Genomic DNA, 57,671 nt, shown 5'->3' with positions numbered 1-57,671 from the left:
GCCGGGGCGGTGAAGTTCTACTACGACCCCGTCAGCCATTATGTCCGCGACGACGTGGCGCGGATCATGGTCGCCCCGGGCAGCTTCCAGAGCGAGATCGGCTGTCCCGGCGACTGGCAGCCGGACTGCCTCAAGTCCTGGCTCCAGGATCCGGACGGTGACGGCATCTTCACCTTCCGGACCACGGCCATCCCGGCGGGCTCGTACGAGGCGAAGGTCGCCATCAACGAGAAGTGGGACGAGAACTACGGGGACAACGGCAACAACGTGGGGTTCACCGTCCCGAACGCGGGCGAGGAGATGGTGTTCACCTTCAACGCCACGACCAAGAAGGTGACCATCAAGTCCGCCAACGCGTCGGATGGCGACATCCTCATGGCCGCGGCGCACTGGCTGACGCCGGACACGCTGGCGTGGAGCCCGGATCTCAGCAACATCCCCTCGGGCACCATCCCCGAGGGCTCCACCTTCCGGCTGCACTACGATTTGGACGGGACGATGCAGCTGACCGCTTCTGGCATCCAGGGCGGCACGGTGGTCACGCTCGCCCAGGAGCCCGCCGGCTTGAGCCAGGCGCTCCAGGATCGCTTCCCGCACCTCAAGAGCGCCGTGGCCCTGAAGCTCCCCGAGTCGGAGCTGGGCAAGGTGGCGCAGATCCTCCGTGGGCAGATCGCCGTCTCGCTCACGGCTCCCGCGGGCAAGGTGCTGGACGCCACGTCCGTGCAGCTGCCGGGCGTGCTGGACGCGCTCTACACGTACACGGGCCCGTTGGGCGCCACCTTCGAGGACGGCGTGCCCACGCTCCGTGTCTGGGCGCCCACGGCGCGCAAGGTGCGGCTGCTGCTCTTCGACGACGCGACCGCGGCCGACCCATCCCAGACCGTCACGATGGAGGCGGGCGAGAAGGGCGTGTGGTCCGCCACGGGCGAGGCCTCGTGGAAGAACAAGTTCTACCTCTATGAGGTGGAGGTCTACGTCCGCAAGGAGCAGGCGGTGAGGACCAACCGCGTCACGGATCCGTACTCGGTGAGCCTGTCCACCAACAGCAAGCGCAGCCAGCTGGTGGACCTGAGCGACGGGTCGCTCCTACCAGAGGACTGGGACGAGCTCGAGAAGCCGGCGCTTCAGGCCCCCGAGGACATCGTCCTCTACGAGCTGCACGTGCGCGACTTCAGCATCAATGACGCCTCCGTTCCGGAGAACCAGCGGGGCACCTTCAAGGCCTTCGCCCTGGAGTCCAACGGTACGAAGCATCTGGAGCGGCTGGCCAAGGCGGGCGTGACGCACGTCCACCTGCTGCCCGTGTTCGACATCGCCACCGTCAACGAGAACCGGGCCGAGCAGCAGCAGCCGGCCGGGGACCTGGTGTCGCTGCCGCCGGACTCCGCTCAGCAGTGGAACGCGGTGAACGCGGTGCGGGAGACGGACGGCTTCAACTGGGGCTATGACCCGTACCACTACACCGTGCCCGAGGGCAGCTACGCCACGGATCCGAACGGCACTCCCCGCATCGTGGAGTTCCGCGAGATGGTGCAGGCGCTCAACCAGCGCGGCCTGCGCGTGGTGATGGACGTGGTCTACAACCACACGAACTCCTCGGGGCAGGACGAGAAGTCGGTGCTGGATCGGATCGTCCCCGGCTACTACCACCGGCTCGGGCGCACCGGGAACGTGGAGACCTCCACGTGCTGCCAGAACACCGCCACCGAGAACGCGATGATGGAGAAGCTGATGGTGGACTCCATCGTCACCTGGGCCAAGGCGTACAAGGTGGATGGCTTCCGCTTCGACCTGATGGGCCACCACATGAAGGCCAACATGCTCAAGGTGCGCGCGGCGCTCGATGCGCTCACCGTGGCGAAGGACGGGGTGGACGGCAAGGCCATCTACGTCTACGGCGAGGGCTGGGACTTCGGCGAGGTGCAGGGCAACGCCCGGGGTGACAACGCCACGCAGCTCAACATGGCGGGCACGGGCATCGGTACCTTCAGCGACCGGCTCCGCGACGCGGCGCGCGGCGGCAACCCCTTCCCAGACTCGCAGGCGCAGCTGCGCGAGCAGGGCTTCATCAACGGCCTGTTCTACGATCCGAACGAGAACCCCACGGACACGCTCGAGAAGCAGCGCGAGCTGCTGCTGGGGCACATGGACCGCATCCGCGTGGGCCTGGCCGGCAACCTCCGGGACTACTCCTTCACGAGCGCGGAGGGGAAGTCGGTGACGGGCTCGGAGATCAAGTACGGTGGGGCTCCGGCGGGCTACACGCTGGATCCGCAGGAGGTCATCACCTACGTCTCGGCCCACGACAACGAGACGCTGTTCGACGCGGTGCAGATGAAGGCGCCGCGCGGCGCGAACATGGACACCCGGGTGCGGATGCACAACCTGGGCATGAACCTGGTGGCGCTGGGCCAGGGCATCCCGTTCTACCACGCGGGTGACGAGCTGCTGCGCTCCAAGTCGATGGACCGCAACAGCTACGACTCGGGAGACTGGTTCAACCGGGTGGACTGGACTTACCAGTCGGCCAACTGGGGCGTGGGACTGCCGCCCTCCGGCGACAACAAAGGCCAGTGGACCATCCTGAAGGAGCTGCTCGCGGACCCGGCGCTCAAGCCGACGCCGGCCCACATCCAGCGCTCGCTCGAGAACTTCGAGGAGATGATGCGCATCCGCAAGAGCACGGCCCTCTTCCGGCTCCGGACGGCGGCGGAGGTGCAGCAGCGCGTGCACTTCCTGAACACCGGCCCGACCCAGACCCCCGGCCTCATCGTGATGCACATCGCGGGAGACCGGTACAGCGCCGAGGGCGCGTACCGGGACGCGGTGGTCATCTTCAACGCGAGCGATGAGGAGCAGCGCTTCGTCGCGGACACCTTCAAGGACGTGGAGTTGGAGCTCCACCCGGTGCTGAAGGAGTCCACGGATCCCATCGTCCGGACCTCGGCGTTCGCCGCGGGCACGGGCACGTTCACCGTGCCGGCGCGCACCACGGCGGTGTTCATGGGCAAGGCGCCCGTGACGGGCCCGGGGGAGAAGCCGGATGACTCCGGCGACAGCTGCGGGGTGACCGGCACGGGCAGCGCGGCGTTCAGCGCGGTGGCCCTGTTGCTGGTGCTCGGCGCGCTGCGGCGTCCGCGCCGCCGCGAGCAGTAGTCTCCGGCTCTGGCGCCCTGCCTCCTCGAGGGGGCAGGGCGCTGGACGTCTGGCCCCCCGCCGGCGCTTCTCCGTCCAGCGGGAGACAGCCGCCCGGGCCGCGGGTGGTCCGTCATCCAGGAGCGACTGGTCTCCAAGACTTCAGGGACGTTGCCCGCTGGCGGATGTGCCCGCACCTTGTGAATGGCCGTAGGGGCGGGAGGGGCGCGACATGTCCAGCGAGAGCGGAGGGCGTGCTCGCATCGCGGGCTTTGCCAGGCCGGGTTTCGAGGCGGTGCGGGAGGCCTTCATCGAGAACTTCGAGCGCCGCAAGGAGCTCGGAGCCGCCTGCTGTGTCTACTACCGCGGGGAGAAGGTCGTCGACCTCTGGGGTGGCATCCGGAACGCGGCCACCGGGGAGCCCTGGGAAGAAGACACGATGGTCATCGTCTACTCCGCGACCAAGGGCATGGCCGGGCTGGCCATGGCGCTGGCCCACTCGCGGGGCTTGTTCGACTACGACGAGCGAGTGAGCACCTACTGGCCGGAGTTCGCCCAGCAGGGGAAGGAGAAGATCACCATCCGCCAGCTGCTCGCGCACCAGGCCGGGTTGTTTGCCTTGGATGTGCGTCCGGACATCGGCCTCGTCGAGGATCCCGACCGACTGGCGGTGGTCCTCGCCAGGCAGAAGCCCGCCTGGGCGCCGGGGATGCGGCAGGCCTACCACGGCATCACGCTCGGCTTCTATGAGAGCGAGCTCCTGCGCCGGGTGGATCCGAAGCACCGGACGCTGGGAAGGTTCTTCCAGGAGGAGCTGGCGGATCGGCTGGGGCTCGACTTCTACATCCGACTGCCTGACACCATCCCGGACTCACGGCTGGCGAAGATCCAGAGGGGCAACATGGCCGGCGCGTTCTTCGGGCTGCCCCTGCCCATGTTGCTCGCGGTGATGAATCCGCGCTCACGCTTCCGCCGGTGCCTGTGGGGGTCGGAGCTGCCGGAGAAGAGCGAGCACATCTATCGTCGGAACTTCGAGGTGCCCGCGGGAGGAGGCGTTGGAACGGCGCGGGCCATGGCTCACGTGTATGGCGTGGTCGCGACGGGCGGCAAGGAGCTCGGGCTACGCGAGGACACCTTGAGGCAGCTCATGGCGCCACCCCTCCCGCCGGTGCGAGGCTTCCGGGATGCATGCATGAAAGTGGAGATCCCGTTCTCGCTCGGGTTCCTGAAGCCGGGCCGGAAGAATCCCTTCGGGCATCCGAGCGCATTCGGTGGTCCGGGCTCGGGAGGCTCCATGGGCTTCGTCGACCCCGAAGCGCGGCTCGGCTACGCCTACTTCCCCAACCGGATGGGAACCCACCTGGCCGACCCCAGGGAGATGGCGCTGCGGGCCGCGGTGTACCGGTCGATTGGAGAGACAGACCCGGCGCTGGTGCGAGGCGGCTCCCGGCGGCGAGGAAGGATCCAGGTTCTGAGGCCCAGGCCCGTGTGACACACCTCGAACCTTCAGGGACGCCCCTTGACGGAGACTGGTGCTTCCTGCCACGTCTCCGCCGAAGAGCTCCCTCATGCCCCGCTTTCTCCTCCTGCCCGTCCTCTTCCTCCTGACTTCCCCTTCCGCCCATGCCGCCACCTCACCGGAGGCGGAGCGCTGGTGGAGCCATGTCCGGTTCCTCGCCAGTGATGCGCTGGAGGGACGTGACACGGGCAGCGAGGGCCACCGCAAGGCCGCCGCGTATGTCGCGGAGCAGCTCGCGGCCCTCGGGGTGAAGCCGGGGGCTGGCGACACGTATCTCCAGGAGGTGGAGCTGACCTCGCGACGGGTGGTGGAGGAGCGCTCGCGGCTGGCGCTGGTGAGGAACGGCAAGGAGCTGCCGCTGGTGCTGGGCCGAGATGCCATCATCTCTCCACGGCAGGGAGAGCCGGGCCCGGTGGATGCGGCCCTGGTGTTCGTGGGCTACGGCCTGTCCATCCCCGAGGCTGGACATGACGACTTCTCCGGTGTGGATCTCCAGGGCAAGGTGGCGGTCATGCTCCACGGGGGCCCGTCGCGCATCTCGGGGGCTCTCCGCGCCCACCACTCCTCCCTCGCCGAGCGCACACAGGCGCTGCGGATGGCGGGCGCGGTCGGCCTGGTGATTCTCCAGAACCCCAAGCAGCTGGAAATGCCCTGGTCGCGCGTCGCCGCGTCGCGCCACCAGCCCGCGATGCAGTTCGCGGAGGCTTCCCTCAACGAGGAGGAGGGGCTGAAGCTGCGGGTCTCCTTCAACCCCGAGCACTCACAGAAGCTCTTCGCTGGCGCTCCGCACGGCTTCCAGGAGCTCGTCGCGCTCGCGGACAAGGACCAGCCGCTGCCGAGGTTCGAGCTGCCCGTGCGCCTCAAGGGCCGGGTGGACTTCGCCAGCGCGCCGGTGAAGTCCGTCAACGTGCTAGGGGTGTTGCCCGGAAGCGACCCCTCGCTGGCGAAGGAGCACGTGGTGCTGACCGCGCACCTGGACCACGTGGGCGTGGGCGAGCCCGTGAAGGGGGACCGCATCTACAATGGCGCCATGGACAACGCCACGGGCGTCGCCGCGGTGCTGGAGATGGCGCGGGCGCTCCAGGCGGCGAGGCCGAAGCGCTCCGTGCTCTTCGCGCTGGTGACGGGCGAGGAGAGAGGCCTGCTGGGCTCCCGGTACTTCGCCGCCCACCCCACCGTCCCCGCCGAGAGCATGGTGGCCAACTTCAACCTGGACACGTTCCTGCCGCTCACCGACTTCATCCGCATCGTGGCCTACGGCCGGGAGGAGTCCTCGCTCGCCGCGCCGCTCCAGCAGCTCGCCGAGGCCCATGGCGTGACGGTGGTGCCCGATCCCGATCCGAACCAGATGTTGTTCATCCGCAGCGACCAGTACTCCTTCATCCGCCTGGGTGTGCCCGCCCTGAGCTTCAAGTTCGGCTACACCCGGGGCTCTCCGGAAGAGGCGCTATTCAAGAAGTGGCGCTACGAGCGCTACCACGCGCCGTCGGACGACGCGGCCCAGCCCATGAACAAGGAGGGCGCGGCGAAGTTCATCCGCGCTCTCGCCGAGCTCACCCGCGCCGTGGCGGATGCGCCCGAGCGACCGCGCTGGAATGGAGATAGCTTCTTCCGCCGCTTCACACGCGACGCCGCCCCCTGAGGCTCCAGGGCGCCACGCTGGCGCATCAGCGAGCTGGACTCTCGCGAGTGCACCGCGTAACTGGAGCAGCTGCGGAACAGCACTGCCAGGAGCACGTCATGCGCGAGGATGGGAAGATCGACTATGTGGAGTGGCCCGCTGCGGACCTGCCGAGGACCAAGCGGTTCTATGCCGAGGCCTTCGGCTGGCGCTTCACCGACTACGGGCCGGACTACGCCGCCTTCAACGAGGGGCTGGACGGAGGGATACACAGCGGCGCTGACTCCACGGGGGCCAAGGTCCCCATGGTAATCCTCTATGCCCGCGACCTGGAGGCCATGGAGGCCAAGGTCCGCGCCGCCGGTGGCGTCATCACCCACCCGATCTTCAGCTTCCCGGGTGGTCGCCGCTTCCACTTCCGCGATCCAGGCGGTGCGGAGCTGGCGGTCTGGAGCGAGAAGTGAGCGTTGGTACGCAGTTTCTCAGGGGGGGACAACATGAAGCTCTGGAAGATCGTGTGGATGCTCGTCATGACGAGCCTGATGGCGGGGTGTCCCTCGGAGCGCGAAGACGACTCGTGCTCGAGGGATGCGGACTGTGGACTCACGGAGCGGTGCGAGCATCCGACGGGACAGTGCGTCCCCAAGGAGGGCCGGAACCTGCAGTGCACGACCGTCGCGGACTGTCTGGCGTCGGAGCTCTGTCACCCCACGGCGAAGGTCTGTGTGCGGACGTGCACGACGGGCTCTGACTGCCCGGACACCGCGAAGTCCTGCGGGGCGTTGAGCGCGACGGACAGCTCCCGGGTGTGTCAGTGCTCCACGGACGCGTCGTGCAACTCCGATCGTCTGGACGCCAGCCTGGTGTGCTCGAACCTGGACAGGGCGTGCACGCCGAAGTGCACCACGGATGCGAGCTGTGGCTCGGGGCGCACGTGTGACACGGCGACGGGCCAGTGCAAGGCCAAGGTGGACCGGAACCTGCTGTGCACGAGCTCCGCGAACTGTCTCGGCTCGGAGCTCTGTCACCCCACGGCGAAGGTCTGCGTCCAGGCCTGCGTGGACAGCGCGGACTGTCCGGACTCCGCGAAGAACTGCGCGGCGCTGAGCGCCTCCGACGGTCGGAAGGTGTGTCAGTGCTTCACGGACACGCTGTGTAACCAGGACCGGGTCTCCGCCAACCTGGTGTGCTCGGAGCTGGACCGGGTGTGCGCGCCGAAGTGCACGTCCAACACGGACTGTGGCACGGGCCGTACGTGCGACACGGCGACGGGCCAGTGCCAGCAGGAGCTCAGCAGCCTGAGGTGCCTGGACGACATGGACTGCCTGGCGGGGGAGCTCTGCCATCCGGAGGCCAAGGTCTGCGTCGTCAACTGTGCGAGCAGCGTGGACTGCCCGCATTCGGCGAAGACCTGTGTACCCATCAGCGGCTTCGACACGCGGACTGTGTGCAAGTGCTCCACGAACGAGCTGTGCAACATCGATGGGGGCACCACGGCGCTGGTGTGCTCGGATTTGGACTCCGTGTGCACGCCGAAGTGCACGAGGGATTCGGACTGTAGCGCGGGGCGGACCTGCGATACGGCGACCGGACAGTGCAAGGGCAGTGGGGGCAATACCGGCACGCCCTGCACAGGAGAGGGCCAGTCGACCTGCAACTACGGCACGCACTCCTGCAGTTCGAGCCAGTGCACGCTGCTCCCAGCGCCGACCTGCCCCAACTACGTGAACTTCCCGAACAAGAACCAGCTCGGCACCACGGGCATCATCCTCTATGACGCCCGCAAGGTGAGCTTCACGACGGACACGGTCGCCTGCGGGACGACGAACCCCGTGCGTGCGAGGATTGCCCTCTCCGCGTACTCCAACAGGCCCTTCCCGCCGACCCGCTCGGAGTTGAGCGGGTTCTTCGCGGTGAGGGTCGATGGCTCGAGCGTGAACGGAATCGATCTGGTGTTCCAGGGAAGCGACTACGTCGTGTCGGGAGCCAACCGGGAGCGCGCGGACATCACCGTGAGCTTCTGCGTCAGCGAGGCGTCCGTCTCCCTCTCGACGGCCTTCTACTTCACGAACGGCAACTTCCTCTGCTACCAGGCTACCCGGTGAGCAGCCTCGGAGGGGACCCTGTCTCGACAGGGCCCCTTCGGAACGGGGTATCGTGGCTGGCGGAAGGTGCGCCCCATGGAACTCCCCCTCGTGAAGGTGCTGTGCATCACCCTGGTGGTATCGGGGCTGGTGAAGCTCGTGGCGTTGGGGGCAGGGTGGGGGCTGGTCCGCCTCAAGGTGGCGGAGCGCTGGCGGGTGTACCGGCGGGAGCTGGCTCCCGGGCAGCTCCGCAGCGAGGCGTGGGCGGCCGTCGGGGTGGTGCTCTGCGACGCGCTGCTGGTGGGGCTGTTCCGGTACTTCGTGGGCCATCGCATGGCGCCCTTCAGCGTGCCGGTGGCGCTGCTGTCCTATGCGTGGATGTTCGTGGGCTTCGAGGTGTGGTTCTACGTGACGCACCGGCTGCTGCACACGCGGGCGCTCTACCGCTTCCACGCGCAGCACCACGTGGCGCAGGTGACGGATCCGCTCACCTCGCTGTCCTTCTCGCTGGTGGAGCGCCTGGTGCTGATGGGAGGCGGGTTTGGCCTGGTGCTCCTGGCCATGGAGGTGATGCCCATCGCGCAGGCGGGCGTCATGGCCTACATCCTGACCAACTACTTCCTGAACGTCATCGGGCACGGCAACACCGAGTGGCTGCCCCGGCGCTTCGTGTCCTCGTGGCTGGGGCGCCTGTTCTTCACGCCCACGTTCCACGCGCTGCACCATGCCCGCTACCAGGGGCACTACGGGCTGTTCACCGTCGTGCTGGACGGCTGGTTCGGCACGGCCTTCGAGGACTACCCGCGGGTGCACGCCCGGGCGCGCGAGGGCCAGGGGCTGGTGCGCATCGGCGAGCGCCTGTCCGCGGCAGAGGTGCCGGAGCCGCTCCCCGCCACGACGGGCGCCGGAGTCGGCGGGGCCAGCTGAGCAGGGGCTCCGCGGCGAGGCCGAGGTGGTGGAAACGGCACCGCCCCCGGTCGACATCCCCGGGGGCGGCGGTTGCGACGGTGCTTCGCCGCGCGGCGAGAGCTACATCGTCGGCATGAAGATCTTCAGGCCGGTGCGGCCGCTGGCGTTCAGCGTGTTGCGCTCGATGAAGTCGCTCACGGACGACTTGCCGTCACCGGTGGTGATGGCGGTGTGGCCGTAGATGCTGCCCAGGCGCGTCGGGGTCTTCTCCCAGGTGAGGACGAGGCCGGGGATCTTCAGCGCCTCCTCGAGCGACATGTTCACCTGCTTGAACTTGTCACGCGGCAGGTTGTTGTCGATCTGGTTGCCGTTGCCCCAGACCTTGAAGCCGAAGGCGTCCTGGATGGCCTTGCTCACGCCGGTGGCGCACTTGCCCTGGCTGGTGTAGCCGCCGATGCTCAGCGCCGCCTTGCGGCCGGCCTCGGCCAGCTTGCGCATCGCGGGCGTCGCGTTGCCCGGGCCATTGGCCTTGGCGGCCTTCTCCATGGCCTCGAGCGTCGTCGGCCCGACCGAGCCCATCCCGCTGCCGGCGTCCAGCTTGTGCTGGCGCTGGAAGTCGGTCACCGCCCGCTTGGTGTCCGGCCCGAACTTGCCGTCGGCGTCGATGCCCAGCAGCTGCTGCATGTGCTTGACCGAGGCGCCCTGCATGCCCTGGCTCAGGTGCGTCTTGCCGGACTTCACGTCCGCCAGCGAGGGGGCGGCCTTCCACTGCGTCTTGCCGCCCTCGAAGGAGTCACCCGGCTGGGTCGGCTTCGGCTTGGCCGCGCGGTCCAGCGCCTTCTCCATCGCCGCGCGCGTCTTCGGGCCGAAGATGCCGTCGACCTCCAGGTTGTTCTTGCGCTGGAAGCTCTTCAGCGCGCCCTCCGTCTTCGGGCCGAAGATGCCGTCCTGCGCGCCCAGCTCGAAGCCCAGCTTCTCGAGCGACTTCTGCAGGGTCTTCACGTTGTTGCCGCGGCTGCCCTCCTTGAGCGTCGCGTTGGGCAGGTTGGCCCCGCCCGAGGGCTTGGACGGCGTCGAGGGCTTGGACGGCGTCGAGGGCTTGGTCGGCTCGGGGCTGGTGGACGGGGTGCCGCTGTCGCCACCGAAGTGCGGGGCCAGCGCCTGCGCGCGCGCCCACACGTCGTTGGAGTAGTCGTTGCCCGTGGTGCCGACATCCATGTTCTTGATGGTCTGCACGTTGCCCGGGCCGGAGTTGTACGCGGCCACCGCGCCGCGCAGCTGCTGCTCGGGCGGCCAGTCCGGGTGCGCCTTCTTCACCTGGTTCAGGAACGACTTGAGGATGCCGGCCGCCTGATCGATGTGCGCGGCGCTGTGCGGCCCGCCCTTCAGGTCGTGGTAGCGCTTGTCGACCTGCATGAGGCCGAAGCCGTTGCCGTGGTCACCGTAGCCCCGGCTGTCGAGCGCCGCGCCACCGCGCGACTCGCGGCTGGCGATGGCGGCGAGCAGGGCCGGCGGCAGGCCGTGCTTCTTGCCCGCGGCGGCGAACTCGTCCGCGTACGGCTGGATCCGCTTCAGGTCCGTCTGCGCCATCTTGCGCGAGGCAGCAACGCCGGCCTGCAGCCCGTCCTGGCGCGCGGTGGCCGCGGAGGCGCCCGTGGGGTTGTACTTGGACAGGATGGCGTTGGGGTTCGAGGCGGAGCGAGAAGTCGTCGCCGTGGCCTGCGTGCTCTGCGTACGAGTGGCGGAGGTGATGGACATGGGGCTTGGATTCTCTCTTGAAAGTCCCCGGGCGCACGAGTGACCCAACCGAGGGACTGATTTCTCTGGGTTATCGAGGCACCCATAGGGAAAGTTGCGCGAAACCGTCTGATCGCAATGGATCAGACACGCGCGAGCCCTGACCGAACAGTCTCCTGTGGTGGACGTCCCCGTTCGCAGTTGGAGACGGGGCTGCCGATTGAGCCGGCCAAGTGGCTGTTTTTCCTGAGGCTTTCAGGTGGCCTGCTTCCTGCTGTGGCGGCACCTCTCTTCCCACAGGAGACCGCACGCGATGTCTACCCCCACGGGTCCAACCAATCCCTACCGAGAACTGACGAAGGAGCAGGCGCTCACCTCCATGCGCCAGCTCCTGGCGGATGAGCAGCGCAACCCCTTCCTCATGGGGCAGCTTCTCAACTATGTGGCTGACAGCCGGCTGCTGGAGGGCTCGAAGTACGAGGCTCCGGTGGACTTCTTCTGCGACAACATCCGGGGGATCTCTCGCGCCGCCCTGCTGAGAGATGCCGCGGTGGCGCGCGAGTTCGGCTCCGAGCTCATCGCGCGCTTTGGTGTCACCCGCCTGGAGCAGCTGCTCGCCTACAAGAAGGCCGCTGGCATCTGCCTGAACCCGGAGGATCCGGGCTCGACCTATATCGTGGTGCCGCAGGACAACGGAGACCTGAAGCCCAAGCGCTTCGCGGGCTGCACCCTGAAGGAGCTGCGCAAGGCCCTGGAGCACCTGCGCTCGCCGGGCTCCTACCTTCCCCTCTCCTCTTCGGCTCGGGAGGCCTATGAGAGGTACCGCGAGGCCATCCTCCGCCGATGGCCCAAGGGCGTCCGGGTGCTGATGCGCAACGACGAGGGGGCGACGCTGATGAGCTTCGAGGGGATTCCGGTCTCGGAGGTGGAGGAGTTCCTCATGATGCTGCGGGAGCTGTCCCGCGGCGTGAAGGAGCGCTCCAAGGACGAGGAGCCGCCGCGGTCCCACTGACACTCACGGACGCGCTATCGTCCGGGCACTTCCCGGCCTCGAGGCCTCTCGCATGGATGCGCCCCCCCGCTTCGCCAAGAGAGTGTTGGAGTTCCGCTGCCTCGCCGACCGGTGTGAGGACACCTGCTGCGTCGGGCTCCGGGTGCCGGTGACCGAGGAGCGGCTGTGGCAGATCCGGGGCGTCGTGTCTGGCTCTCCTGATGCCGAGCGGGTGGAGTCGCTCCTGGTCCCGAATCCGGAGGGGCCTCCCGCGGAGCGCGCGTTCATCCAGATGCGCTCGGACGGGAGCTGTCCCTTCCTCGATGCCCAGCGGCTCTGCTCCCTGCATCGCGTGCACGGAGAGCGGGCCCTGCCCGACCCCTGCGTCACCTTCCCGCGCATCGTCTGGAGGTGGGGCGAGCAGGTGGAGGTGGCGGGCTCCCTTGCATGCCCCGAGATGGCGCGGCTGTTGTTGCTGGAGGAGGGCGCGCTGGAGCAGGTGCCCGGGCCCGTGGACCAGGTGCCTCGGCTGGAGGCGGCCCGGTCCCTGCCCGGAGAGCCGGCGGATGCGTACGTCCTGAACGCCGGGCTCATCCGCGCCGCCGCGCTGCGAGTCCTGAACCGGCGCGAGTTCTCCATCGCCTCGCGGCTCATGTTCCTGGGACAGCTGGCGTTCCGGCTGGACTCCGTCTTCCGGAGCGCCGAGCCCTTCGCGGGAACCCCGGCGGAAGCAGCGGAGGTGCTGCAGGCGCTGCTCCAGGGCTTCGAGGACCCCGAGGCGCTGGAGGCCATGCACCGGAGCTTCGCGGCCCTCCAGATTCCGGGAGGCCCCTGTGCCGGGCTGCTGGCGTCGATGCTGAAGGCGCGCAGGGCGGCGGCTCGGGGCGAGCGCTTCGGGCCCTTCGTCCATGGCGTGCTGATGTCGCTCTGGGGCTCCGACTCCGAGACGGAGGACACCTCTGGCGCGTGGCCTGCCTACGTCACGCGGTGGCGGCAGCTCGAAGCGACGCACGGAGCACGCGCCGAGCAGTACTTCCGGCAGTACCTCGTCGCGCAGTGGCTCCGCACTCCGTTCACGGAGGTGCCGAACCTGCTCGCCTACGTGTTCCGGCTGGTGCTGCGGGTGGCGATGCTCCGCCTCACGCTGGTGGGGCACCCGGAGGTGGCGGCGCTGTGCTCGCCGGAGCAGGGCACGGCTCCCGAGGCTTCCCAGGCCGTGCTGGACCGGGCCGCCGTCGAGTGCTTCTACCTCGTGTCCCGGCACGTCGAGCAGGCCCCCGACATCCTCGCCCTGGTGAAGGGGCTCGCGGGGGCCGGGGGCGAGGAGACGCTGGGCAAGGCCGTCGTCTTCGCGAAGTTCTGCTGAGCTACTTCCCGCCGTCCTTCGCCGCCTCGGGCGCGGGCTTCTCCGGCGTGGGCGGAGGCACGTCCGCTCCGGACAGCTCCCGCTCGTCCCGCATGAACTTGAAGGACGCGTTCTCGATGGCGTCGGGCGTCATGCCCGTGAGGATCGCTCCGGCCTGCTTCGTCCGCGCCTTGAGCGCCGTCTCCCCCAGCTCGTCGTGGATCTTCGTGAGCGCCACGTGGATCTCCGGATCGAACGGGTTGGTCGACAGCGCCTCCATGTACGCCGCCTTCGCCTTCGCCCAGTCCTTGCGGAACAGCATGATGCGGCCCAGGTGCACGTTGGTCCCCGGCATGCCCGGGTGCACCCGCAGCGAGCCGCGCAGCACCTGCTCCGCCTCGTCCAGCCGCCGCAGCTCCAGCAGCGTCAGCGCGTACTTGTTCGACACCGACTCGTACTTGTCGCCGACGATCTGGTACGCCTTGGCGTACTCCGCCGCCGCGGCCTTCACCCGGTTGCGCTCGCGCAGCAGCTCGCCCAGGTGCGCCAGCTTGCGCGCGGGCAGCTCCTGCACCTCCATGAAGTCTCCGAAGGAGATCTCCCGGCCCTTCTTGGGGTCCTCCTTGTCGTCCTCCTTGGCGTGCTCCTTCAGCACCACCTCCTCGCGCGGCAGCAGCTCCTTGGGGAAGGGCTGCTTCTTGATGTGCGCCAGCCACGCCTTCTCGAAGAGGCCGAAGGGCATGCCCACGGCCGCCTCCACCGCCTTGCGGTCCGTCTGCCCGTTGCGCAGCTCCTGGATGATGGTGCGGAAGCCCGCCGTGCCCTTCGTCTCGTGCACGTAGTGGATGGCGTAGAAGACTTCCGCGAACGCCAGCGCCGCGTCCTCGGCGTTGGGCAGCATCGCGATGGACGGGCTCATCTTCTCGAAGGGGACGAGCGAGTTCGCCTTCACCCGCTTGCCCAGCAGCGCCAGGGCGGACGGGTTCAGCCCCAGCCCACCGGGGCCGCGCCACCGGGACTCCAGGAACTTCGCCAGCCCCTCGTGCAGCCAGATGGGCACCTCGTTGTGGCTGGCCTGGCTGACCACCAGGTGGATGTACTCGTGCGCCAGCGTGTCCTGCCAGTCGTAGCCTCGCGCCACCGCCTTGGGGCTGGTCACCATCAGCTTGTTGAACTTGCAGATGGCGATCGTCCCCGTGGTGGAGATCTGCTCGTAGGTGAGGGTGCTCACCTTCGACAGCTCGCGCGCGTTGTTCACCACCTCCACGCGCACCTTGCCGCCCGGCGGCGTCCACCCCAGGTCCTCCTTCATGGCCCGGTAGATGGACTCCAGCGTCTCCAGCGCGTAGGGCACCAGGACCTCTTCCTTGCCCTTGGGGTAGTAGAAGACGAAGTGCTCGCTCTCCGCCTTCGCGTGGTTCTTCGTGAGGGCGAGCGTGTCCTTCGCCAGCCGCAGGTAGCTGCCCGGCTTGTCCTCGAGCCCCGCCTGCTGGAGCAGCTCCAGCGCCTCCGCGTAGCGCCCCTCCTCGAAGGCGATGCGCCCCCGGAAGTACTTCACCGCCTCGACGCTCTCCGGGACGAGCTTCTCCAGCTCCGCCAGCTCGCGGGTGGCGCCGACGATGTCCCAGCCGTCGATGGCATCCTCCACCTTGCCCAGGCGCGTCTTGACTTCGGTCCGGAGCTCGTCCTCCTCCTCGTCCGCGCGGGCCGGCGCGGCGGTGAGCACCAGCCCCAGGAGCCCCAGCATCGCCAGCACGCCCAACCCCTCCCGGCGGCGAGAGGGGGCTCGGCCCTGAATCTCCGGATGACGGCTCACTTCACCAGCTCCTCGTAGTAGCGCTTCACCTGCTCCCTGTAACGCTCGGGAGCCCCCTGCTTCATCGCGTCCAGCAGGTCCTTGCGGAACTCCTTGGGCGCCTGGAACGCGTCCTCGTCCGGCAGCTCCACCTTGTCGCGCGGATCCATGCCGTTGCCCTCGCGCCGGCCCATGCCCATGGGCAGCGGCAGCCCGCCCTGGCCCTGGCCCTGCTGGCTCTCCTTCATCTGCTGCTGGAAGCGCTTGAGCCCCTCCAGCGCCGCCTGCTGCTGGCCGTAGCCACGGCCTGGATCCTGGCCACCCATGCGCTGGGCCGCCTCGCCCATGCGCTGGCCGATCTCCTCCATCTGCTCGCCCGACTGCTGGCCGAAGACGGGCGCCAGCTGCTGGATCTCCTCCATCTGCTGGCGCAGCCCCTGGGCGCGCTGCTCGAGCTGCTGCTGCTGCTCGGAGAGCTGCTTGAGCTGCTGGCGCTCCTGCTGCCCCAGCTGCGAGCCCGGCTCCGGGAAGAGCGACTGCAGCTTCTGGTTCACCTCCTGCATCGTCTGCGCGTCCTTCTGGAGCTTCTGGGCCAGCTGCGCCGACTGCTGGCGCACCTCGTCCGGGTTGCCGAACATCTCGTCCAGCTTGCGCTGGTGCTCGCCCATGGAGGCGATCTGCTGCGCCATGTCCTCCGAGCGCTGCGCCGAGTCCGCCGCCAGGTCGAACGCGTCCGCCTTCAGCGCGTTCTTCAGGTTCTCCAGCTCCGCCTGGGCCTCGGAGAGCGGGCCGGCCGCGCGGCTGTTGAGCTGCTCCGGCTTGAGCTGCTCGTAGCTCTTCTCCACCTGCTCCACCTGCTTGAGCAGCTCCTCCTTCATGGCCTTGCCCTTCTCGCCCAGCCGCTCCCGGTTCTGGTTGCGCGCCTGGTCCCGCAGGGCCTTGGTGGCGTCGGCCACCTTCTGCTGCTCCTCCATCGTCTTCCGGAGGTCCTCCATGAAGTTGCCGAACTTCTGCGCCAGCTCCGGGTACTGCTTGTCACCCATCTCGCCCTGCGCCTTGTTGAGCGACTCCATCATCTTGTCCATCTGCATGGAGAGCTCCTGGAGCTTGGCGAGCGCCTCGTCCGCCTTGCCCTCGCGCATCAGCTTCTCCACCTGGTCCAGGCCGCTCTGCATGTCCTGGTCCTTCATCATCTCGGAGAGCGCCTCGGCGTTGAAGTGCTCGTCGCGGATGCCCTTGCGCAGCTCGGCCATGCGCTGCATCAGCTCGTTGATGCGCTGGCGCAGCTCGGCGATCTCCTGGAGGATCTGCTGGCGGGCCGCGTCGTTGGGGCTCTCCTTGTACTGCTCGATGAGCCGCGCCAGGTCGCGCCGCTCCTCGGCCAGCTGCTTGGAGAGCTCCTGGAGCGCCTCCAGCTTCTGTCTGTCCAGCAGGGACTCCAGGTAGAGGATGTCCTTCTCCGTCTCGGCGATCTCGTCCTTCACCGCGGCGGTGAGCCGGGTGCCGGTGCCGTAGTCCTCGCCGCGCAGCCGCTGGGTGCGCAGGTACAGGCGCCGGAAGTCCATGGTGGCGGAGATCTTCCGCGACATCCCATCCGCGATGTTGAGCAGCGCGCCCACCAGCTCCTTGGGCACGTCCCGCTCGCGGTTGAGGTCCTGCGCCAGCGCGCGCATGTCCGTCACGAGCTGCTGGCCGCTGACGTCCACCTTCTGGCCGGCGGTGACGCGCTCGGCGTCCTTCTTGTCCTCGTGGTCCGAGCCCTCCAGCCGGTCCGCGAGGTGGTCCACCAGCCGGCCCCAGAGCGCCTCGGCCTTCTGGAGCGCGGCGCGGCGGTGCTCGGCGGCGCTGTAGATGCGCAGCACCTGGGTGCGGCTGATGCCCCGCTTGGGGCCCTCCACCGCGTCGTTGTCCTTGGCCTCGATGTAGTAGGTGATGCGGTCGCCCGGCTTCACCGTGAAGCGGCCCAAGTCCCAGGTGTACGTGCCCTTGTTGCGCCGGCCGTCCTCGCGCGGCAGCGGCACGCGCGTCTCCTCCTGGGCGCCGGGCGTGCGGAACACGAGCGCCACCTCGCCCAGCCCGTAGTCGTCGCTGGCCTCGTACTTGAGCGTCACCTGCTGGCCGGGGTCCACCTCGAGCTCCGTGGCCGGGGTGAGCAGCGTCACCTGCGGCGCCGCGTCCGGCTCGACGTTGAGGGGGATGTCCGGGCCCACGACGGGCTTGCGCTTCTGGGTGTGGAAGACGAAGTGGTAGCGGCCCGTCTTCTTCGCCACGAAGGAGCCGGTCAGCTCGCGCTTGCCCTCCACCTTGAGCGGCAGCGTCTCGTCGTTGACGACGAGCTCTGCCTGCTCCACCTCGCGGTCCGAGCGCGTCTTGAGCACCACCTCGGTGCCGGCCGGCGCGCTCACCTCGCCGTTGGTGCCCGTCACCGTGCGGGGCGCCAGCCCCGTGTAGGCCGGGTAGCGGTACGTCAGCTCGATGTCTCCGGTGATGGGCTCGACCTGGGCGGCGGTCGCCACCTCGCGGCCCGCCTCCCACGCCTTCGTCACGCCCGCGCGCCAGCGGCCTCCGGCCAGCGCCAGGAGCACCACGCTCGCCAGCACGACGGCGCCGAGCACCTGGCCCACGCGCCGCACCCGCTTGCGGTCCACGACGGTGGCCGGGTCCACCTGCCGCGCCCGCCAGTCCATCTGGCTGAGGAAGGCGGCGACGAGCATCTGCGAGTGCTGATCCTTGCCGTGCTGCTGGGAGAGCTCCACCGCGGCGAGCACGTCCAGGGACAGCTCGGGCCGCCGCTCGCCGATGAGTCGCGCCGTGCGGACGTCATCTCCCACGAGCTTGCGGGACAGGACGATGCCCAGCGCGCACGCCACGGCGATGCCGGCGAGCGGGGAGAAGATCAGGATCCACCGGCCGAGGTCCGGCGTCACGAGCCCGAGGAAGCCGCCGGCAAGCCCGAGCACCAGGAAGGTGATGGCGCCGAGCATGCCTCCTTCCATCCAGAGCTGGCGCCGCTGGCGGGCGCGCACGGTGCCGAGCAGCGCCTCCACCTCGCGGGAGCGCAGCCGCGGGCGGGCCACGGCCTGGGCCTGTGGAGGCGGGGGAGGAGGTGGGAGTTCCGGGCCTGGGGTCTGCGGGGTTTCGACGGTCACAGTCTCGTCCGCTCAGTAGCGAGGCAACCCGCAGGTGGGCCGCCTATTTCCCAATTGTGTAGCAAGCTCCCGCCGCATGCGCGGCCCCTCGTGAGGAAGGGCCCTGGCGGAGAGGCACTCTGTCAGGCGCCGGAAGGGAGCAGGGGACGGAGGTTCAGCGGGTAGCAGAGCGGCGGGCCGAGCCGTCATCCGGAGGGTCGGCCTCCGTGGGGATTCCGCCCAGCTCCTCGGCGAGCGCGGTCAGCACGTCCTGGGTGTGGAGGATGCGCGCGCGGGTCATCTTGGACAGCGCCCGCTGCACGGCGGCCTCGACGGTGCCCGTGGAGGGAACATCCAGCGCCCGTCCGGCCTCCGTGAGGGCGAAGAGCGCCTTGCGCCCGTCGAGCGGATCCGACTTGCGCTCGAGGAGGCCACGCTTCTCCAGGCGCTTGAGGACGCCGGTGAGGGTGCTCGGGTGGACGTGGAGGATCTGCGCGAGCGCTCCCGCGGTGATGCCTGGGAAGCGGCCGACCAGGCGCAGCACCAGTCGCTGGGGACCGGTGATGCCCAGGGTGGACTCCATGCGCTTGGACGTGGACTGGAGGCCGTGATCCACGGCCCACAGCAGGCGCATGAACTCGAGGACCTCGCCCAGCTGAGGGCCGCGAGATTTCTCCTGCTGCTCGGTGGGCGATGGCTCGACGCTTACGTTTTCTTCCAGGTCCGCAGTCTCTTTCAACTCGGCCTCCGGGTTCCCCATCCGACAGTTTTAGCTCTATCCATCCTTTTCCACAGAGGAAGATCGATTGCACCCCCAAGAAGGGCCAGCCGCACAGCAGCCAGCCGAGCTTCCTGAAATGTGGATTGAGATGTAGGTCGAAATCCTACCTTTTCAATGTCCAGTGGCTTCTGCCCGCCAAGGACGCGTCAGTAGCTCACGCCGTCGAGCTGCTCGAGGATTACCTTGATGGCCTCCGGGGTGGTGCCGCTGCGCTTCGCGAGCTCCGGTGCTGAGTACGTCACGGCCTTTGTCGAGGGCGGGCGGTCCGCGTATCCCTCGATGACGACCGGGCCAATGTCTCCCGGCCATGGGAGGGCACGAAGGTCGCGCCATCGGCGCACCGGATCCAAGAGGGTGAAGCATGGCCAGGAGGGGAACCGAAGGGTGCCGACGTCACACCCGAGGAAACGGGTCTGATCGAGGTAGGCGCTGGTGAAATCGCACTCCGCGATACTGCCCTCGTCTGTATCCCGCCAGCTCCCGAAATCATTACCAATGAGGCGCCCGGTGAACCTGCAGCCGCTCAAGTGGGCCTGGCTCCACTTGAAGTTCTTCAGCTCCCGCTGAGCCTCCACGGTGCATTCCACGAGGTGCGCCCTGTTGATGTGGAGCCGCTCCGCGGGGACTCGGAGGACGAGGACGCAACGGCGAAGCGTGAGGTTGTGTCCAAGGAAGTAGAGGGCGTCTCTCGCAGTGAGTTCCAAGCGCTCGTTCTCGATGACGCGCTCTTCATAGATGACGTTGTTCAGCCACATCCCTGTGCCTCTCAGAACGTGATGAGTCGGAAGAGCTCATCCGTCATCCGTCGCCCGTGCAGCTCCATGTTCGATGCCGTCCCTGAGAGCACCTCGTATCGGTACCCTGTTGCTGGGTCAAACGCGTCGACCCCGGTTCGGCTCCACCTCAGGTGCTTGAACTGCTCCCTCAGTACATTCTCCACCCATCTGCCTCGGTACATTCGCTCCCAGAGGTTGGCTTCGAGGTACTTTCCCTGCGCTCTGGCGCGGTTGATGGCTTCGAGCTCGGCATCCGATAAATCGTTGCGGCTCCAGCCTTTCGCTGCACGCTGCGCCGCCGCCTGGAGCTCGTCTCCCACGGGATCCTTGGCAGGTAGCTCCTTGATGGACCTGTTCGCCGGCACGTGCCAGCGCTGACCATTCATGGAGACCTGCCGGTTGCCGCCTCGGTGGCGGATGATGGTGACGGCGCTCGCACGCGCTTCGGCGATTTCCGTCGCCTCCACCATCGCGGTGCCTCCACGAGCACTTGGGCTGCGCACCATGAGGGTGAAGGTCCCCTCCTCGGTCGCTGCCACCGCTTCCACCTCGCCAACCTCGGCGAGTCTCAAGCCCTGCGCCTCAGCCTGGACCGAGGCACGTGTGAAGCCCGGCAGCTTCGGCAGCTTCATGGCAAGGCTCGCCACGCTCCCACTCAGCGCCGCCGTCACGAGCATCACCAGCACTCGCGCGGTTTCCTCCCCCATGACCCGGCTGAAGCGCTGGCTCGCCACTTCGAGCTGCTCGAAGCGGGTAGATCGGTCCACCTCATGGACAAGGCGAGCCCACCCCTCCATCAGGCTCCACAGGGTGTGTACTGGCAACCACGCCAGGAGGGTCATGGTCAAAGCCGCTGCCAACGCTTTAGAGGCCGGTTCAGGTAACAGCCACAGCAGCAGATAGAAGCCGGCAGTCCACGCGATCATCGCCACCAACGCTTGTGGCGAGACCATGCCCGCGAGCGCAGTGCGGGTCTCCTTCAGAACTCCCTTCAAGGAAAGCGCCAGCGCCAGAGTGCGCAGATCATCTCTCTGCAAGGTAGGGCCATCGGTCAGCAGCCCCAGGCAATCACCCCCTTCGTAGTCGTGCTGGCACAAGCTCAAGTACTTGCGCCTCATCTCTGCCGCCGTTGCTGCATCCAGCGGACTGGTGTCCTCTAGCGGCATCAGTCGCACCACCTGCCCTCTCTCCACCTCTGCCAGCAGGTCGGCTTCCAGCCCGCCCTCCATCAGCCATCGCCCCGTCTCCTGGGGACTGTGAGATGGAGGAATTGTCGACGCCAGCATTCGCATGGCCTCGTGAAACTCTTCCTCGTCCACGGCCACAGGCTCTACTCCTGCGGTGCCAGAGGTGAGCACGCGCAGCTCGTACCGGGCCGCTGCCAGCGCTGCCTCGTACGGATCGATGCTCGCGGATGCGTGACGTGGCGTACTCGCGCATGCCGTGAGGAGTGCCAGGATTCCAGCGCCCAGCCGACGAGTTTGCATGGGGGACCTCCAACCAGGAGAGGAGCCTCAGGCTATGGGCACTTCAACGAGAGAGCGATGACTCTCCAGGTTTGCCTGGGAGAAGAAGGGCCGCTCCGCCATGTCGGCAACGGAGCGGCCCAGGTTACGGCTTCAGTGCTTCGACTTCTTCGGCGCGTCCGAAGCGCTGCTCTTCTCCGCCTGCAGCGTCGTGGCACCCGTCAACGTGAGGTACGGCTTGAGCTTCTGGAACTTCTTCTTCCCGAAGCCCTTCACGCGCACCAACTCCTCGATGCGCTTGAAGGGCTGCTTCTTCCGGCGCTCGAGGATGCGCTCCGCCGCCTTCAGCCCCACGCCCGGAAGGCGATCCAGCTCCTCCTTCGACGCCTCGTTGAGGTTCACCACTCCCGTGTACTGCGTGCGGCTGCGACCTGCCTCCGCCAGCCCGGGCCCACACAACACCAGCCCGAGCACCACCATCCACGCCACCCTGGCCGCACGCCCGCTCACGAGTGGCCTCCGATGAGCCCCGACTCCAGCCCCGCATCCGCCGGGAAGCGCCCCCCGGCCGCCTGCGCCCCGTCCCGCTTGTCCGCCGCCTCGCGCACGTGCAGCTTGCCGTCCAGCGGCAGCACGTCCAGCAGCACGTTCAGCGAGCCGTCCTTGTTCACGAAGGCGCTCCCCGCACGCACCCAGATGCTCCCGCCCTTGCCCTCCCGAATGGAGAACACCGCCAACCGCTTTCCTGCCGTCAGCATCTTCCTACCTCGCTCCTTCACTCTCCCCGCGCCACCGTGGCGCGGGCGCCTCATCGGCTTCGACCGCCTGAGGTCGCCCGCGTCTGGAGCAGCCGCCGTGCCAACGGTGTTTCCCTCTGAGCACACCTGGGCGCGCCCCTTACAGAGCACGCCGAGCGTCCACGATCGTGGACTCCAATGGACGGTGAGGCCTACCGCTTCGCGGCGCTCTTCTTCGAGGCCGGCTTCTTCCGGGCCGCCTTCTTCGCGGGAGCCTTCTTCGCCGCGGCCTTCCTCGGAGCTGGAGCCTCGACCTCGGTCTCGGTCTCGGCCTGCTGGCTCGCCGCCTTCGCCACGTCCTGCACGCTCTTCTCGTTCTGCTTCCGGAAGCGCTCGAACCCCTCCCGCGTGAAGAGGGAGCTGCCCTCGGCCTTCGCTCGCCGGAACACCTCCTTCAGGCCCTCGCGGTTGAGGCCCGGGTCCTTGAAGTACTCCATCGCCACGCGGCCCATCGCCCAGTTGGCCGCGAAGGCCGGCGCCACCGTGAGGATCGCGCCGAAGACGGGGACGAGCGCCTTGATGCCCTGCCGCGCCAGCAGGCCCACTCCCGCCGTGGTGCCCAGCTCGAGGATGAGCTCCCGCGCGGACGCCTTCGTCACCTTGCGCCCGTAGATGTGCCCCACCGTGACGACCATGCCCGTCTGGATGGGCAGCGTCAGCACCACGTCCGACAGCGGGAGCGGCGAGATGGCCACCAGCGCCGCCGCGTACGAGCACATGTTGATGACCTCTCGCGCCGTCTTGTCCCGCTCCTTCTCTGGCACCTTGCTGAAGTCCCGAGTCCGGATGTCATCCAATGTGTCGAGCCACGACATGGTCGTCCCCTCCTGGGCTGAAGCTCCGAGCATGATAGAGCGGGCTCGCCCTTCCTCGAAGGAGTCCTGTCTTGATCCGTGTCCTCCTCGTCACCCTGCTGCTCGCGGGCACATCCCCCGTCGCCGCTCCTCCCGCCCCCGATGCTCGCGCTGTTCATCAGTCGGCCATCGTCATCGATGGACACATGGACACGCCTCAGCGCTTCCTCGACGAGGGCTTCGATATCGGCTCGGAGACGCCCATCACCGAGGGCCACGTGGACCTCGCCAAGGCGCGCGCCGGCAACCTGGGCGGCGTCTTCTTCTCCATCTGGGTCGACCCCCAGGCGCACGCCGGCCGCGCCGCCCATCGCGCCCTGAGCCTCATCGACTCCGTCCACCGGCAGATTGAACGCCACCCCGATCAGATGGTGCTCGCCCTGTCCGCCCAGGACATCGTCGACGCGCGCTCGGGCGTCCAGAAGAAGCTCGCCACGCTCATGGGCATCGAGGGCGGCCATGCCATCGAGGACGACCTCCACCTGCTGCGCGCCTTCTACCGGCTCGGCGTGCGGTACATGACCCTCACCTGGTCCAACACGAACAGCTGGGCAGACGCCTCCGGCGACATCAACAACCCCAAGGTGAAGCACCACGGCGGCCTCACCCCCTTCGGCGAGGACGTCGTCCGCGAGATGAACCGGCTCGGGATGCTCGTGGACATCTCCCACGTCTCCGACGAGACGTTCTTCGAGACGTTGAAGGTGTCTCGCGCGCCCGTCATCGCCTCCCACTCGTCCGCCCGCGCGCTGACCTCCGCCCGCCGCAACATGACCGACGAGATGCTCCGCGCCGTGGCCGCCAACGGCGGCGTCGTGATGGTCAACTTCTTCTCCGCCTTCATCGACGAGGAGTTCAGCAAGGGCTACTCCGCCCAGGCGCGCGCCCGCGACGCCGCCATGGCGGCCGTGTCGGCGAAGCTGCGCAAAGCTGACCCTGGCACCCGCCTGCGCGCCTTCATTGCCACAGAGCGGCAGTGGGCCGGCAAGCTCGCGCGCCCACCCCTCGAGGCGCTCATCAACCACATCGATCATGTCGCCAAGGTGGCGGGTGTCGAACATGTGGGGCTCGGCTCGGACTTCGATGGCATCTCCTCCACCCCGGAGGGCATCGACTCCGTCGCGGACCTGCCTCGCATCACCGAGGCACTCCTGGCTCGCGGCTACACCCCCGAGCAGGTGCAGAAGATCCTCGGCGGCAACCTGCTGCGCGTCTTCCGCGAGGCCGAGCGCGTCAGCCAGACGTTGCGCGCTGAACAGGGCTCGCGTTGAGAGACGGCCCTCCGAGAAAAATCACGCTCGGAGTGGACGCTCGAGATCAATGCAAGCCCCCCGAGGTGCAGGGGGGTAGTCGCCACCCAGGGGCATGTACAGCTTGCGGCATCGACTCCGGGAGAGGGGTGGCGTCGTGGCGCTCAGGTTCTCTGTTCTGGCCTCTCAGCTCATGTATGACCGTGAAGCCGTCCTCAAGGCGGTCTCCTGGCCCGTGCTCGTCTGGGAGTCTCCGCCGCCCCGGCCGGATCCCCACCTGGGCTTCGTCGACTTCACGGTGCCCGACACGCGGCCCCGGCGGCATGGCGCCGCCGAGCCGCTCGTGTTCGAGCTTCGCAAGCGCACGATGGGTGGAGCCGACATCACCCTCGGTCGTGCTCCGGACTGCGATCTCGTCATCGAGGACGCCACCGTGTCGCGCCTCCACGCCTGCTTCCGCCAGGAGCCGCACACCGGCATGTGGCACGTGGTGGACGCCGAGAGCCACAACGGCACCTTCCAGGCCGGCGTGCTCATCGTCCCCGGCCGGCCCACGCCGCTGTTCGAGCGCGCCTCGCTGCGCTTCGGTGGCGTGGAGATGGCCTTCCTCCATGCCTCCGCGTTCGAGCAGTACGTTCATGCTCGGGCACTCACGCCCGTGCGCTTGACGTCCGTGGGCTGAACCCCCTAGAAGGGGCGCGCCTTTGGGTGCCCACGTCGGGCACGCAAGAGGGAAGCCGGTGGAAGTCCGGCGCGGTCCCGCCACTGTATGTGGGCAGCCCTGAAGGTCAGGGCCGGAGTCCTCGGCAGTCCCCACTCGGGAGCAGGGCTCCTGGGGAAGGGGGAGGGCTCCTTTCGGAGAGGCGCAGCGTGCGCTCTCGCGCCGGAGCCCATGAGCCAGGAGACCTGCCCAGAGGTCCGGTCGTCCTTGGAGACGCCACCGGTTGGCCTTCTCTCTTCGATGGAGAGAGCGGAAGGCGGAGCATGGGGCAGTCATTCCTCGCCACGGCCGCGGTGGGCCTGGCGCTCAGCCTGAGTGGAGTCGTACGGGCCCAGAGCGCGCCCGAGGCCGACGCCCCCATCTCCCCCGAGCCCGAGGGCGGCGAGGTCATCTCCGTTCCCACCGTGGAGGTCAGCGCGCCTCGCGTCGTCGAGCCACTGGACTCCGCGAGCCAGAGGGACCCCAGCGGCGCGCTCACCGTCATCCAGACGTCCGACTACGGCGGAGCCGCGAAGGATGCCGCCGAGGTGCTCTCCACCTCCACCGGCGTGCAGGTGCAGGACTCCGGCGGCTACGGGCAGAGCAAGAACGTGGTGGTCCGAGGCGCGGCTCCCACCGGCGTGGCCCTGCTGCTGGATGGGGTTCCGCTCAATGGCGCGGGAGGCATCGCCGATCTGTCCCGCGTGCCGCTGGCGCTGGTGGAGCGCTTCGAGGTGCTGCGCGGCGGGGCCGGCACGCGCTACGGCTCGGGCGGGCTGGGCGGCGTGGTGAACGTCATCACCCATCGCCCCGGCTCGGAGGCTCGCGTGGCCGGCGAGGCCACCTATGGAAGCTGGGGCACGCGCCTGGGTTGGCTGTCCGCGACGGGGCCGCTGGCCGGTGTGGAGGCGCTGCTGCTGCTGCACGGCGGTCAGTCCGAGGGAGACTTCTCCTTTCTCTTCGATCCGAGCCCGGCGTTTCCTGGCGATGCGCTCGTCGAGCGGCGCCGGACCAACAACGATGCGCGGGGCGCGGGCGGGCTGCTGCGGCTGAGGCATGAGCTGAGCGGTGGCTTCGAGGTGGACCTGCTCGGAGAGCTGTCCGCGGATGACCGGGGCCTGGCGGGCACCGCGACCAACCCGCTGCCGGACGCGAGGCAGAGCACGGGGCGCCTGGCGACGAGCCTGCGGCTGTCGGGAGAGCTCGAAGGCGCGCGAGGCTCCGCGCGGGCCTGGTTCCGGGGAGACCGCATCGCCCTGTCCAACGGGCCTCCGTCGGAGCAGGCCTCCCAGGTCCAGCGGGTGGGTGGAGCGGAGCTGGAGGCGCGCAAGCTGCTGGCGGGCTGGCACGGCGTGTCCGCGGCGCTGACGGTGTCCGCAGAGGACGTCACCGGCGTGGAGGACAACGCGGCGGATGGCGCTCGCCCGGGCTGGGTGCGCGCCAGCGCCATGGTGATGGACGAGATGGTGCTGGCGGGAGGACTCCTGCTCGTCGCGCCCTCCCTGCGCGTGGAGCGCGCGGGCTCGTACACGCTCTTGTCTCCGAAGGTGGGGGCCACGCTGGAGCTGCCCGGGGGCCTCGAGCTGCGAGCCAACGTCGGCCAGGCCCACCGCGCGCCCTCCTTCCTGGAGCTGTACGTGCGCCAGGGCGTGCTGCTGCCCAACCCCGCGCTGCGCCCGGAGCGCGCGCTGTACGCGGACATGGCGGTGGTGCACCGCACCGAGCACTCGCTGGCCTCCGTGGGCGGCTTCTACAGCCTCTACGAGGACCTCATCCTCTATGAGCTGTACCCGCCATTCGCCGCCAAGCCCTACAACTTCGCCGCCGCGAGCGTGACCGGGCTCGAGGCCGAGGGCGAGTGGCGTCCCTACCCCTGGCTGGCGGGCACGCTGGGCTACACGCTGCTCGTCTCGCGCAACCTCCGGGATGACCCGCGCTACTACCGCAAGGAGCTGCCGTACCGGCCCCGCCACAAGCTGAACGCGCGCGTGTCCGGTGGCCCGCGCTGGCTCACCGGGCGCGTGGAGGTGGCGGCGCAGTCCGCGCAGTTCACCAACCGCACCGAGGAGGCCGTGCTGCCGGGACGCACCTTCGTCCACGCCGGCCTCTCGAGCTCCTGGGGACGCTCGCCCGAGCTGACCGTCTCCGTGGAGCTGAAGAACGTCTTCGACGTGCACGCCGAGGACCTGGACGGCTACCCCCTTCCTGGCCGCTCCGCCTACGCGACGCTCGCGGTGGCGTTCGGCGGCCCTTCCCCCACGAACACCCAGCAGAGGATGGACTCGCGATGAGCAGCAGGCAGATGAGGATGGAGCAGACGACGGCTCCCAGGTGGTTGGCGCTGACGGTGGCGGCCTTCGGGCTGCTGCTGAGCGGCTGCCCGGACGAAGGCGTCGAGTGTGGCGAGGGCCTCACCGAGTGCTCCGGAGAGTGCGTGGACCTGACCAGCTCCACCACGGACTGCGGCGCGTGTGGCGTCGCCTGTGGGCCGGAGCAGGTCTGCTCCCAGGGGAGCTGCCAGCGCTGCGGCGAGGGCCTGTGCAACAACGACATCGTCGCCGCCTGCTTCAACACCGGCCAGGTGGTGGGCATCCAGTCCGGCTCGGACCTCAAGGGACCCAATCGCCCCCTCGGCGAGCGCCCGCAGTCGGTGGCCGCCATGCAGGACGTGCTGCTGGTGCTCGATGCCGCCAACAAGCTGCGCCAGGCCCGGCTGTCGGACTACGCCCCCCTGCCCGGCGTCCCCGCGCTCGACACGGGCGTCGCGCCCAACCAGCTGCTCGTCGAGGACCCGTACGTCTACGTCCTCAACTCCACCAGCAACACGCTGCTCGTGTTCCAGCGCAAGACCGAGCCGGGCCCGCTCACCGACGGTACGCGCTTCCCGCAGGGGCTCGGGCTGACGCCCGTGGCGTCCGTGGACTTCGGCGCCAACACCAACCCGTTCGCCATGGCCCGGATCGGCTCGGAGCTGTGGGTGACGCTCTATGGCAACCTGGGTGGCGACGTGTCCGCCGGTGGCAAGGTGGCGCGCGTGAGCCTGGCCAACCCGGCCCAGCCCCAGCTCGACACCTCGTACCTCCAGCTCCCCGGGGGCGCCGCGCTCCAGCCGTTCCAGGGCAGCAGCCCCATCCCCTCGCCCTCGGGCATCGTCGCGCACAAGGGGCGCCTCTATGTGGCCCTCAACAACCTGGACCCGAACACCTATGGCCCCGGCGGCCCCGGGCTCGTCGCCCGCATCACCCCGGAGACGCGCGAGGTGACGTACCTGCCGCTCGGCAACGACTGCCTCAACCCGGGCTGGCTCGCGCCCGTGGCGAACAAGCTCCTGGTGAGCTGCGCCGGCAAGGCCACCTATGACGCCAGCTTCAACCTCGTGGCGGTGGAGAAGACGTCCATGGTGCTGCTCGACGAGCAGGACGCCGTGGTGTCCACGCAGCTCATCGCCTGCCCGCCGACCGGCGGCACCTGCGCCCTTCCGTCCGCTGGCCGCTTCGCCGTGGTGGGCAGCCGGGCGTACGTGGGAGACAACAACGCGGGCCGCATCTTCGTCTATGACGTCTCCGGCTCGCAGCTCGTCGAGGTGCGCGGCCTCGGTCCCTCGAAGCCGGCGCCCATCCCCGCCTGCCAGCGGGAGGCCGGCTTCTCCCTCGTCAGTGACGTCGTCGCCATTCCCTAGGAGCCCCGCATGATGCCGCGCCTCGCCTCACTGCTCCTGCTCGCCGTGCTGGGCTTCTCCAGCGCGGCGGGTGCCGCCCCTCCGCAAGCCGCGCCCCGCTTCCTCGGGCCGAAGAAGGAGGGGAAGGTGAGGCGCGTGGTGACGCTGGCCCCGTCCCTCACGGACATGGTCATCGCCATGGGGGCCCGCGACACGCTCGTGGGCGTCTCCCGCTTCGATACCGACAAGGCCGTGGCGGACCTGCCTCGGGTGGGGGGCTTCGTGGACCCTTCCGTGGAGGCCGTCATCGCGCTCGAGCCGGACCTCGTCCTCGTCCAGCCGGGGCCCGGCAACCAGCGGCCCGTGGAGCGCATGGCGGAGCTGGGCGTCCCCGTGCTCCTGCTGCCCCTGCACAGCGTGGCGGACACGCTCGCCGCCCTGCGCGCGGTGGGGCAGGCGCTCGGACATATAAAGGAGGCGGAGGCGCTCAGCTCCCGCATCGAGGCCACCCGCGCCCGGATCCGCGAGGCGGCGAAGAAGCTCCCCACGCGCCGGGTGCTCCTGGCCTATGGCTTCGAGCCCCTCGTCGTGGCCGGGCCCGGCTCCTTCGCAGACGAGCTGCTGCGGGACGCGGGCGCCATCAACGTCGCGGGCGATGGCGGCTCCGCATACCCCGTCTACTCCGTGGAACGCGCGGTGCGCATCCGCCCGGACGTGGTGGTGGACGCCGCGGATGTGGACGTGGGCAAGGAGAAGATCCAGTCTCTGCCCGGGCTGTCCGACGCGCGCTGGGTGGAGGTGCCCTCCTTCGCGCTGCTGCAGCCCGGGCCCTCGCTGGCGCGGGGGCTCGAGGAGCTGTTCGGCTTGCTGCATCCGGGCGTCCAGGTTCGCTGAGCCGCCCGCATCGCCCGAGAGGGGCTGGCTTGGTTCCGGAGCGGAGGACAGGGGCGTGAGGCAAGAGGGCAGGGGCGTGAGTGCCTCGCGCATCCTGGGCCTGTGTGTCGCGGGGCTGGTGCTCACCGTGCTCGCCTTCGCCCTGGCCGTCCGCTTCGGCGAGCAGCCCATCTCCCTCTCCAAGGCGCTGGGCCAGCCGAAGTCCACGGACGCCGTCATCTTCTGGTCCGTGCGTCTGCCTCGTGCCCTGCTGGGCCTCATCGTCGGCGCGGGGCTCGCCGCCTCCGGCTCCACCCTCCAGGGCCTGCTGCGCAACCCGCTCGCGGACCCCTTCGTCCTCGGCGTCTCGGGAGGCGCGGCCCTGGGCGCCACGCTCGCGCTCGCCTTCGGCCTGGCCACCGTGGGGCAGGTGGCGCCGGGGCTGATGGGGGGCCTGTCGCGGCTCTCCGGCCCGGCGCTGCTCGCGTTCCTGGGCGCTGGCGGCTCCGTGCTCTTCGTCCTGGCCGCCAGCCGAGGCCACTCCGCCCGCGCGCCCTACGCCGCGCTGCTCACGGGTGTCGTCTTCAACGCCTTCGCCTCCGCCGCCATCACCCTGATCAAGACGCTGTCGGATCCGGACCGGCTGGGGGAGATCCTCTTCTGGCTCGCCGGTGCGCTCGGCCACGAGCGCGGGGCCACGCTCGGGCTCGCCGCGCTCCTGCAGGCCGTCACCATCGGCGTCATGATCGCGCTGTCCGGCCGGCTCAACCTGATGACGCTCGGGGATGATGACGCCTCGGCGCTCGGAGTCCCCGTGGCGCGCACCCGGCGCCTGCTCCTGCTGGCCACCAGCGCCAGTGTCGCCGGGGCCGTGGCGCTCACCGGCCTCATCGGCTTCGTGGGGCTCATCGTCCCGCACGTGCTGCGGCTCGCCTTCGGTCCGGATCAGCGGCTGCTGGTGCCGCTCTCCGCGCTGGGCGGCGCCGCGTTCCTGGTGCTGGCCGATCTGCTGGCGCGCGTGTCCTTCGCCTTCTTCGGCTCCGAGCCGCCCGTCGGCGTCATCACCGCGCTGCTCGGCGGCCCGCTCTTCATCGCCCTGCTGTACCGGCGCGGCGGCCCCCTCGGCGGGTGACGGCCCCGCACGGCCTGCCCCTGGCTACCGGGCCCCCGCCGCCGACGCCAGGCGCGCCACGTTCGCCAGCGCCTCGATGTGCACCATGCGCTTGCGCGTCTCATGCTCGGTCAGGAAGATGCGCAGCGCCTCGCGGATGAAGGGCAGGGACCGCAGGAGCTTCTCCTCGTCCAGGATCTCCGGATCCACGTTGGCGCGGTGGCACGCGCGCGCCACGGTCGTCGCGGCGATCACCGGAGGCAGGCCGCTGCACGCCACCACGCGATCGAACAGCGTGCCCGGGTTGGCCTCCGCCTTCGAGGGGGCGCGCGGCGTCGTGATGGCCGGGAGCTCGGACTCCGTCGTCCGCCGCCGCAGCAGGTTGCGCACCTGGGAGCGCAGCAGCGACAAGTCACTGGCCTTGGGACAGAACGCATCCACCCCGGCCGCGAGCGCCTCCGCCATCGTCTGGCTCTCGAAGCGCGCGGTGAACATCAGCAGCGGCACGGTGGCCATCTTCGGGTTGGAGCGGATGATGCTCGAGGCCGCGATGCCATCCATCCCTGGCAGCACCAGGTCCATCAGGATGCAGTCCACCATCTGGGTCTTGAGCAGCGCGAGCGCCTCCTCGGCGGTGCCCGCGGTGATCAGCTCGTGCCCATCCTTGCGCAGCTCCTCCATGACGGCGTGGAGGAAGGTGGCGCTGTCATCCACCAGCAAGACCCGGCGGCGGCGCGGGACGGCTGCCAGCCTCGGCTCGGTGTCTACGGGTGTCATACGGATTCTCCCTTGGGGAAATCCCCGGAGCTGCCCCCCTGGCTGAAGGTCGAACCTGAATGGAGGTGCGGGGGTGTCGGATACTTCTGAGCGGAGCTCACCTCTGTAGGTTTTGCAGTGAGGGGCCCCGTCTGGATCGCGGAATTTTCCTGCTCCACTGCGGAGAGCTGATGGACGGGCTCCTTTTCATCTTCCCCGCCAACACCCGGAGTGTTGCCGGCCTTTCCGAGTCGTGTGGGAGTTCTGTTATTGCGAACACGTTGCGTGCGTCGCCGTGTCATTTCCGTGACGAACCGGTCGAGCGTTGGCAAGGCGACATGCGTACGTGACGCGCAAGGCACGCATGAGACTCGAGTCTCAGGGGTGGGCTTCCCACACGGGGAACCCCCGTGTCGTCATGGCGCTACTGCAGCACCGTGAGCCGGAAGGCGTGGCGCAGGTGCGAGGGATGGGTGATGTCTCGTCCCGGGAACGACCAGCCCTTCACGGCGCTGACGATGCAGCTGGCGAGCTCGCTGTCTCCAGTCGTGTTGCTGGTGGCCTGCGCCTTCTCGACGTAGCCCCCGAGCGTCATGTCCCACTCCACGACGACCTCGCCCTGGATGCGAGGGGAGCGGGCGCGCGCGCGGGCGAAGCAGCTCTCGATCTGCGAGGTGTTCTGTCGGATGACCGCGAAGGCGGGGTCCTCGCGCTGGGTGTTCTGGGCGTGCTGCTCCGAGGGCTCGTCGCGCGGCGGCCGCTGAGGCTGCGGCGTCTCCGGGGCGGGAGGCGGCGGCTTGGGGTTCTCGACGGGGGCGGGCGGCTTGGGAGCGCGCCCCGTGGCTCGCGGGATGACAGGGGTGCTGCTCAGGGACAGCGCCAGGAGTGCCATCGCCAGCGGGTGGGCCATGGCGGTCGGATCTAGCACAGGGAGCGTGGGAGCGACGCTGGGGGAGGAATCGGTCGCTCCATGTTGGCAAGCAGCCGCTTCGTGTTCGATCGTTGGCTTCCTATGACTCCGAAGCTGCCCGGGTTGCTCGTCCGCTACATCCAGGAGAAGCGGTGCGTGGTGTTCGTCGGCGCGGGCCTGTCGGCCGGGGCCGGGCTGCCCATGTGGGGCAAGCTGCTCGAGCTGAGCATCGAGGAGCTGGGGCGCGCGCTGCCGGACGGGGAGAGCCACCAGGACGAGCTCCGGGAGCTCGTGAAGCGGGGCAAGCTGCTGGAGGTGGCGGAGTTCTGCCGGGAGAAGCTGGGCTCGTCCTACCACCAGTTCCTCACGGAGAAGGTGCGCGGAGACCAGGCCGCGCTCCCCAGGACGCACGAGCTGCTGATGCACCTGCCCTTCAGCGCGTGGGTGACGACCAACTACGACAAGCTGCTGGAGCGCGCCTACTCGAAGGTGCTGGGCGGCTATCCGCGGACGCTGACCCACAAGGACACGGAGGCGCTGGGCCGGCTGCTCTTCGAGGGCGGCCGGTTCATCCTCAAGGCGCACGGGGACATCGATCAGCCCAACACGGTGGTGCTCACCTCGCACGACTACAGCGAGATCATCCACGCCAACCCCGCCTTCAACGAGGCCTTCACCGGCCTGCTGCTCACCAAGGCACTCTTCTTCGTGGGCTACTCGCTGTCGGATCCGGACTTCCGGCTGCTGATGGACCGGCAGCTCACCCACTTCAAGGGCTTCGTCCCCGATCGCTTCGCGCTGATGATGGACGTGGGGCCCGTGGAGCGGGAGGTGCTCTGGCGCACGGCGCGCATCCGCGTCATCTCCTATGAGAAGGACCGGCACGAGCAGGTGCTGCACTTCCTGGAGTCGTTGCAGTCCGCGGTGCTCCCGCCGCCGCCGCCGCCCCAGGGTGGGGGTGTGAAGCACCAGGCCCCCGTGCCGGCAACGGCCGGGTCCGTCTCCGGGGTCGTCTCGCACAACCAGGCCGTGCCCGCGAAGACGGGGCCTGCCTGGCTGAGCTTCAACCAGACGCCCGAGGCCGCGCCGGCGGCAGCCCCGGCTCCGATTCCGTCTCCGGCGTCCGCGACGAGCAAGCCGCCCGCCGCGCCCCCGGGTGCCGCGCCTCCTCAGACGGCCCAGACCTTCAAGCCCTCGTTGGAGTCGTTCTCCCTGGATGACGAGCTGGGGGACGCCTTGGAAGAGGGCGTGCCGGCCGAGTCGGTGGCCGAGGAGCTCCCGCTGGATGCTTCCGGGCCGGACATGCTCGCCCTCGGCAGGTTCAAGAACGGGCTGGTGAAGCTCCGGCTGAGCCGCCAGGGCCGGGAAGTGGCCGAGGAGATCGGGCGAGCGGCGTTGAACCGGGAGATGGCGCTGGTCCTGCAGCAGGCCGTGGGTGAGGGCCTGGGCGGGGAGCTGCCGGCCTCGCGCTACGCGGAGCTCACGCGGGTCTTCGAGCGGCAGGAGGTGCGCAAGGTCCTCGACGTGCTGGGAGCCAGCGGCGCCGCGTCGCAGGAGCCGCTCCTGCTGCGTGTGCCTCCCCGCCTGTCGCGCTTCCCCTGGGAGCTGCTGCCCATCCAGGGCCAGCCGATGTGCCTCCAGCGCAAGCTGGTCCGTGTGCCCGTCGGTGTCCCGGCCAAGTCCCGAGGGGCTCCTCCGGTTCGTTCAGCTCCTCGCGTCCTGCTCGTCGAGGGACGAGGCGCGGCTGGAGGTGGTTCGGCCCGCGAGCTCGAGCGCATCGCACGGCAGTACCAGGGCGCGCGCGGGTTCTCCTGCACCGTTCTCCAGGGCTCGGACGCGACCTTCACCCGCGTCATGGCGGAGCTGGATGCCGCGCTGCCCGATCTCCTCCACTACACGGGCTTCGTGGGCCGCAGGGACGGCGAGCTCTTCCTGGGGCTCGCGGGGGACGTGGACCTCTCGGAAGGCACCTTGCGCTCCATCCTCAGCCGCGGACGCCTGCCGTTCCTGGTGCTGAACGCCCCCTCCTCGGCGTTCGCTCCGCCGGTGCTGGGGTGGTACCTCACGGACGCTCGCGCCCAGCGGATGCCCGCTCCCATCTCCCCGGGCACCGTCTTCGAAGGGCGCGAGGGCTTCCTGGACATGGCCACCGAGCTGGGCGTGGGCGCCTTCGTCGGAGCCTTCGACATGCCGGGCGCGGAGGCCGGAGCGACCTTCATGGCCGCCCTTCACCGCGATCTGCTCACCGGCCTGCCCATCGCGGACGCCGTCCTTCGAGCCCGGCAGGAGGTCCGCAAGGCGTTTCCGGACAGCCCCACGGCCCTTCAATACGTCCTCAGTGGCAATGGGGAGCTGCAGCTCTGGGACTCGCGCCGGGAGGATAGCCTGGAATGACGCGTTGCGATACGCCTCCTTCCCAGCGACTCGACCTGCCCGTGAAATCGTCAGCACCCAAATGGAGAACCGCGCTGACAATCAGAACGGTCGTGTAATCTCGGAGGACCGATGTGGCAGATCATCATCAACGGCCCGGGCTACTTCGACACTCCGTACGATCTCCCCGAAGGGGTGACGAGCCTCGGCCGAGCAGATGAGAACGACATCGTGCTCGGCGGAGATCTCGTCTCCCGCAAGCATGCCCGTCTGCACGTGGATGGGGACGCGCTGCGCATCGAGGACCTGGGCAGCCGCAACGGCAGCCGCATCAACGGTCAGCCCCTGCAGGGCAGCAAGGACTTGTCCCCCGGAGACACCGTCACGCTCGGAGAGAACACCCTCTCGGTGCGCCAGCCCCACACGGTGGAGAGCGCCGCCACGGAGATGGTGGACCTGGGCGCCGGAGGGGTGCGCCGCTTCGGGATGGGGGATGACGTGGCGCCCTCCGTCATCCTCGCCAAGAACGTGAAGGACCTGGACGTGCTGAGGGCGCTCGACAACTTCGAGCCCGTCGCCTTCGATAATCCCACGGGGGCCGGCACGCCCATCGACCCTGGGACGGCCAGCCCCCGCGTCTCCTACGAGACGCTCGTCCTGCTGTTCCGCACGGCGGAGTCGCTGGCCACCGCCGACACGCTGCCCGCCTTCCTCGAGTCCGCCATGGACCGCGTGCTCGAGCGCACCGAGGCCACCACCGCCGTGGTGCTGCTGCGCCACTCCAGCGGCGTCCTGGTGCCCGCCTCCGTGCGTCACCGAGGCAAGCTGGCCAAGGGCGAGGTGCCCGTCTCGGATGCCGTCGTCGAGGAGGCCCTGCGCCAGGGTCGCGCGCTGGCCGTGGGCGATGTGCGCGATGACCGGCGCTTCGCTGGCCGCGAGAGCGTCATCCTCTATGGAGTGGACCGGGTGCTGTGCATCCCCATCGGCCGCGAGCCCCCCTTCGCCGGCGTGCTCTACGTCAACACCCCCGCGGAGGCGGAGACCACCCTGGAGGTGATGCTCGAGGCCTGCACCGCCGTGGCCCACCTGGTGGCCAGCGGGGTGCAGCGCTTCTCGGCGCAGCCTCAGAAGGAGGGGGCCGGCAGCGGCGCGGGCCTGCGCCGCCTGCTGGAGCGCTTCCACCCGCCCGAGGTGGCCGAGCGCCGCGCCGTGGAGGCCCTGCGCACCGGAGGCCGGCTGCCGGCGCTGGAGGAGCGGCCCCTCACTGTCCTCTACGCGGAGATGGCGGGCTTCGGCGCGCTCAGCTCCCGGATCGGCCCCACGCGGGCCTCCGCCGTCCTCAACGACTTCCACGCGAAGATGAGTGGCCTCATCTACAGCTTCGAGGGCTCGGTGGAGTCCTTCCTGGGCGAGTCCGTCCGGGCCCTCTTCGGCTACCCCACGGGCCGGCCGGATGATCCCGTCCGGGCGGTCCGGGCGGGGCTGGCGCTGCGCGCCGACTGGCAGCGGGCCATGGCGCGCCGCCCCGCGGACGAGCGGTGCGAGCTGCGCATCGCGATCCATACCACTCGAGGTCTGGTGGGGATGATCGGCCCCGAGGCCCGGCTGGACCTCAGCGCGGTGGGAGAGGGTGTCCCCATCGCCGGCTGGCTGGCGAACACCGCCACCCCGGGGCAGGTCCTGATTACCGGGAAGACCCTGGCTTCCATCGGAGCGCGCTTCGACGTCCTCCCTCTGGGAGAGCGCCTCGTGAGGCCCCCCAAGGACAAGGTGGCGGCCTTCGAGGTGCTGGAGGAGGACGTCCCCCAGCTCACCAATCCAGGGGTCAGGTAGGCAGGGAATCGCCTGTCCCATGGCCCCGCGTCCGGTTGACCGGTTGAGAGGCGGCCCCGAAACAGGCTTGAATGCGTGGACCGTGGGCCCCCACACCGAATGAACACGTCTCCCTCCTCAGCCCGGCTGCGTCCCTTCCGGCCGCAGCCGTTCGGCCGGTACACGCTCCTGTCCCACCTGGCGACGGGCGGGATGGGGGAGATCTACCTGGCGCGGCTGGAGGGAGCGCAGGGCTTCGAGAAGCTGTGCGTCATCAAGAAGATCCTTCCCCAGCTGGCCGAGGACAAGGAGTTCGTCGACCGCTTCGTGGGTGAGGCGCGCACGCTGGTGAAGCTGCAGCACGGCTCCATCGCCCAGGTGCTGGACATGGGGCTGCACGAGGGCGATGCGTACATGGCCCTCGAGTACGTGGACGGCAAGGACCTGAGAAAGGTGGCCGGGCGCGTGCGCGACAAGGGCGTGCCGCTGCCGCTCACCTTCGTGCTGTTCGTGATGGGGCGGGTGCTGGACGCGCTGGCGTACGCGCACCGCAAGCGGGACGACGACGAGAAGGAGATCCACCTCGTCCACCGGGACATCTCGCCGCAGAACATCCTCATCTCCTACGAGGGGGAGGTGAAGGTGATCGACTTCGGGCTGGCCAAGAGCCGGCTGTCGGCGGCGAAGACCAACCCGAGCATCATCCTGGGCAAGTTCCTCTACATGTCCCCGGAGCAGGCGAAGCACCAGCAGGTGGACCGCCGCAGCGACCTGTACGCGGTGGGGCTGTGCCTCTACGAGCTCATCGCCGGCAAGAACCCCTTCGACAGCGTGCACTCCGGCGAGCTGATGTCCGCGGTGGCCAACCCGCGCATCGTCCCGCTGCTCGAGGTGGAGCCGTTCACGCCGCCGCCCGTGGCGCAGCTGGTGATGAAGGCGCTGGCGGTGGAGCCGGCCCAGCGCTTCCAGACGGCCGAGGAGTTCCGCGGCAAGCTGGTGAGCGTGCTGATGGAGATCGATCCGAGCGCGGGCCCGGAGAGCGTCAGCCGCTTCATGCGTGACTTGTTCGCCGCCGAGTTCCAGGGCGAGCGCAAGCTGCTGGCGCAGCTCAAGGAGGTGTCGAAGACGGGCGAGCTTCCCCCTCGCTCCGAGCTGGACACGGATCCGGGCGCGCGCTTCCCGGTGCCCAGCCTCCCGCCGAAGACCATCAAGCTGGACCCGCCCACCCAGCCGCTCTCCTTCCAGCCGACGCCTCGCAGCCGGCCGGGGGCCTCGGTGCATGATGAGGAGACGCGGCCGGGGGTGGCGGTGGCGGAGACGCGTCCCGCCGTCTCCTTCGAGGCGCTGGATGCGGCCGCTCGTGCCCGCGTGCGCCCGTCGCTCTCCTCCACCTCGCCCACCACCGACACCGTCACGGTGGAGGTGCGCACCGATCCACACGAGCGGACGCCTCCGCTGCCCGTGGGCACGGCGGCGCCCTCGTCCCCGCGCACGAGCGCGCCGACGCTGGAGGTGGCGATTCCGTACGTCCCCGCGGCGGCCGTGCCACCCGGTGTGGCTCCGCCGGCGCAGACCGCGGGCACCGCGCGGACGCTGGAGGCCCCGAAGGTCCCTCCGCCGCCTGCCAGCTCGCCCTCGCTCAAGGCGCTGGAGCCGGCGCGGGCTGCCGTGCCGCCTCCGCCGCCTTCTGGCGGCGCTCCCGCGCCGAGGTCCGGAGAGGTGCCGCGCGCGGGGGCTCCGTCCGCGCCTGGCACCGGCTCGTTCAAGGCCGTCGAGGCGCAGCGCGCGCCGATGCCGCCCCCGTCGCCCGCCAGCGCGCACGCGCATGAGCCTCGCGGTCCCGACGTGGCCCGCTCGCAGGCTCTCACCCTCCAGAACCTCGCGACGGTGGGGACTCCCGAGGCGCAGGGGCCAGGCTCCGCGTCGGCCATGCCGCCGCCTCCGCCCGCGAGCCTCACTCCGCCGGATGCCCATCCGATGCGTGAGCCAGCGCCGCCTCCCGTCCCGGACGAGGAGCCGCCCTCCGAGGCGCCCCCTGCCTCCTCGCGGGAGTGGTCGCGCGGCTCCGCGTCGTCTCGCGCGGCTCAGTCCGATATGGGAGAGGCGCCGGTCTGGGCCATGGATCCCGCGCAGCAGCTGTCAGCGGAGGGCGAGGACGAGCGCCCCGATCCGAGCCGCCGCGGCCTGGACGACACGCATCCCAGCTACCTGATGGCCTCCTCGAAGCCTCCGGAAGACACGCAGCCGCGCGTCGTGCTGGATGAGGATGCCTTCCGAGCGCACCAGGAGGCCGAGGAGCAGGTCATCATCAACGGCGTGCTGGAGGAGCCGACGCCGGCGCGCCCGAAGGCTCCGCGTCGCACCCGCGCGTCGGCCACGGGAATGCCGTCCGTGTCTCGCCCCCACCTGCGCGCGCAGCGCCCCGTGGAGCGCGAGGAGCAAGAGGACGCGAGCGCCGAGCAGGAAGACTCCGGGCCCGTGGTCATCGAGATCGAGGATGGAGGGGCGGACGCGCCTCGGGATCCCCGCGATGACACCCGGAAGACGCCGATCCCCACCCGGCCCGGGGAGAGCAGCCGCCGTGCGCAGCGAGAGGACGCGCGGCGTGGCGCGGCGCCGGAGCCCGCTCGGAAGCGCTCGTGGGCGTGGGTCCTCGTGAGCTTCCTGCTGCTGGTGGTGGCCGGAGCCGCCGTGGTGGTGGCGCTGCCGCAGCTGCAGCACGCGCTGAAGCTGACGGACGATGCTCCGCCCAAGCCCGCGCCGGCCACGCCCATTCCCCGAGTGGAGCCTCCGAGTGGCCCGCCGGGGATGGCGCCCGCGGCCGCGAACCCGACGCCCATCGTGCCTCCGGCGCCCGTGGCCGCGCCTCCCGCCAACGATGCGGCCAAGGCTGCCGCGGCTCCGTCCACGCCTCCGCCCGCCGAGACGGCCAGCCCCGAGGCCGCCGTCGAGGATGACTTCTTCGTTCCGCTGCCCGACGCGCCGCCGCCTCCGGCCAAGAAGGCGAACACGCGGCCCTCCAAGAAGGGCCCGCGCAGCAGGGAGGCCACCGAGCTCCAGAAGGACTGGAGCGCGGTGCGCAGCCTCTATGGGAAGTTCACCCAGGATCAGCCGTGCGAGAGCAGCCGCATCGCCATCTTCTGCCCCCGTTACGAGGAGGCGAAGGAGAGCATGAACGAGCTGGGTGACGAGTACAGCCAGAGTCTTCACAAAGAGGTGAGGACGCTGCGCAGGCTCTTCGAGCAGAAGCGCAACTGAGCCCGTGGCGCCGCTGCTCGAGACACAGGGGCTTCAAGGGGGTTATGGCTCCTCGCCCGTGCTGCAGGGGGTGGACTTCTCGGTGCGGGCCGGGGAGCTGTGGGCGGTGCTCGGGCCCAACGGCACGGGCAAGAGCACGCTGCTGCGCGCGGTGCTGGGCGTGCTGCCCTGGACGCGCGGAGGCGTGCGGCTGCTGGGCCGGGAGCGGGCGCGGTGGGAGTCGCGCGAGCTGGCCCGGAGCGTGGCGTGGGTGCCGCAGACGTTCGAGCCGGCGGAGGGCTTCAGCGGGCTGGAGCTGGTGCTGATGGGGCGCAGCCCGCACCTGGGGCTGTGGGGCCTCACCTCCGAGCGAGACGTCACGCTGGCGCGCGCGGTGCTGGAGGAGCTGGGCGTGGCGCACCTGGCGGAGCGGCCGGGTGAGGCCATGTCCGGCGGCGAGCGCCGGATGTTGCTGCTGGCTCGCGGGCTGGTGCAGGAGCCCGCGCTGCTGCTGCTGGACGAGCCCACCGCCTTCCTGGATGTGGCCCACCAGGTGGGGGCGCTCGCCCGGGTGAGGGCGCGGGTGGAGGCGGGGCTGGGCGCGGTGGCGGTGCTGCATGACGTGAACCTCGCCGCGGCCTTCGCCACCCACGCGCTGCTGATGCGGGACGGCCGGGTGCTGGCACAGGGGCCGGTGGACACGGTGCTGGAGCGCGAGCGGCTCGAGGCGCTGTATGACCTGCCCATGGAGATGGCGCAGGCGCCCTCGGGGGCACGGCTCTTCGCTCCCCGGGCCCGGTGAGGGGCGGCGGCTGCCGATGCCTGCTCCCTTGGTGGTCGCGGCAGGCGGGCGAGTGAGGTGCTCGCGGGGTGGGGCAGGCTGGCTCTGGCGGTGTAGCCTACGCGCCCGATGCCTCGGTACGCCCTGACCCTGTTCGCCAGCGCCTTCCTGCTCTTTGGAGTCCAGCCGCTGGTGGGCAAGTTCGCGCTGCCGTGGTTCGGCGGCACGCCGGCGGTGTGGACGGCCTGCATGCTCTTCTTCCAGGCGGCGCTGCTGGCCGGCTACGCGTATGCGCACGGGGTGGCCACGCGCCTGGCGCCGCGCTCCCAGGTGAAGCTGCACCTGGGGCTGCTGGGGCTGACGGTGGGGGTGCTCGCGGTGCGTGCGCTGTGGGTGGGCTCGCCGGTGGCGCCCGGGCCGGAGTGGCGGCCGGAAGGGGTGGAGGGGCTCACCGGCCGGCTGCTGGCGATGCTGGCGGTGACCATCGGCCTGCCCTTCTTCGTGCTGTCCACCAGCGCGCCGCTCTTGCAGAGCTGGTTTGCCCGCTCGCGGCCGGGGGCCTCGCCCTATCGGCTCTACGCGCTGTCGAACGCGGGCTCGCTGCTGGCGCTGCTGAGCTACCCCCTCCTCGTCGAACCGTATGTGCCACGCAGCGTGCAGGGCTGGGGCTGGGCGGTGGGCTTCGTTCTGTTCGTCGTGGGCTGCGGGGTGTGCGCCTGGGACTTGTGGAAGCGGGAGGCGGTGTCGGCACCCGAGCCTGGAGCTGCTCCTCGTCAGGAGCCGTCGGCGGAGGAGGGGACGCGTCCGGGGCTCGGAAGGACGCTGGCGTGGCTGGGGCTGAGCGCGTGCGCGTCGGTGCTGCTGCTGGCCACGACGAACCAGCTCTCGCAGGACGTGGCGGCCGGTCCGTTCCTCTGGGTGCTGCCGCTGGCGCTGTACCTGCTCACCTTCATCCTGACCTTCGAGCGGGAGACGCTGTACCCGCGCTCGGTGTGCATCCTGCTGCTCATCATCACGGTGGGGGGCGTCATCCGCTCCATCTTCGAGGGGCCGCACTTCCCGCTGACGCTGCAGCTGCTGGCGCACGGCGGAGCGCTGCTGGCGGGCTGCATGGTGTGCCACGGCGAGCTGGTGCGCCTGCGGCCCTCGCCTCGCTACTTGAGCGCCTTCTATCTCTGGGTCTCGGTGGGCGGGGTGCTGGGCGGCATCATCGTCAGCATCGTGGCGCCGCGAGTCTTCGATACGTACGCGGAGTACCCGCTGGCGCTGGCGGCGTGCTGCCTGGTGGCGCTGGTGGTGCTCCTGCCGCGCCCCGCGGGGGAGCAGCCGGTGGCGCGGCTGGGACGGAACCTGCGCGTCTTCGTGCTGGCGGGCGTGGTGTGCGGGCTGGTGGTGGCGGTGGCGGACAGCCGGAAGGAGGTGCGGCTGACAGCGCGCAACTTCTTCGGGGTGGTGCAGGTGCTCGAGAGCGCCAGGGGCGATGCGTACCGGCACCAGTACACGCTCAAGCACGGCGCCATCACCCATGGCGTCCAGTTCGCCTCGCCGGATCGGCGGCGGCAGGCCACGGCGTACTTCACTCCGGAGAGTGGCCTGGGACTGACCATCGCCGAGCTCCGGCGCGTGCGGGAGGCCCGGGGGCAGTCGGCAGGGCTGCGCATCGGGGTGCTGGGGCTGGGCGTGGGCACGAGCGCGGCGCTCACCCAGGCGGGTGACACGGTGCGCTTCTACGAGATCAACCCGAAGGTCATCTCCCTGGCGCAGGGCGAGGGGGACTACTTCAGCTTCCTGAAGGACACCGGGGCGAAGGTGGAGGTGGTGGAGGGGGATGCGCGCATCTCCCTGGAGCAGGAGCTGGAGCGGGGCGAGGCGCAGGCGTTCGACGTGCTCGCGCTGGACGTGTTCAGCTCGGACTCGATCCCGATGCACCTGCTCACCGAGGAGTCGGTGGCGGTGTATCGCAAGCACCTGGCGCCCCATGGTGTGCTGGCGCTGCACATCAGCAACGTGCACCTGGACCTGGTGCCCATCGCGCTGGCGCATGCTCGAGCCTTCGGGATGCACGCCACGATGGCCATCAACGAGACGAAGGGGGATGCGCTGCGCAGCCAGTGGATGATCCTCAGCCCGGACGCGGCGTTCTCCTGGGGGCGGACCTTCGCCCAGTCGAGTGGGAAGGTGCACCGCCTGGAGCTGGCGGAGCCTCCGACGATCACCTGGACGGATGACCGCAGCAGCGTGCTGCCCGTGCTCCGGCTCTTACGCCCGCTGGTCAATGCGCGGACCATCACCGAGCCCCCCTCCGCCGTGCCCGTGGCCCAGCCGGCTTCCCCCTGAGATTCCGCCGAACCATCGCGGGGGTCCTGGAGTAGCCTCTCCGGTGCACGCTGCCCTGATGGGAGAGGAACGGATGCGCTCGTTGCGCGTAGGTGCCTGTTTCGTGTGGCTGCTCGGGCTGACGGCCTGTCCCCATGCCTTCGGGCGCGAGGGGACCATCGACCGTGCCGTGCACAAAGATGCCGAGGAGAACCTCGCGCGCCCTGACTGCACGAAAGAGGTCTATGACGCACTCTGCGGGGAGGGGAAAGACACGACCAAAGAGTGCCTGGAGATATGCGGTTAGTGAACTGGCGTGCTGCCCTCGGAGCCTGCCTGGGACTTCTCCTGGTGCTGCCGCTGGCATGGCTGGCTCAGTCCGTCTTGTATCGACCGCTCCATTCATCGGGGGCGGAGTCGGTGTCGGCGAAGATCAGCCCTGTTCTGGCCTTCGAGGAGCGGAAGGTTCTGACTACATACAAGCGCCGCTGTTCTTCAAATGCAGCCTGCGAACCCCCTTTGGGCTGTCTGTCGGATGCGCGAGCCAGGAAGCACTACTGCACCGATAGCGAGTGTATGACGGATGCGCAGTGCCAGGAGGGCCAGGTCTGTCGCGTGCTGACCACAGCGCACGGGCCTTGGGTCCGCCGCTGTGTGGCATTGGGTGTGCGTGAGGAAGGGGAGCGCTGTTCCAAGCTGCCCTCGAACCAAGAGGACGGATGTCGCCCCGGTCTTGTCTGCGCCGGTGATGGCTGGTGCAGTCGGCCCTGTCGCAAGGATGTCCCGTCTACCTGCCCGGAGGGGTTCTTCTGCGCGGATCTAGCACCGGAGCCGGCATGCCTGCCCACGTGCGAGGCAAAGGGCTGCCCGCAGGGGCAGGAGTGCATCCGGACGCCGCAAGATGGAGCCTCTACGTGCGCGGTGGTGCACGGCAGCAACTGCCAGCAGACACCATGTCCTGACCGACACCGGTGCGACGACTACCTCGTGCCGCAGCGACCTGGGGAAGCATGGCTGCGGTGTGTCCAGCATTGTGGCGACCCGGAAGACGAGCCTTGTCCCGAGGGCTACGCCTGCCGCCCGACGGGCTGCGAACGCCTCTGCTCTCCTTCGGAGCCCGAGGCCTGTGGCGTGGGCTTCACCTGTCTTCAGTTTCCAACGGATTCGCCCTGGCTCTGCAGGCCGGAGTGGTACTTGGAGGACTGACGCCGAGCGCTTGTGCCAAGCTCCGGGCGATGTCGGCCTCCTCGATGCTGGGCGCAGGGCTGCGCGGAGCGGTGCGACGGCTGCTGGCGGCCATCCAGCGACTCCGGTTGCCAGGGCCCTCGGTGCTGCCCGTGGCTGGCGCCGTCGTGGGCGTCTACAGCGGTCTGGCCGCCGGCCTCTTCGCCAACCTCATCCTGCTCGTTCGCGGGCTGAGCCTGGGCTTCCCGCTCCTGGTGGACGCCTTCCGCTCGGACTCGGAGGCCCGGCTGCTCCTCACCGAGGCGCTCACGGCGGCCCGCTGGCACTTCGAGTTCATCATCGTCGGCATCCCCCTGGGCCTGGGCGCGCTCGGCCTGGCTCGCCTCATCCAGCCCGGTGATGGCCGGGAGGTGGTGCGCCGCCGCCTCGAGGTGCTCGCGCTGCTCGTGCTCGGCGCGCTGTCGCTCTACTACCCCCTCGTGGCGCTGGCCGCGGTGAACACCCTGCTGAGCCACGCGCACGGCATGGGCAAGGACCTCGAGGAGCTGTCTCCCTTCTTCGTGGTCCTCGCCCCCGCCCTGGGTGGCGCGGTGGTGGGGCGGCTGCTCCGGGACAGGCCAGAGACTCACGGCCACGGCGTGCCCGAGGTCGTCAAGGCCGTGGAGAGCGAGGGACGTCTCTCCGCGCGGGATGGCCTGCTCAAGCTGGCCGCCTCGGCCGTCACCATCGGCACCGGCGGCTCGGCGGGACGCGAGGGCCCCATCGTCTACGGCGGCGCCGCCTTCGGCTCCGAGGTCGGCCGCACCCTCGGCTTCACCCAGCGGGAGCTGTCCATCCTCATGGCCAGCGGCGCGGGCGCGGGCATCGCCGCCTCCTTCAACGCTCCCATCGCCGGCGCCATCTTCGCGATGGAGATCCTCCTGCGCGAGTTCCAGCTCCGCGTCTTCTCCCCCATCATCCTCGCCAGCGTCACCGCCACCATGGTCAGCCGCGGCATCATGGGCAGCGCCGCCATGCTCGAGCGCGTGGCGTACATGATGGTCAGCGGCTGGGAGATCGTCTTCTACACCGCGCTCGGGTTGATCTGCGGCGCCCTGGCCTACGCCTTCATCCAGGCGCTGCACGGCGTGGAGGAGTTCTTCCAGGGCCGCCGCCCGGGGCGAGTGTCCGCCTGGCTCGGCCAGCAGCCCCTGCCCATCCGCGCGGCGCTTGGGGGGCTGCTGGTGGGGCTGCTCGCGCTGGCGCACCCGATCGTCTGGGGCACGGGGCACGAGTTCGCCAACGAGGCGCTGGTGAGAGGCCTGCCGCTGGCCCTGCTCGCCTCCGGGTGCGTGCTCAAGCTGGTGGCCACCGCGCTGACGCTGGGCTCGGGAGGCTCGGGAGGCACCTTCTTCCCGGTGACGGTCATCGGCGCGATGGCGGGCGGGGCCTTCGGCGAGGTGCTGCAGACGCTCGTGCCCTCCGTCACCGCGCCCAGCGGCGCCTACGCCATGGTGGGCATGGGCGGAGCCGTGGCGGCCATGACGCGCGGGCCGCTCACGGGGATGATGATGGTGTACGAGCTGAGCGGTAACTACGCCATCATCCTCCCGCTCATGGTCACCTGCACGCTGGCCTCCGCGCTCTGCCACGTGCTGGTCGAGCGCCGCGCGGCACGCGCCGGAGCGCACAGGCTCGCGCTGAGGCGCACGCCCGTGCGGGAGCTGGTCACCTGGGAGGAGCCCGTGGCGCCGGAGCTCCCCGCCACCGCCCTGCGCGAGCGCCTGCTCTCCTCGGTATCGGCGGCGCTGCCGGTGCGTGGCGCGGACGGGCGTCTGAGAGGCGTGGTGGTGGCGGGCGCGCTGGGCGAGCGCTGGCGGCAGGCGGGAGAGGCCGCCACCGTGGAGGCGCTGCTGGACGCCGGGCCCGCGCTCTCCCAGGAGACGCCGGTGGCCGAGGCCCTGGCGACGATGGACGCGCAGTCCGTGAACGTGCTCGCGGTGGAGGGCGGCGAGCGCGTGGGCGTGGTGACGCGCATGGGCCTGGAGCGCTTCCTCCAGGCGGGCCACCACTCGGCCCCGCTGCACGAGCACCCCGTCGGAGTCACCGAGCTGCGGCCCTGAGCCGGCTCAGGAGCCGGGAGTCACCGGCGCATACGCTCCGGCCGGGCTCAGGTCGAGCACCACCAGCAGCGTCAGGACGGCGCACGGCATGGCCATGGCGGCCGCGCCGAAGTGGAAGAAGAGCAGCGGCCCCACGGTGCACCCGATGAGGAACGCCGTGGCCAGCCCCAGGTGCAGCCGGGTGCGTGCGAACTGCTCGGCCGTGGGCAGCCTGCGGATCATCCACACCAGCCCGCCGAGCCCATGGCCCCGGGCCCCATCGCGGACCCACGTCATCATCTTCACGAGCTGGATGCCGATGTCCGTGACGACGCCCGTCATGTGCGTGGTGCGCACCACGGCGCCCGACACGCGGGTGACGAGCGCGTTCTGGATGCCCATGGCGTAGGCCATGCCCCAGCCAATGGTGGGCTCCTTCAACCCCGGGTGCCGAGTGGCCCACAGCCCCACGGCCGCCAGCGTCAGCGCCTCCACCAGCAGTGCCATGGCGTGCCGTCCCCGCGGCCGGCGGCGCGACATGTCCATCAACACCGTGGCGGTGACGGCCCCCAGCAGGAACGCGAAGACGAGCAGGCCCGCCTCCACCGCCAGGTCCCATGTCCCCTTGGCGAGGTACTCGCCCACGTTGGCCAGGTTGCCCGTCATGTGGGACGTGTGCGTGCCGAGCGCGAAGAAGCTGATCGCGTTCACCTCTCCCGCCACGCTGGCCAGGAGCAGGGCAAGCAGCATGTACGCGCGGCGGCTGGCGGGAGATATCTCGGCGCTGGAAAAGGGCATTGAGCGAAGGCTCGGGACTGCGGGGATGCTAACACCCGCCTCTCGTCTGTTCAGTCGGAAGTCCCGCTCGGCCCTCCGGAGGGCAGGCAGGGAATGGCCTGGCACGTACTCGAGGGAACCGCTATCTCCTCCATGTTGTTGCTGGTCAAAGCGTCGGCCTTCAGGCTGGGGGCAGGCGTGGAGGCAGGGATGCGGAGGTTTCTCGGCAGAGCGTGGGTGTTCGCGGTGGTGGCGACCGCCATCGGCCTGGCCCTGTATGGCCGGGCGGAAGAGCGGGCGGCCCATCAGGTCGAGCCCCGCGAGCAGGCCGAGGCCTCGGAAGCTCCGCCGCGCGTGGAGGCCCTGGGGCTTCCCTCCGGCCCACCCGGGGAGGTGCGGACGCTCCCCGTGGCCGAGGCGGCCAGCGAGGCGGACGGGCTGCTCGATCTTCAGGTGATGTCCGGGGGGCTGCCGGTGCCGCGCGCGCAGGTGCGGCTCTACCGAAGGGATGGGCGAATCCCCGACACCGGGCGGGTGGACTGGCGCGTCGCGGCCGCGGGAGCCACCGGGAACGATGGGCGCCTGCTGATGCCAGCGCTGGCGGGCTCCTACCTGCTGGTGGCGAGGGCCGAGGGGCTCGCTCCGGCCTGGCTCAACCTGATGCATCCGCTGGGCGGGCCCCGCACGCCGGTGAGCCTGCGGCTGGAGGAGGCCACCTCCCTCTCGGGGCGCACGGTGCTGCAGGGCTCGGGCAGCCCGCTCCCCGAGGCCGAGCTGACGCTCACGCCGGACGTCCATGGCTGGGAGCAGGAGGATCGCCCGGACGCGCCCGCCGAGGAGCGGGTGACGGTGACGAGCGACGCCGCGGGCCGCTTCCGCGTGGAGGGACTGGCGCCCGGCCTCTACTCGGTGGAGGGCCGCCCGCCCGGAAGCACCTCCACGGTGGAGTGGACGCTCCGCCTGCCTCAGGCCGAGCCCCTGGTGCTGGCGCTACCGAAGCCGGGCGCGCGGCGGCACACGGGTGCTCCTCGGCGGCCGCCGTCGAAGGAGCTCCGCTGCGGCATCTGAGGGGCGGCGCCTATCCCGGCGGCCAGCCCATGGGGCGGCCCGCGACGAGGTGCAGGTGGATGTGGAACACCGTCTGGCCGGCGTCCTCGTTGCAGTTCATCACCAGGCGGTACCCCTTGTCCGCGTGGCCCCGCTCCTTGGCCACCTTCGCGGCCGCCGTGTAGAGGTGCCCCACCGTCTGCCGGTCATCCATCTCCACGTCATTCACCGTGGAGATGTGCTTGAGCGGGATGAAGAGCACGTGCGTGGGCGCCTGCGGGTTGATGTCCTCGAAGGCCATGCACGTGTCGTCGCGGTAGACGACCCGGGCGGGGATCTGACCATCTCGAATCTTGCAGAAGAGGCAGTTCGTCTGGGACATGGGGACGGCTTACCAACCTCGGGCGCGGCTGGGAACGGGCTCGCGCACGAAGCGTCCACTCATGGCAGTCGCCAGCTGTAGCCCGGGTCGGGCGTGCAGCCCGGCAGCGCCAGGCGCAGCAGGAGGAACCCATGGTCTTGCGCCACCTGCTGGCCGCCGAAGGCGAGCTCCGGCACGGTGATGACGTAGTTGAACAGGCCCGAGCCCCGGTCCGGGCCCTGGCTCCAGTACAGGGGCACGCGGCGGTGGAAGTAGCTGTAGCCGCCCGTCCAGGCCAGGTGCCCGGGGGCCTCTATCTTGAGCCCGCACATGTCCTCGCGCTGGCCCGCCACCGCCAGCAGCCGGTTGATGGGGCCCGAGTCGTCATAGGCGCTGACCTGCGGCCGCGTGTGCTCGTACTGGCCGATCTGCCCGAAGGTGAGGTTGCCGGCGACGACGGCGGAGCCCAGCCCCACCGCCGCGACGATGAGGGCCAGGGCGGCTCGGATGCGGTACGTCTTCCATTCGGCCATCACCACCTCCAGCCCCACGCCCGCCAGCGCGGCGAACAAGGGGAGGATGGGGATGAGGAAGCGCAGCTCCTTGTGCGGCTGGAGGGCGTGGAGCACGTAGAAGGAGACGATGAGCGCCGCCAGGCCCCGAGCCCGCCACAGGCCGACGAGGCTCAGGCCGGTGGCCACCAGCGTGACGCCCTTCATGGCCCGCAGGAGGACGCGGCTGTAGTAGCTGGGAGGCGCCGTGCCCCAGCCGGTGCCGCCCTGCTGCACGAGGTTGAACTCCAGGTAGACGCGGGCCGAGTGGAACCACTCGCCCCACGTCAGCCGGTCCAGCAGCCCGAAGAGGAAGGCCCAGCCGGCGAGCACACCGAGCGCGAGCCCCGCCGCCCGCCACTGCCGCCGCGCCGCCAGCAGGGCCAGCAGCCCCACGCAGAAGATGCCGTTCTGCAGGCGCAGCAGCACCGCCAGTCCCAACAGCGAGGCACCCACCGCGAGCGTCCGCCGCGATGCGTTGGGCGCCAGCGCGAGCGCCAGCCCCCACACCACGGGCAGGGCGGAGGCGTTCTCGCTCATGGCCCGGGGGGCGAAGTAGATGGGCACCGAGGCCAGGGCCAGCAGCGAGGCGCCCGCGGCGGCGGCGAGCGGACCGGCGCCATAGCTTCGAGCCAGCCGGTAGCTGCCCCACGCGGTGGCGGTGCCCACCAGGGCGAAGAACCCCTTGATGAACCCCAGGTAGCCACCCGGCGTGTCCAGCCCGAGCCCCCGCGCCACCTGCATCAGCCCGGCGACCAGGCCGGGGAGGGCCCAGTTGCGTGCACCTGCAACGAACTCCCAGGCAACCAGGCCATAGCCGAACACCAGCCGATGCGCCGGCTCCAGGCTCTGGTAGATCTCATCCGGCCAGTACAGCCCGTCGTCCGTCAGGGCCAGCCGCACCCGGAGTATGGCCCCCAGCAGAAGAGCCAGGACCAGAAGGCCCCTTGCGAGGTAGGGTTCGGACGAGGAGTCTTCAGGGGTAGGAGCGGTGGGCGGCACGTCGAGCAGGCATCTCAAATGGTCCGCCGGGTGATATCCACTTCCTGACGATGAGCACAACCCGCTCCATTCGCATCTCCGCCCTCCTCGAGGACCGGGACTACGACCTTCAGCTCACCCTCGTCGCGGGTGAGAAGGGGCTGAACCGGACCCTCAACTCTCCGCGCATCCAGAAGCCGGGCCTGGCGCTGGCCGGCTTCACCGAGCACCTGCACCCGCACCGCGTCCAGGTGTTTGGCAACACGGAGGTCTCCTACCTGCGGACGCTCTCGGAGGACAAGCAGCGCGAGGTGCTCGCCAGCCTCTTCAACGAGGACCTGGCGTGCGTGGTGGTGACCAAGAACATGGAGCCGCCGCGGGTGCTGGTGGAGGCGTGCGAGAACTCCGGGCTGGCGCTGATGAAGACGCCGATGCTGTCCAGCACCTTCATCCAGCAGGTCCAGGCCTTCCTGGAGGAGGCCCTCACGGAGACGAGCAGCCTGCACGGCGTGCTGATGGACGTCTTCGGCGTGGGCATCCTGCTGCTGGGCAAGAGCGGCATCGGCAAGAGCGAGATCGCCCTGGACCTGGTGATGCGCGGCCACCGGCTGGTGGCCGATGACATCGTGGACGTGGCGCGCCGCAAGCCGGGCGCCGTCTATGGCGCGGGCAACCCGGTCATCAAGCACCACATGGAGATCCGCGGCCTGGGCATCATCAACATCAAGGACCTGTTCGGCGTGTCCGCCGTGCGCGAGCAGAAGAAGATCGAACACGTCATCGAGTTGCAGGAGTGGGACCCCAACCAGGAGTACGACCGGCTGGGAGTGGAAGATAGGTTCCTGGACATCATCGGGGTGAACGTGCCGCTGTCGGTGGTGCCGGTGCGTCCGGGCCGTAACATGGCCACCATCATCGAGGTGGCCGCTCGTAACCACCTGCTCAAGCTTCAAGGCCACCACTCGGCGCGCGAGTTCGCCGAGAAGCTCAATCGCGCTATCGCCGACGGGGCGATGCGTCGTACGCTGGGAGAAGAGGTCGAGTGAGCGCCCCCGCCAAGCACATCGTCATCATCACCGGCATGTCCGGCTCGGGTAAGTCCACGGCCATCCGCGCGCTGGAGGACTCGGGCTTCTTCTGCATCGACAACCTGCCGGTGCTGCTGCTGCCCAAGCTCACGGAGCTGGCCGGCAGCGGACAGATCGAGCGGATGGCGCTCGTGGTGGACGTGCGCGAGGGCATCTTCCTCAAGGAGGCGCCGCGCGTGCTGGACGAGGTCCGCCGCGCCGGGCACCAGGTGGAGGTGCTCTTCCTGGACTCGAGCGACGACAGCCTCATCCGTCGCTTCAGCGAGACGCGCCGCCGCCACCCGCTGGCGCCCACCGGCTCGGTGGCCGACGGCATCGCCGCCGAGCGCGGTGAGCTGAGGGATTTGCGCGAGCTGGCCGACCAGGTCATCGACTCGTCCGCGCTGAACGTGCACGACTTGAAGCGCATGGTGCAGGCGCGCTTCAGCCCGGAGCCGGCGACGGGGCCCTCGCTGTCGGTGATGTCGTTCGGCTACCGGCACGGGGTGCCGCCGCAGGCGGACCTGGTGCTGGACGTGCGCTTCCTGCCCAACCCCTACTTCGTGCCGGACCTGAAGGGGCTGACGGGGAAGAACCCCCGGGTGGCCGCGTACGTGCTGGAGCGCGAGGAGACGCAGCAGTTCCTCGAGAAGGTGGTGGACCTCTGCCGCTTCCTGTTCCCGCGCTACCAGAAGGAGGGCAAGGCGTACCTCACGGTGGCGCTGGGGTGCACGGGCGGCAAGCACCGCTCGGTGGCCATCGCGGCCGAGCTGACGCGCAGGCTCCAGGAGGAGATTCCCCGCATCCAGCTCTGGGACCGCGACATCGAGAAGGAGTAGGGCGGCCTTCGCAGCTCAGCGCCGTCCCACCTCCCACCAGCCGAAGTACATCGTCCGCTGCTCGGTGAGGTGCTCCCAGCCCGGAGCGTGGGTGTAGCGCAGCGGCACCAGCCCCGCCGCCGTCAGCGCCGAGGCCGTCTCCTCGAACGAGGGGAAGGACAGCCACACCGCCGGCCCCGCCGTCTGCACCTGGCGCCGGGACTCCTCGTGCCCCTCGAGCCCCGGCCGGCGCTCGAGCACCGTGAAGAGCATCCGCCCCTCGGGCTTCAGCACGGCGGCGAGGTGGCCCAGCACCCGCCGCAGGTCCTCGCAGAAGTCCAGGCAGCCGATGGCCAGCACCGCGTCGAAGTGCCCCAGCTCGGGCGGAACCGGCTCGTGGTAGCTGTGCACGCGCCAGGTGCCCGACGGCCGTCCCTGGCGCGCCAGCTCGAGCATCTCAGGCGCCAGGTCCAGCCCTACCACCTCCACGGAGGCATCGAGCTGCCGGGTGAGCAGGCCCGTGCCGCACCCCACGTCGAGCACCCGGCAGCCAGGCGCAACCCCGCCCGCCAGGAAGCGCTCCACACGGTCTTCATAGCGGTGCAGCGAGGGGAACAGCACCTCGTAGGCGGAGGCGATCTCCCCGTACACTTGCCGGACGTGCTCCTCGTTGCTCGGGGCGGCCATGAGGGCCGTACCTTAATCACCTGGGCCTCTGGAGAGAGGGGTTCTCCCACCTTCGGCGTCAGGCCCGGAGCGCGCTGGAAGCGGCACTACGCTCTGCGTTGGGTCCCCGGCCGGCGCAATACCCCTCCAGGGGAGAACCCTGGCCTCCAGGTCAGGGAGGATTCAGGCCTACAGGGAAAGCAACCCTACCTATTGCATCCTCTCCCCAGTCCGAAGGACGCTGGGGGGAGGAGGAATGATGAGGGCCAGTATCGGCCGACGAATGTATGTGTCCTTCGGGCTGCTCGTGGTGGCATTCGCTGTGCTCGGGGGAGCGCACATCGTCTCGTCCTACAGGCTCGCCAAGGGAGTCGAGTTCTCGCTGGAGCGCTCCTTCGCGATCGCCACGGCGCTCTTCGAGCTGAGGACGATCCACCAGCAGACCACCGTCCTGCTCTCCTCGAACGAGCAGGGGGCTCCGCCGCACCTGCGCGAGGAGCTCGACACGCTCGAGAAGAACTTCGGCGCCCAGATCAGCTCGCTGCGGCAGAAGGGCTACCCGGCCGCGCGGCTCGCCGACGTGCAGGGGCGCTTCAAGGAGGCGCTGAGCCTGGGCCGTGGGCTGCTCGCGAGCCGGGGCGCGGAGCGCGTCGAGTCCCAGTCCGCGCGCTTCCATGAGCAGACGCGCGTGCTCGAGCAGCTGCTGGAGTCCATGGCGAAGGAGGAGGCGGACCTGGTGCGCTCGTCCTTCTGGGAGCTGCGGCTGAACTTCAAGCGCGGCGCGTTCCTCTTCGCGGGCGGCGTGCTGGGCTGCATCGCCGTGGCGCTGCTGCTGGCCTTCGGGCTGAGGGGCTCGCTGGTGCACCCGCTCCGGGCGCTCACGTGGGTGGCGCACGAGATCAGCCAGAACGGAGACCTGACGCTCACCGTGCCCGTCCGCTCCGGAGACGAGGTGGGCCAGCTCGCCGATGCCTTCCGGGAGATGGTGGAGCGGCTGCGGACCATCCACCACGAGCTGCGCGCCTCCGGCGGCACGCTGGCCGAGTCCTCCGCGAGGATGCGCCGCTCCGCCGAGCAGCAACAGGAGACGGTCAGCAGCCAGGCCGCGGCGCTGCACGAGACGCGCATCACCGTGGAGCAGCTGCGGCAGACCTCCTCCACGGCCGCCCAGACGGCCGGGTCCGTGCTCAAGGTGGCCGAGCGCGCCGACACGCTCGGCCGCGCGGGCGAGGCCTCCATCGCCCTGGGCGTCTCGGGCCTGGCGGACATGGGCACCCAGGTGCAGGAGATCGCCCAGCGCATCCGCGACCTGGGGGCGAGCACCCAGCAGATCGGCGCCATCACCAAGACGGTGAAGGAGCTGGCGGACCGCTCCAACATGCTCGCGCTCAACGCCGCCATCGAGGCGGTGCGCAGCGGCGAGCACGGCAAGGGCTTCGGCGTGGTGGCGCGGGAGATTCGCTCGCTCGCCGACCAGTCCATCGAGGCCACCCTGCGGGTGCGGGAGATCCTCGACGCGGTGGGCCGCGCCGTGGCGGAGACGGTGAGCATCACCCAGCGCAACGCCGAGCGCATGCAGGCCGGGCTGGAGCAGGTGCGCGCCACGGGCGAGAACCTGCGCGAGCTGTCCGCCCTCATCCGCGACAACACCTACGCGGTGCGGGAGATCGTCGCGGCCGTCAGCCAGCAGGACCTGGGCATCGCGCAGATCTTCGGCGCCGTCATCGAGCTGTCCAAGATGATGGAGGACACGGAGAAGGAGCTCGACGCCACGAAGAACGCCGCGGTGATGCTCGACGACGTCTCCCGGAAGCTGACCGAGGTGGTGACGCGCTACCGGGCGTGAACGGCGCTTGACGGGAGGAAAACCCCTGGACAAGCATGCGGGCCCCTGGGCCGGCCATTGCTCATCAGGTTGTAAGAGCACCCTCTCTGACCATGCTCATCCATTCCCGTCGTCCTGGCTCCTTCGAACGGGGACGCGCGGCGTGTGTTCTCCTCCTGGCCTGTACGCTGCTGGCTGGAAGCGCGAGCGCCTATGAAGGCGCCGGGCTGCAGCGGGGGCCGACGGACGGTGGAGTGCCACCCCCCGCGCCCCAGCTCACCAAGGCACCCGAGCTGCTCAGGTTCGTCGAGGCCACCTATCCGCCCGAGGCGCTCGCCCGCAACGAGTCGGCGGAGGTGGCCTTCTTCATCGACATCGACGAGACGGGCAAGGTGATTCAGGCCGAGGTGACGCGCTCGGCGGGGCCCGAGTTCGACGCGGCGGCGCGCGAGGCCGTGCTGCAACTGGAGTTCTCTCCGGCCGAGGTGGACCACAAGCCCGCGCCGGTCCGCATCGAGTACGTCTACCACTTCGTCCCCAAGCCGCCGCCGGAGCCGCCGCCGGAAGCCGTGGTCGAGAAGCCCATCAACTTCCGCGGCCGGGTGCTCCAGCGCGGCACGAGAGATCCCGTCGCCAACGCCACGGTGTTCCTGCCCGAGCAGGGGCTCACCGCGGAGACAGGTGAGGACGGCTCCTTCGAGATCCGCGGCGTGACGCCCGGGCGCATCAAGGTGGAGATCTCCGAGCCGGGCCACAAGAAGTTCTACACCATCGAGGAGGTGCGCGAGGGCGAGGTGACCGACCTCACCGCGTACATCTGGAAGAAGATCGAGAACGGCTTCGAGACGGTGGTGGTGGGCGCTCGTGAGAAGAAGGAGGTGGCGCGGCGCACGCTCCAGAAGCAGGAGGTGCAGAGCGTCCCGGGCACCTTCGGCGACCCGCTGCGCGTGCTGCAGAACATGCCCGGCATGGCGCGAGCCCCCTACATCTCGGGGGCCCTGCTGGTGCGCGGCGCCCAGCCGCAGGACACCCAGGTGATGATCGACGGGGTGCCCATCCCGCTGCTCTACCACTTCGCGGGTGGGCCCTCGGTCGTGAATGCGTCCTTCATCGACCGGATCGACTTCTTCCCGGGGGCCTATGGCGCGAAGTACGGGCGAGCCATCGCGGGTATCGTGGACGTGGGCACGCGCCCGCCCGAGCCAAAGCGCCTGCACGGCCAGGTGGACATCGACCTGCTGGACTCGGGCTTCTACGTCGAGTCGCCGCTGAGCACGAAGAAGAACTACGGCTCGCTCGCGCTCTCCGCGCGGCGCAGCTACATCGACGTGCTGCTGCCGCCCATCCTGGAGGCGGTCCGCGAGCCCGGCGCGGCCTCGACGGTGGCCTCGCCGTACTACTGGGACTACCAGGCGCGCTACGACTTGAAGCTCGGCAAGGACCAGCTCGGGTTCGTGGCGTTCGGCTCGAGCGACCTGCTGGAGCTCTCGCAGAGCGGCTCGGAGGAGACGCAGCCCTTCTCGCTGGACACGCTCCAGGCGTTCCACCGGTTCCGCTTCTCCTGGGACAGGCGGACCGACTCCGGCTGGCGGGTGGGCCTGGCGCCGACGGTGGGCCTGACCATCTTCAACTTCCGCATCGGAGATCAGTTCAAGGGAGACATCACGTCGCGGGACGTGAACGTGCGCGGGTCGGCCGAGAAGGAGCTCATCAAGGGGCTCACCTTCGAGACGGGCATCGACCTCAACGCGAACTACTACTCGATCGGCTTCGAGTTCCCGGGGGTGGCCCGGCCGGAGGACACCGAGCCGCCTGCTCCCCTCGTCATCGACCAGGACGTGAACATCTCCACCTACGCGGCCTACGCGGAGGCGGTCTGGTCGCCCATCGAGGCGCTGAAGATCGTCCCCGGCGTCCGGTTCGAGGGCTACCAGCTCCCCGGCGGGTTCCGTCCCTCCCTCGAGCCTCGGCTCGCGACGCGCTACGCGGTGAACGACGTGCTCACCGCGAAGGCGGCGGTGGGCCTCTTCCGACAGGCCCCGCAGCCGGGGGAGATCGCCCCCACGTTCGGCAACACGGAGCTCGGGCTGCTGCGCAGCCGGCAGACCGCCGGAGGCATCGAGTGGAAGCTCACCGACGCGGTGCTCCTGGACCTCCAGGGCTTCTACAACTGGCGCGATCAGCTCGTCGTCGAGTCCGAGGACTTCGTGGAGCGCGACGGCAAGCGCGAGCCCGAGGTCTACAACAATGACGGCCGTGGTCGCGCCTACGGTGTCGAGGTGCTGCTCAAGCACGAGCTCACCGAGCGCTTCTATGGATGGGTGGCCTACACGCTCTCGCGCTCCGTGCAGTTCGACGAGGACGTGGAGGCCTTCGTCCCGGTCGAGTTCGACCAGTCCCACATCCTCACGGTGGTGGGCTCCTACAAGCTGGCCAACGGCTGGGAGCTGGGAGCGCGCTTCCGCCTCACCTCGGGCCGGCCGGAGACGCCCATCACGGGGGGCACCTTCAACGCGGACACCGGCCGGTTCTTCCCGCTGGAGGGAGCGCCGGGCTCCGCGCGAGGCGCCACCTTCCACCAGTTGGATCTCCGCGCCGAGCGCCTCTGGACGTTCGAGCGCTGGAGGCTGTCGGCCTACCTGGACATCCAGAATGTCTACAACGCCTCGAACCCGGAGGCGACGCTCTGGGACTACCGCTACCGCGAGAACGCTCCGCTCCGGGGGCTCCCGTTCCTTCCCACCTTTGGCGTCAAGGGAGAGTTCTGATGTCCGCCCGTCTGATGATGCTTCCGCTCGGTGGGCTGCTGGCGCTGTCGGGCTGCACCTATGACTTCGAGCGCTCGAGCGAGGTCGTCGATCGCCGCATCCTCGCCATCCAGGTGGATCCGCCGGAGCTGACCAGTGGGGCCTCGCAGCCCGACTCGGTGCGGGCGCGCGCGCTGGTCGCCGACCCCGCGGACCAGCTGGCCGTCGCCGAGGTGCGCTGGTGGTCCTGCCTCCTTCCGCCACGCTCCAACGCGGAGGCGGGGGAGGGCGAGGACCAGCTCTGCACCGACAGCAACACCATCGTCATGGAGACGAGCGGCAGCGCGGCCATCAACTCCGTCTCCCAGAGCATCCCGCTGCCGGAGAACGTGGCCGGGGTGCTGGCCGCCGGAGAGGACGTTCCCGCGCCGCAGCTCCAGCTCCAGCTCGAGGTCAGCTCCGACAAGGGCCCCCTGACGGCCGTGAAGAGCGTCGCCGTGACGGCGGTCCTGCCGGAGGGGCAGGAGCCCAACCGGAACCCGGTGCTGAAGGGGCTCACGCTGGACGGCGAGGACTGGCTCCCGGACACCCCGAGGACGCTCAAGTACGGGGACTGCCCGGAGGAGGACAAGGAGGAGGTGGAGGCGGCCGACGAGAGCCTCGTGAAGGTGTGCGAGCACGACATCGAGCCCCTCTTCGACGAGTCCGAGGCCCAGTTCTACGAGGCGCGGGGCATCACCGGAGAGCAGGAGCTCCAGCGCGAGCGGCTCATCTTCTACTGGTTCACCGACAAGGGCTCCTGGCAGCGCAACCTCACGCGGCAGAAGGACCCGAGAGACCCTTCGCCCGA

At 69.7% G+C, this 57,671-nt stretch carries 42 protein-coding genes and 1 riboswitch (2 of these 43 only partly in view); of the genes, 27 read left to right on the top strand and 15 right to left on the bottom strand.

Going from position 1 to position 57,671, the window contains the following annotated elements:
• From pulA to KY572_RS20710, 6 genes are all read left to right on the top strand, one after another.
• Positions 1–3,156, top strand: partial view of a pullulanase-type alpha-1,6-glucosidase gene (gene pulA / locus KY572_RS20735; RefSeq protein WP_224244632.1) — the 3' portion only. It extends 288 nt beyond the left edge of the window; the window shows 3,156 of its 3,444 coding nt (coding positions 289–3,444); its start codon lies beyond the left edge, outside the window; its stop codon occupies positions 3,154–3,156.
• A gap of 211 nt (positions 3,157–3,367) precedes the next feature.
• Positions 3,368–4,627 (top strand): serine hydrolase domain-containing protein, encoded by a 1,260-nt coding sequence (locus KY572_RS20730; protein WP_224244631.1) that lies wholly within the window; start codon positions 3,368–3,370, stop codon positions 4,625–4,627.
• 76 nt (positions 4,628–4,703) lie between these two features.
• Positions 4,704–6,296, top strand: coding sequence for a M28 family metallopeptidase (locus KY572_RS20725; protein WP_224244630.1), 1,593 nt, complete (start codon positions 4,704–4,706; stop codon positions 6,294–6,296).
• A gap of 98 nt (positions 6,297–6,394) precedes the next feature.
• Complete coding sequence (locus KY572_RS20720; protein WP_224244629.1) at positions 6,395–6,739, top strand: VOC family protein; 345 nt, start codon at positions 6,395–6,397, stop codon at positions 6,737–6,739.
• 33 nt (positions 6,740–6,772) lie between these two features.
• Complete coding sequence (locus KY572_RS20715) at positions 6,773–8,380, top strand: hypothetical protein (protein ID WP_224244628.1); 1,608 nt, start codon at positions 6,773–6,775, stop codon at positions 8,378–8,380.
• A gap of 75 nt (positions 8,381–8,455) precedes the next feature.
• Positions 8,456–9,286 (top strand): sterol desaturase family protein, encoded by an 831-nt coding sequence (locus KY572_RS20710; RefSeq protein ID WP_224244627.1) that lies wholly within the window; start codon positions 8,456–8,458, stop codon positions 9,284–9,286.
• A 102-nt stretch (positions 9,287–9,388) separates the two neighbouring features.
• On the opposite strand, the gene KY572_RS48140 is transcribed toward KY572_RS20710, so the two are convergent.
• Positions 9,389–11,026: a peptidoglycan-binding protein gene (locus KY572_RS48140; RefSeq protein ID WP_224244626.1), complete on the bottom strand. Its 1,638-nt coding sequence runs from the start codon at positions 11,024–11,026 to the stop codon at positions 9,389–9,391.
• A gap of 292 nt (positions 11,027–11,318) precedes the next feature.
• Here KY572_RS48140 and KY572_RS20700 point away from each other — a divergent pair, with 292 nt between their 5' ends.
• A complete protein-coding gene (locus KY572_RS20700; protein ID WP_224244625.1) occupies positions 11,319–12,017 on the top strand; it encodes a hypothetical protein in 699 nt (232 codons plus the stop codon).
• Between the two features lie 52 nt (positions 12,018–12,069).
• Positions 12,070–13,362 (top strand): flagellin lysine-N-methylase, encoded by a 1,293-nt coding sequence (gene fliB / locus KY572_RS20695; protein ID WP_224244624.1) that lies wholly within the window; start codon positions 12,070–12,072, stop codon positions 13,360–13,362.
• 1 nt (position 13,363) lies between these two features.
• Here fliB and KY572_RS20690 read toward each other — a convergent pair whose 3' ends face one another.
• The 8 genes from KY572_RS20690 to KY572_RS20655 form a co-directional block, all read right to left on the bottom strand.
• Positions 13,364–15,088 carry a peptidase MA family metallohydrolase gene (locus KY572_RS20690; RefSeq protein ID WP_224244705.1) on the bottom strand — a complete coding sequence of 575 codons (1,725 nt, stop codon included), beginning with the start codon at positions 15,086–15,088 and terminating at the stop codon, positions 13,364–13,366.
• Positions 15,089–15,153: 65 nt separating this feature from the next.
• Positions 15,154–18,285, bottom strand: coding sequence for a DUF4175 family protein (locus KY572_RS20685; RefSeq protein WP_224244623.1), 3,132 nt, complete (start codon positions 18,283–18,285; stop codon positions 15,154–15,156).
• 154 nt (positions 18,286–18,439) lie between these two features.
• Positions 18,440–19,024, bottom strand: a complete 585-nt coding sequence (locus KY572_RS20680; protein ID WP_407659981.1) for a MarR family winged helix-turn-helix transcriptional regulator — start codon at positions 19,022–19,024, stop codon at positions 18,440–18,442.
• A 167-nt stretch (positions 19,025–19,191) separates the two neighbouring features.
• A complete protein-coding gene (locus tag KY572_RS20675; RefSeq protein WP_224244621.1) occupies positions 19,192–19,800 on the bottom strand; it encodes a hypothetical protein in 609 nt (202 codons plus the stop codon).
• Between the two features lie 11 nt (positions 19,801–19,811).
• Complete coding sequence (gene sitA5 / locus KY572_RS20670) at positions 19,812–21,308, bottom strand: SitA5 family polymorphic toxin (RefSeq protein ID WP_224244620.1); 1,497 nt, start codon at positions 21,306–21,308, stop codon at positions 19,812–19,814.
• Positions 21,309–21,440: 132 nt separating this feature from the next.
• Positions 21,441–21,797 carry a ComEA family DNA-binding protein gene (locus tag KY572_RS20665; protein WP_224244619.1) on the bottom strand — a complete coding sequence of 119 codons (357 nt, stop codon included), beginning with the start codon at positions 21,795–21,797 and terminating at the stop codon, positions 21,441–21,443.
• Positions 21,794–22,045 (bottom strand): hypothetical protein, encoded by a 252-nt coding sequence (locus tag KY572_RS20660; protein WP_224244618.1) that lies wholly within the window; start codon positions 22,043–22,045, stop codon positions 21,794–21,796. Before KY572_RS20660 ends, KY572_RS20665 begins: the two co-directional genes overlap by 4 nt.
• A gap of 191 nt (positions 22,046–22,236) precedes the next feature.
• Positions 22,237–22,899, bottom strand: coding sequence for a YcjF family protein (locus KY572_RS20655; RefSeq protein WP_224244617.1), 663 nt, complete (start codon positions 22,897–22,899; stop codon positions 22,237–22,239).
• A 71-nt stretch (positions 22,900–22,970) separates the two neighbouring features.
• On the opposite strand from KY572_RS20655, the gene KY572_RS20650 reads away from it, so the two are divergent.
• The 6 genes from KY572_RS20650 to KY572_RS20625 all read left to right on the top strand — a co-directional run bounded on the left by KY572_RS20650 (position 22,971) and on the right by KY572_RS20625 (position 30,551).
• Positions 22,971–24,209 carry a dipeptidase gene (locus KY572_RS20650; protein ID WP_224244616.1) on the top strand — a complete coding sequence of 413 codons (1,239 nt, stop codon included), beginning with the start codon at positions 22,971–22,973 and terminating at the stop codon, positions 24,207–24,209.
• 136 nt (positions 24,210–24,345) lie between these two features.
• Complete coding sequence (locus KY572_RS20645) at positions 24,346–24,870, top strand: FHA domain-containing protein (RefSeq protein WP_224244615.1); 525 nt, start codon at positions 24,346–24,348, stop codon at positions 24,868–24,870.
• A gap of 7 nt (positions 24,871–24,877) precedes the next feature.
• Positions 24,878–25,116, top strand: a riboswitch (cobalamin riboswitch).
• A 56-nt stretch (positions 25,117–25,172) separates the two neighbouring features.
• Positions 25,173–27,179: a TonB-dependent receptor plug domain-containing protein gene (locus tag KY572_RS20640; protein WP_224244614.1), complete on the top strand. Its 2,007-nt coding sequence runs from the start codon at positions 25,173–25,175 to the stop codon at positions 27,177–27,179.
• Positions 27,176–28,567, top strand: coding sequence for a hypothetical protein (locus KY572_RS20635; protein ID WP_224244613.1), 1,392 nt, complete (start codon positions 27,176–27,178; stop codon positions 28,565–28,567). Before KY572_RS20640 ends, KY572_RS20635 begins: the two co-directional genes overlap by 4 nt.
• Positions 28,568–28,576: 9 nt before the next feature.
• Entirely contained in the window at positions 28,577–29,440 is an 864-nt protein-coding gene (locus tag KY572_RS20630; RefSeq protein WP_224244612.1) for an ABC transporter substrate-binding protein, read from the top strand.
• Positions 29,441–29,495: 55 nt separating this feature from the next.
• Positions 29,496–30,551: a FecCD family ABC transporter permease gene (locus KY572_RS20625; RefSeq protein WP_407659980.1), complete on the top strand. Its 1,056-nt coding sequence runs from the start codon at positions 29,496–29,498 to the stop codon at positions 30,549–30,551.
• Positions 30,552–30,575: 24 nt separating this feature from the next.
• Here KY572_RS20625 and KY572_RS20620 read toward each other — a convergent pair whose 3' ends face one another.
• Complete coding sequence (locus KY572_RS20620; protein ID WP_224244610.1) at positions 30,576–31,307, bottom strand: response regulator; 732 nt, start codon at positions 31,305–31,307, stop codon at positions 30,576–30,578.
• Positions 31,308–31,710: 403 nt separating this feature from the next.
• Positions 31,711–32,196, bottom strand: coding sequence for an AgmX/PglI C-terminal domain-containing protein (locus tag KY572_RS20615; RefSeq protein ID WP_224244609.1), 486 nt, complete (start codon positions 32,194–32,196; stop codon positions 31,711–31,713).
• A 102-nt stretch (positions 32,197–32,298) separates the two neighbouring features.
• On the opposite strand from KY572_RS20615, the gene KY572_RS20610 reads away from it, so the two are divergent.
• From KY572_RS20610 to KY572_RS20580, 7 genes are all read left to right on the top strand, one after another.
• Positions 32,299–34,590 (top strand): SIR2 family NAD-dependent protein deacylase, encoded by a 2,292-nt coding sequence (locus KY572_RS20610; RefSeq protein ID WP_224244608.1) that lies wholly within the window; start codon positions 32,299–32,301, stop codon positions 34,588–34,590.
• Between the two features lie 111 nt (positions 34,591–34,701).
• Positions 34,702–36,402 (top strand): FHA domain-containing protein, encoded by a 1,701-nt coding sequence (locus KY572_RS20605; protein WP_224244607.1) that lies wholly within the window; start codon positions 34,702–34,704, stop codon positions 36,400–36,402.
• Between the two features lie 99 nt (positions 36,403–36,501).
• A complete protein-coding gene (locus KY572_RS20600) occupies positions 36,502–39,639 on the top strand; it encodes a serine/threonine-protein kinase (RefSeq protein ID WP_224244606.1) in 3,138 nt (1,045 codons plus the stop codon).
• Positions 39,640–39,643: 4 nt separating this feature from the next.
• Positions 39,644–40,420 carry an ABC transporter ATP-binding protein gene (locus KY572_RS20595; protein WP_224244605.1) on the top strand — a complete coding sequence of 259 codons (777 nt, stop codon included), beginning with the start codon at positions 39,644–39,646 and terminating at the stop codon, positions 40,418–40,420.
• Between the two features lie 108 nt (positions 40,421–40,528).
• Positions 40,529–42,736: a fused MFS/spermidine synthase gene (locus KY572_RS20590; RefSeq protein ID WP_224244604.1), complete on the top strand. Its 2,208-nt coding sequence runs from the start codon at positions 40,529–40,531 to the stop codon at positions 42,734–42,736.
• Between the two features lie 73 nt (positions 42,737–42,809).
• The gene (locus KY572_RS20585) at positions 42,810–43,022 is read left to right on the top strand and encodes a hypothetical protein (protein ID WP_224244603.1); all 213 of its coding nucleotides are present in this window, start codon (positions 42,810–42,812) and stop codon (positions 43,020–43,022) included.
• 928 nt (positions 43,023–43,950) lie between these two features.
• Positions 43,951–46,002, top strand: a complete 2,052-nt coding sequence (locus KY572_RS20580; protein WP_224244602.1) for a chloride channel protein — start codon at positions 43,951–43,953, stop codon at positions 46,000–46,002.
• 6 nt (positions 46,003–46,008) lie between these two features.
• Here KY572_RS20580 and KY572_RS20575 read toward each other — a convergent pair whose 3' ends face one another.
• On the bottom strand, positions 46,009–46,779 hold the full coding sequence (locus tag KY572_RS20575; RefSeq protein WP_224244601.1) for a YoaK family protein: 771 nt from the start codon (positions 46,777–46,779) through the stop codon (positions 46,009–46,011).
• A gap of 189 nt (positions 46,780–46,968) precedes the next feature.
• Here KY572_RS20575 and KY572_RS20570 point away from each other — a divergent pair, with 189 nt between their 5' ends.
• Positions 46,969–47,826 carry a carboxypeptidase-like regulatory domain-containing protein gene (locus KY572_RS20570; RefSeq protein WP_224244600.1) on the top strand — a complete coding sequence of 286 codons (858 nt, stop codon included), beginning with the start codon at positions 46,969–46,971 and terminating at the stop codon, positions 47,824–47,826.
• Between the two features lie 10 nt (positions 47,827–47,836).
• On the opposite strand, the gene KY572_RS20565 is transcribed toward KY572_RS20570, so the two are convergent.
• Positions 47,837–48,187: a histidine triad nucleotide-binding protein gene (locus KY572_RS20565; RefSeq protein WP_224244599.1), complete on the bottom strand. Its 351-nt coding sequence runs from the start codon at positions 48,185–48,187 to the stop codon at positions 47,837–47,839.
• Between the two features lie 59 nt (positions 48,188–48,246).
• The gene (locus tag KY572_RS20560) at positions 48,247–49,719 is read right to left on the bottom strand and encodes a glycosyltransferase family protein (protein WP_224244704.1); all 1,473 of its coding nucleotides are present in this window, start codon (positions 49,717–49,719) and stop codon (positions 48,247–48,249) included.
• A 50-nt stretch (positions 49,720–49,769) separates the two neighbouring features.
• On the opposite strand from KY572_RS20560, the gene hprK reads away from it, so the two are divergent.
• Positions 49,770–50,744: an HPr(Ser) kinase/phosphatase gene (gene hprK, locus KY572_RS20555; protein ID WP_224244598.1), complete on the top strand. Its 975-nt coding sequence runs from the start codon at positions 49,770–49,772 to the stop codon at positions 50,742–50,744.
• Positions 50,741–51,604, top strand: coding sequence for an RNase adapter RapZ (gene rapZ / locus KY572_RS20550; protein ID WP_224244597.1), 864 nt, complete (start codon positions 50,741–50,743; stop codon positions 51,602–51,604). The genes hprK and rapZ overlap by 4 nt, the downstream gene beginning before the upstream one ends.
• A 15-nt stretch (positions 51,605–51,619) precedes the next feature.
• On the opposite strand, the gene KY572_RS20545 is transcribed toward rapZ, so the two are convergent.
• Entirely contained in the window at positions 51,620–52,270 is a 651-nt protein-coding gene (locus KY572_RS20545) for a class I SAM-dependent methyltransferase (RefSeq protein WP_224244596.1), read from the bottom strand.
• A gap of 235 nt (positions 52,271–52,505) precedes the next feature.
• On the opposite strand from KY572_RS20545, the gene KY572_RS20540 reads away from it, so the two are divergent.
• From KY572_RS20540 to KY572_RS20530, 3 genes are all read left to right on the top strand, one after another.
• Positions 52,506–54,095, top strand: a complete 1,590-nt coding sequence (locus tag KY572_RS20540; RefSeq protein WP_224244595.1) for a methyl-accepting chemotaxis protein — start codon at positions 52,506–52,508, stop codon at positions 54,093–54,095.
• 92 nt (positions 54,096–54,187) lie between these two features.
• Positions 54,188–56,842 (top strand): TonB-dependent receptor domain-containing protein, encoded by a 2,655-nt coding sequence (locus KY572_RS20535; protein ID WP_224244594.1) that lies wholly within the window; start codon positions 54,188–54,190, stop codon positions 56,840–56,842.
• A protein-coding gene (locus tag KY572_RS20530) for a hypothetical protein (RefSeq protein ID WP_224244593.1) crosses the window boundary here: on the top strand, positions 56,842–57,671 show its 5' portion. Its footprint extends 127 nt past the window's final position; only the first 830 of its 957 coding nucleotides appear in the window; the start codon lies at positions 56,842–56,844; its stop codon lies beyond the right edge, outside the window. The genes KY572_RS20535 and KY572_RS20530 overlap by 1 nt, the downstream gene beginning before the upstream one ends.

Origin of the sequence: Hyalangium gracile (assembly GCF_020103725.1) — a bacterium.
Lineage (GTDB): Bacteria > Myxococcota > Myxococcia > Myxococcales > Myxococcaceae > Hyalangium > Hyalangium gracile.
This window is presented reverse-complemented; position numbering and strand designations above follow the sequence as displayed.

What these genes read in the sequence shown, in the direction of transcription:
- KY572_RS20730 (WP_224244631.1), top strand. Translation starts at nt 3,368, where the DNA reads ATGTCCAGCGAGAGCGGAGGGCGTGCTCGCATCGCGGGCTTTGCCAGG.
- KY572_RS20725 (WP_224244630.1), top strand. Translation starts at nt 4,704, where the DNA reads ATGCCCCGCTTTCTCCTCCTGCCCGTCCTCTTCCTCCTGACTTCCCCT.
- KY572_RS20720 (WP_224244629.1), top strand. Translation starts at nt 6,395, where the DNA reads ATGCGCGAGGATGGGAAGATCGACTATGTGGAGTGGCCCGCTGCGGAC.
- KY572_RS20715 (WP_224244628.1), top strand. Translation starts at nt 6,773, where the DNA reads ATGAAGCTCTGGAAGATCGTGTGGATGCTCGTCATGACGAGCCTGATG.
- KY572_RS20710 (WP_224244627.1), top strand. Translation starts at nt 8,456, where the DNA reads ATGGAACTCCCCCTCGTGAAGGTGCTGTGCATCACCCTGGTGGTATCG.
- KY572_RS48140 (WP_224244626.1), bottom strand. Translation starts at nt 11,026, where the DNA reads ATGTCCATCACCTCCGCCACTCGTACGCAGAGCACGCAGGCCACGGCG.
- KY572_RS20700 (WP_224244625.1), top strand. Translation starts at nt 11,319, where the DNA reads ATGTCTACCCCCACGGGTCCAACCAATCCCTACCGAGAACTGACGAAG.
- fliB (WP_224244624.1), top strand. Translation starts at nt 12,070, where the DNA reads ATGGATGCGCCCCCCCGCTTCGCCAAGAGAGTGTTGGAGTTCCGCTGC.
- KY572_RS20690 (WP_224244705.1), bottom strand. Translation starts at nt 15,088, where the DNA reads ATGCTGGGGCTCCTGGGGCTGGTGCTCACCGCCGCGCCGGCCCGCGCG.
- KY572_RS20680 (WP_407659981.1), bottom strand. Translation starts at nt 19,024, where the DNA reads ATGGGGAACCCGGAGGCCGAGTTGAAAGAGACTGCGGACCTGGAAGAA.
- KY572_RS20675 (WP_224244621.1), bottom strand. Translation starts at nt 19,800, where the DNA reads ATGTGGCTGAACAACGTCATCTATGAAGAGCGCGTCATCGAGAACGAG.
- sitA5 (WP_224244620.1), bottom strand. Translation starts at nt 21,308, where the DNA reads ATGCAAACTCGTCGGCTGGGCGCTGGAATCCTGGCACTCCTCACGGCA.
- KY572_RS20660 (WP_224244618.1), bottom strand. Translation starts at nt 22,045, where the DNA reads ATGCTGACGGCAGGAAAGCGGTTGGCGGTGTTCTCCATTCGGGAGGGC.
- KY572_RS20655 (WP_224244617.1), bottom strand. Translation starts at nt 22,899, where the DNA reads ATGTCGTGGCTCGACACATTGGATGACATCCGGACTCGGGACTTCAGC.
- KY572_RS20640 (WP_224244614.1), top strand. Translation starts at nt 25,173, where the DNA reads ATGGGGCAGTCATTCCTCGCCACGGCCGCGGTGGGCCTGGCGCTCAGC.
- KY572_RS20635 (WP_224244613.1), top strand. Translation starts at nt 27,176, where the DNA reads ATGAGCAGCAGGCAGATGAGGATGGAGCAGACGACGGCTCCCAGGTGG.
- KY572_RS20630 (WP_224244612.1), top strand. Translation starts at nt 28,577, where the DNA reads ATGATGCCGCGCCTCGCCTCACTGCTCCTGCTCGCCGTGCTGGGCTTC.
- KY572_RS20620 (WP_224244610.1), bottom strand. Translation starts at nt 31,307, where the DNA reads ATGACACCCGTAGACACCGAGCCGAGGCTGGCAGCCGTCCCGCGCCGC.
- KY572_RS20615 (WP_224244609.1), bottom strand. Translation starts at nt 32,196, where the DNA reads ATGGCCCACCCGCTGGCGATGGCACTCCTGGCGCTGTCCCTGAGCAGC.
- KY572_RS20610 (WP_224244608.1), top strand. Translation starts at nt 32,299, where the DNA reads ATGACTCCGAAGCTGCCCGGGTTGCTCGTCCGCTACATCCAGGAGAAG.
- KY572_RS20605 (WP_224244607.1), top strand. Translation starts at nt 34,702, where the DNA reads ATGTGGCAGATCATCATCAACGGCCCGGGCTACTTCGACACTCCGTAC.
- KY572_RS20600 (WP_224244606.1), top strand. Translation starts at nt 36,502, where the DNA reads ATGAACACGTCTCCCTCCTCAGCCCGGCTGCGTCCCTTCCGGCCGCAG.
- KY572_RS20590 (WP_224244604.1), top strand. Translation starts at nt 40,529, where the DNA reads ATGCCTCGGTACGCCCTGACCCTGTTCGCCAGCGCCTTCCTGCTCTTT.
- KY572_RS20585 (WP_224244603.1), top strand. Translation starts at nt 42,810, where the DNA reads ATGCGCTCGTTGCGCGTAGGTGCCTGTTTCGTGTGGCTGCTCGGGCTG.
- KY572_RS20580 (WP_224244602.1), top strand. Translation starts at nt 43,951, where the DNA reads ATGTCGGCCTCCTCGATGCTGGGCGCAGGGCTGCGCGGAGCGGTGCGA.
- KY572_RS20575 (WP_224244601.1), bottom strand. Translation starts at nt 46,779, where the DNA reads ATGCCCTTTTCCAGCGCCGAGATATCTCCCGCCAGCCGCCGCGCGTAC.
- KY572_RS20570 (WP_224244600.1), top strand. Translation starts at nt 46,969, where the DNA reads ATGCGGAGGTTTCTCGGCAGAGCGTGGGTGTTCGCGGTGGTGGCGACC.
- KY572_RS20565 (WP_224244599.1), bottom strand. Translation starts at nt 48,187, where the DNA reads ATGTCCCAGACGAACTGCCTCTTCTGCAAGATTCGAGATGGTCAGATC.
- hprK (WP_224244598.1), top strand. Translation starts at nt 49,770, where the DNA reads ATGAGCACAACCCGCTCCATTCGCATCTCCGCCCTCCTCGAGGACCGG.
- KY572_RS20545 (WP_224244596.1), bottom strand. Translation starts at nt 52,270, where the DNA reads ATGGCCGCCCCGAGCAACGAGGAGCACGTCCGGCAAGTGTACGGGGAG.
- KY572_RS20540 (WP_224244595.1), top strand. Translation starts at nt 52,506, where the DNA reads ATGATGAGGGCCAGTATCGGCCGACGAATGTATGTGTCCTTCGGGCTG.
- KY572_RS20535 (WP_224244594.1), top strand. Translation starts at nt 54,188, where the DNA reads ATGCTCATCCATTCCCGTCGTCCTGGCTCCTTCGAACGGGGACGCGCG.